Source organism: Paenibacillus anseongensis (genome assembly GCF_009757995.1).
GTDB lineage: Bacteria > Bacillota > Bacilli > Paenibacillales > NBRC-103111 > Paenibacillus_E > Paenibacillus_E chondroitinus.
In genome coordinates, this window is sequence record NZ_WSEM01000035.1 from 1 (window position 1) to 57,671 (window position 57,671).

Sequence of the window (57,671 nt, forward strand, 5' to 3'; positions counted from 1 at the left end):
TTAATAGTACCTCATTTCCCTAGGTACTCTCCAATTCAATTAGGGGGCTTAACAGCGAACCGGAACTAAAGGGCTTTATTTGTCTTAAAAGCTTACATTGGGGTCGAATTGGAGGAAATAAAGGATCATAGTTCCCATTCAAGAGGAAATCGGTTCATTCCTAATAAATAGAGGACTGAAGTTCTCTTTCCCTCAGCTCAATGGTCGCTAGATATTGTGCTCATGCACCATTGACAGCAACCACATTTTACAGTAAAGTTGAATTATAATTAGTACCTGGTACTAATACTTGATAACAAAAGGAGCGAGCTTCTCATGCCTGTCTCAAATCCCTTGAATGCCCGTATTTCAGCAATAGGCAGTTACGTGCCTTCGCATATTTTAAGCAACGCCGATCTTGAAGCTATGGTGGAAACCAACGATGAGTGGATCGTTCAACGCACTGGCATGCGGGAACGCAGAATCGCCGCTGCCGAGGAGTTCACTAGCCATTTATGTATAGCTGCTGTCCAAAACATGCTTGACCGATATCCGGAAGCGCTGAACGATGTGGATCTGGTCATTGTCACTACGCATACGCCAGACCTGCCATCAACACCGGTAGCTTGTATGATTCAAGCTCATTTCGACCTCCCGGCTGTCGGCGCCTACGACCTTAACGCCACCTGCGCAGGGTTCGCCTATGCGGTCCATACCGCAAGCGGACTAGTCGCGGCAGGCTTGCACCGCAAGGTGCTCGTGGTCGGCGGAGACGCGATGTCCAAAATCACCGACTATACGGACCGGTCGACCTGCATTCTGTTCGGCGACGGCGCAGGAGCCGTGGTGGTGGAACGCGAGGAGGAGCATCCGGCATTCCTGGCGCATCATGTTGGCTCCGACGGCTCCGGCGGCAAGCATGTTTATCGCACCGGCCTGTCCGAACAGTGGCAGGACATACCGCTCACTGGCGGTGGCAAGCTAGTCCAAAACGGCCGCGAAGTTTATAAATTTGCGGTATCAACCGTACCGGAAGGGATCGAGCACTTGCTAACCAAAAGCGGGCTGCCGCATTCCGCGATTGATTGGTTCATCCCGCATAGCGCTAACCTGCGGATCATTCAGTCGATTTGTGAAAAGAGCGAAATTCCTTTCGAGAAAGCTCTATACAGCCTTGAGTATTACGGCAATACCTCAGCAGCCTCTATTCCTCTGGCGCTTGATTTAGGCGTAAAAGATGGCAGGGTGCAAGCAGGCGATACGCTCCTGCTATACGGTTTTGGCGGGGGACTAACGCACGCTGGACTTATTTTACGTTGGGGATAATACGCACGGTCTAAGTTAAACAAGGAGGCGGCAGCACCTACGTACCACGATCAAGCTGCCGCCCCTTGCTTAAGAGGCTGAATAGAGATGGTCGAAGCCTTGCTCGAAACCTTTGTGAAACCCATCCATATACCCTCTATCGTATCCATTGTCAAAGCCCTTATCGAAGCCTCCCCGATGTGTCAGGAGCGCTTTGGCAGGGCGATTTCTTTTTCTCAGGAGCACTTTTTTGCCGCGAACCGGCTTCGCTTTCTTGAGAAGCTTGCCAGCAGCCTTTCTGCGCACAGATGACTTCACTTTCATAGATTCCTCACTCCTTTAGACATTATTCGCCACGATGATGGCGGGGGCAATAATCGGCAGCGCTGGCGCAAACCGATGAAAGTCATCCCAGCTCATGGCCGTTTGGTGACGCAGATCCAAATTCCAGTAGCGCAGCGGCCAATCGTTAATAAATCGCTGCATTTTACCGTTTTTGATTTGATATACGGCATGATCTTCGGTCCGCGCAAGCGCACCTTCTTGCAAGTGCCCATCGACGTAAACGCCTTGTGCAAGAGCAGCAAGCTTGTTCTGTACGTCATGTTGCGATAAGGAATGTCCCTTCGGCCAGCTTCGCAGATCGACTTGCGAGACGCGGGTAGCCGACAAGTGATGCGACTCCCCTTCGATCGGGTGGCGGTGGCCATTCTCAATCCAATAGAGCTCGGATGTTACCCCTCGCACAACGATATGGCTTGGGTAGAAATCAACCATCGCTGCACTTCCGCCACCGAGCTTTTGGTGGACTTCATGCAGCAAACTGTGGGTTTCTCCCCATTTTCGTGCGTAGAACTCCAAATTTCTGCCATATACTTCTTCAAAACGCTGCTCGCCCAACGCTTTGATCGAGACGCTTCCGACATGATGAATGAAGGTATCCATAGCAATAACAAGTTCTAATCCCATGATGCGCGTTCGAAAACCGAAGTCGTCATCCTCGCAGTTTCCAATCTCAAAACCTTCATCCAAATACCCCAACCGCTCGAAAACCTCGCGCCGCATAAGGACACAGAAGCCTGTTAATCTCGTGGTCACATGCCATTTGGCAGGGTTCGAGTGATTAAAGTTTGCAGCAAAATGGTGCATTTCCTCCGTGGAGGTGTAATTCGTCTGCAGCAGCTGCTCGCCGCTAATGTAATTCGTCATTGGGCCAACAAGCCCGAATTTCTCATTACTGTTAAGGCAAGTCAGCATATTTTTCAGCCAATCCTTGGTTACAATGGTGTCATTGTTTAAAAACAGCAGGTTGGAACCGCGCGCCATCCTTAAACCTTGATTCGTCCCTCCGGCGAAGCCGAGATTGGAAGTAAAGATTTTGTACCGGATTTTCCCCGTCAGGGACTTCAAGTACTCGGCTGTATCATCCGTTGAGGCATTATCGATGACGATGAGTTCGAAGGGTTCCGGCGTATATTCATAAATGCTGTCGATACAATTCTGAAGGTGGTGGCGCTGATCGTTCGTCGTAACGATGATGATGCTCGTTCCCTGAAACTTCGAGGGGGTGACCCCCGCATCCCAGCCAAGCTGGAAGGCATGATCGTGCGCGCTGTCATAAGCCATGTTAAAACCTTCATTGTAACCGCGGTTATAACTTGCTTGGGAGGAGGCTACCTTACCCGGCTTGCCTACCCTGCCCAGTTTGCCAAGCTTATGAAACTTGCGGGATTTGCCCATGGATTTCTGGACCCGTCGCTTCACTGCTGTTCTCATCGGTAAGGAGCCTCCCCTTTCACGATAGAGTCCGCCAAATGCCCGAAATCGATCGCTACTTTCCCCATACTCGACGCAATCCATTCGGAAATGATGACAGCCGAGATCCCTGCGGAAACCAGCGCGATATCAAAATCGTAACCGGCGATGTTTTCTTTGATGTGCGGGATATCCTTCACGCCATGGACCGGCGTAATCTCGCCAACAATATTCACGCCGTGCGCGCGAAGCACTTCTGCCAAATGCGGCGCTAAGTTGCCTACCAGCAGCACCCTTCTACCCTGTGTAATCCGTGACAGATACCCCTCGTGATAGATATAATAATTCACCAGCGAATCCGTCAAAGTAAGTTCATGGTAGTTTATATGTTCCGCTTTAAACACCGCGAACGCGAGCGGTTGGAAATTGCGCACCCGCAGCTTCGGAATACCTACGACGCTAGCTCCGCGAATCGCCTGCACCAGCTCCGCTTTAATTTCCAGATCCGGTACTTCTACGCCGGCATATGGGAGAAACGGACCGTCTTGCTTAATTTGCTCAATCGGTAAAATGGTCTCCTGCGCCAGAGTAAGCAGCTCCCCGTCACCTAGTCGGACGAGGGAAAATGGCGCTCTGGCGTCAAGCGCAGCGATGATCCGGTCTCCCAGATCCCTTGCGGTAAGCATGTGATAGATGTGCGGCCGCAAATGTTCCACGCCGGCGGCAACAATCTGCTCAATCGTAATTTCGGGCAGGATCTGATAGTCTGGCAGCAAACGATCGACAATCGCATCGCCCCCATCATGCTTTCCATCCCGGTACCCTTTATCGAAACCTTTGTCATACCCCGCATTATACCCCTGATCGTAGACGGTCACGGTTTCTATCGGCATGAGCCGTGTCAGCGGCAGCGCGGCAAGTCTCCGGCGTTTTTTCTTTTTGCGGAGAGAAGAGAATAAGCCTTTGCGCTTGCGAGAAAGCTTACCTCGCCGGAAGGAGATCACTTTGGCTAACTTCTTACCGCTTTGTTTCTTTTTTATGGGCAACATACGTTCACCCGCCTTTGTTCGTTATCGTTAACAATTCATTCAATCGTTTGCGATACGTATGATCCTTCAGCGTCCGCGCCAATCCTCGCAATGCGATATGCTGCCGCTCTTCTTCATGGGCTAAATAGTACTCTATTTTCTGGATAAGCTCCTGTGGAGAACTGAAGGTGTCAATTTCTTCTCCAGGTTTATAGAAGGTTGCCAATTCGTCACGGACATCCGTTAATTGCAAGGTGCCCGCTGCTGTAATGTCAAAAAGCCGAGGATTAGGCGAGAAAGCGGGGATTTGCCTGCTGTTGCTGTTATGGGATTTGTCATCGGTCGCCCGGTGAAGATTGATCACGATTTTGGCCCCATGGTAATACTTCATCGTATCTTGCGGGCTCAACCATAAGCCTTGAATTTTGGAAGACAACTTGTCATAAGAACTTAGCCGATCCCACCAATAACCGTTAATCATGACGTCCTTGTGCTGCAGATAATCGGCTATTTCATCAATGAACGCAACCCTATTCCAGAAAGCTGTGCCAATGAAACAAATATCTTTGCGAAAATTCGTAGGCACATAGTCCAGCTTCACAGAATCCGGATTTATGCCGAACGGCAAATAATGCACATTCTGGCAGCCGAGTGCCTTATAAGGCTCAACACAGCTTTTCTCCAGGGTGAATACATAATCAAAGTGCGGGACGAGCCCTGTCGACTGATCCGAATGATACGGATCATCCGGCAGCCAAATCGCCGTGCGAATGCCATGCGCCCGAATGGCTTGCACCACATCTCCCGGCAAGGATTGCCCAATGGCATCGAGCACAAGGACAAGGTCCGGCCTTGTCTCAGCCGCAATTTGAACAATAGGGTCAACGGGATTCACAACAATGACTTCTCTCACCATATCTCGCAGACTAGCCTCGATCCCTTCATCCATCGCGGTATAAGGCAATCCGTTAGCCCTAACATACATTACCTTCAAATCCCAGAGAATGCCCCGCTCCTGCGGAATGTCCCGCATAATACTTTGGCAGCGTCCCATGTGAAAACCGTGTGACCAGCCTTTTCCGTATCCCTGGTCACTCCCTCTTCGCCATTCATCCTGGTAGCGAGACAGGGGAGCCGGCTGCTTCTTCACTTTCACGGCTTTGCGTACTCGTCTCCTCTGATTTTTCAGCGATCTGATCGGCAACTTCTTCGATTTCACGGCTCTTAAAGCGCTCATTCCATCTCACCTCCATGGATAACGACATATCCTTTGCGCTGCAAATACTGCTCCAAGGCGCTTTGCCAGCTTCTCATCGGATAAATACGATTCAGTTTGTTGTTGTCCAGCACACTATATAACGGTCTGCGCACTTTGGCAGCGTACGCGCTGTTCATAATCGGTATCGTCTCGCAGGTAATCCCGCAAAACGCAAACGTTTGGACCGCCAGCTCATACCAGCTGCAGGCACCTTCGCCCGAGCAGTGATACACACCGTAATCCGTTATCTCTTTTTCCAGGAAAGTTCGTACAGTTTCAGCAACATCTTGTGTATGCGTCGGTGACATGATGACATCCTGAACAACCGAAATAGGGTTGCCTTGCTTCGAGAGTCTAATCATTGTCTCAACAAAATTGCCGCCCTTCCCACTGGCTCCAGCTTCGCCAAACAACGAGGATACACGAAAAACGAAGTAGGTATCCAAGTAAGCTGCAATAGCTTCCTCTCCTGCTGCTTTGCTGCTGCCGTAAGCATTCAGGGGGCTCACCCGATCTTCTTCCGTATATGGCGCTTGCTTGCTGCCGTCGAACACGTAATCCGTGCTGAAATGAATGAAAAGCGTGCTATTCTGTTTGCAATAAGTCGCCATACGCAGAACGGCAATGGAATTAATGCGGAGAGCTTTGAGCGGATCGGCTTCACACTGTTCGGTGTTATGAAACGCCGTGCAGTTAATGAGTACGTCAATGCGGCCAAGCTTTTCAAGAATGGGGATAATCGTTTCTGTATTCTCCACATCCAGCATATCTCTCGTGACCGGAATGATCTCGAACTGGCTGTTTTCCTTCAATACCCGATGAATATCGGAGCCTAGCTGGCCTTTGGCGCCTAGCAGCGCGATGCGTTTCATTACTCGCTCGATCCTTGAATATCCAAGATACCGCCATAGAGCGTAGCGTCCTTAATAATTTTGTGCCACTTGATAAGCTCGCTGTACCAATCCAGCGTAATTGTTTGATCCATGCTAGGTACCTCGCCTGCAGCCAGAGCATTATAAATCTCTAATGCCCCCTGTGCAGCCGTCCATTTACCCTGCCAACCTAAGGCTTTCTCAATTTTGTCAAAATTGACGCGATAGGAACGGTGATCGGGCGCTCCATACCAGGCAATCGTTACAGGTTTAGGGATGACTGCGGTAATTTCTTGCGCTAATTGGCCGAGCTGATAATTGTTGCTGTCCGAACCCACGTTGTAGATTTCGCCGTTGATGACTTTCGGATCAGCTTCCAGCAGCAAGCACATGACATCCGTTGTGTCTTGAACATGAACGAACGGTCTCCACTGAGAACCGTCTCTCATTAAGGGAATAACCCCATTCTGATAAGCGCCTAACGCCATGCCATTAATGGCCAAATCGAAGCGAAGGCGGGGAGAATGGCCATAGACGGTGGCCTGCCGAATAACAACGACGGTGAACGCCTCATCAGCTAGTGGAAGCACGCCGTGTTCCGCCATTTCGTTTGCTTTGGCATAGGTCGTGAGCGGGTTTGTCGGCGAATTTTCATCGACGATGACTTCCGGCGCTTGAAAGCCGTATAAGCTGCAGGAAGACGGGAGAATGTACCGCTTCACGCCAAGTTTCTTCGCTTTATGTGCCGTGCTCACACGGGAAATATGGTTAATCTGGTGCGTTGCTTCCTGAAACAACTCACCGCTCGGGTCGTTGGAGATCGCCACTAAGTCAATGACGGCATACACGTCAGCGAAGGCTTCCTCCTTCAGACGGCGGGAGTCCTCCTTGATCGTTACCAGATTCGGATGCTGAGGGAGCTTATCGATACCGAAGAAAAAGCGGTCAACTGCCTTAACGGCATAACCTTTATCCAGCAGCTTCGGTACCAGCACACTGCCGATGTAGCCGCCCGCTCCCGTCACCATAATGGTTTTCATGATAAGTCCCCTCCATAAACAAAGTTATTGTCCGCCAGCGCAAGCGTAGGCTGCTGGCGATCCCTATCCGACAAGATCGGATTCGATACCGGCCAATCGATACCAAGGGCAGGATCATTCCACGCGATGCCTCGGTCATGCTCAGGGGAATAATAATCATCCACTTTGTACAGCAGCTGTGTGTTCGGTACCAGGGTGCATGCGCCATGGGCAAAGCCCTTCGGAACCAGGATTTGCCGTTTGTTTTCCGCGCTTAGGATAACGCCGACCCACTGTCCATAAGTCGGGGAACCTTTGCGGATATCAACAACAACGTCATAAACCGCACCGGATACAACGCGAACGAGTTTCGTTAGCGCTTTCGGCGCCAATTGGTAGTGCAGGCCTCGAAGAACCCCCGATTCTACGGAAAGGGAATGATTATCCTGAATAAAGGCATGATGAATGCCTTCGCCAGCTAACGTTTGTTGGTTGTAGCTTTCCATAAAAAAACCGCGATGATCACCATGCGCTTTCGGTTCGAGTACCAGGACCCCCGGCAGCTTGGTCGAAATCACTTTCATGAAAGGGCTCCTCCTCGTTGTTTCATAATATGATCCACGACATAAGCGGCAAAAGGCATCGAACAAGTAAATGCCGGTGAGACCGCATTGAGTACATGCATCGAGCGTTTGTCGCCTTCGATGACAAAATCTTGCACAAGCTCCAAGGTTTCAACGTTGAGCAGCTGCGCTCGAATACCCGGTTTTAGAAAATGTCCGAAGCCCTTGGGGTCGATTTCTCTGACCATTCCCATCCCTAACCCGATGAAGTAGGATTTGATATACTTGCGCATTTCCTGAAAGGCCAAGCGTCTAAAGTGAAACGAATTTGTGATAAACAGCTTCAGCTCAAAGCCGACAATTTGCAGGAATTCCTTCAAGTTAAAGCCCTGCAGCCCTTGGTAATTTTCCCGCCAAAAAGCCGGCATTGCCGTAGGCCCGATCTTAATGCTGCCATCCACCGTTTTGGTATAATGAACCCCGAGAAATGGATTTTTCAAGTTGGGAACGGGATAGATGTTCGTGACGACGTCCGTTTTGTTTTTCGTATATTTCAAGTAAATGCCTTTGAACGGAATGATCGTATATTTCCCGCCGAACCCGAAATCATGGGCAATGCTGTCGGCGTAAAGCCCGGCGCAATTGATCAAATAATTGAACTTGAAGGTGCCTGAGCTCGTAAAAAGGAGATCTCCCCGGTGCTTGCGATATTTCGTCAAGAAATGGAATTCTACACCGTTCTCTACATTCTCACGCTTCAGCGTCCTGCAAACTTCTACGGGATCAACCGATGCCGTTGTTGGTGAATACAAAGCTTTCCGGTATGTCTTCGCATTCGGATCAATGGAAGCAATCTCTTGCTCATTCATCCAGATGAGCTGCACGCCATTGATGTCTGCGCGCAGCTTCAGCTCTTCCAGGCCGGCTAACTCCGTTTCATCTTTGGCGACGACCAGCTTGCCGCATTCATTCAACTGCAGGCCGTTAAGCTTACAATAAGCTCGCATGGCCTGGTTGCCTTCTTTCGTGAACTTCGCTTTCAAGCTGTTCGCTGAATAATAGAAGCCGGCGTGCAGGACTCCGCTGTTGCGTCCACTTGCATGTGCAGCCACATCGGACTCTTTTTCCAGGATGCAAATGGACACTTCCGGCTCCCTTTTCTTCAACTCACGGGCGATCGTGAGGCCAATAATCCCCGCTCCGATGATGATGTAATTGTACTTCCTCACTTGTCATCACCGGCGCCCGACTTGGGTGCTGCAGCCTCAACGTTCGGATATTCGCGCAGCTTATCGGACGCTTCGAACCAAGAAGGAAAGGTGCCGGCGTCGATCCACCACCCTGTCAGCAGGTGATAGCTGAGTTTGCCTTGACTCGCATATAGGTTATTCACATCGGTAATCTCCATCTCGCCACGAGCAGATGGCTCTACCGTCTTAATTAAGTCGAATACCGTAGAATCGTACAGATAAATCCCTGTGACACAATACGAGGATTGCGGATGCTCGGGCTTCTCTTCAATCCGCTTGATCAAGTCGCCTTCCATGACCGGAACCCCGTATCTTCTGGCGTCCTCTACTTCCTTCAGAAACACTTTGGCTCCTTCCGGCTGAGCTTCAAATTGCTTCACATACCCAGCCAGCGAATCCTCGAACAGATTATCGCCAAGCAGCACAAGCAGCTTCTCGCCCGGATGCACGAAATTGTGGGCAAGCTCCAGAGCATCGGCAATGCCGCCGGCCTCTTCCTGTATTTTGTAGGAAATGTTAACGCCCCACTCCTTCCCGCTACCCAGAAATTCCGTATAGAGGGATACGGAGTGTTTACCCGTGATCAGAAGGATATCGGTGATTCCCGCTGCTCTCAGCTTCTCAATCCCATAATAAATCATAGGATATTTACCGACGGGTAGAAGATGTTTGTTAATCATTTTCGTCAAGGGTCGCAGACGTGTGCCAGTTCCCCCGGCTAGAATGACTCCCTTCATAGCAACGACATCCTTTCATCATGCTTTCTCAAAAAATGCTTGGGGATCGACGCCCCACTTTTCTATAAAAATCTTGCGCGAACGCTCCACGATAGCTTGCAGTTGGCTTTCGCTTTTCTTGCCGAAGCTCGCGCTGCCATGATGGAAGATAAAGGTATCTTCGGTCAGCATCAGCTTGTAGCCGGCTTTCCTTGCGCGATAGCAGTAGTCGTCATCTTCGTAATGCCCAGGACTGAATTGTTCATCCAGGTAACCGATCTTATCCATCACTTCACGTTTGAACAAAAAGCAGAAGCCAATCAAACGCTGAACTTCTTTGTATTTCCCTTTATTTCCAACATTGTACTTCAGAACCATATCCGGCAGATTCGTATATGGCTCTTTCATTTGTTGAATACCGCTGGCATAGTTGGTCATTGGACCTACGATGCCAATATCATGTCGAGAATACAGACAAGTGAGCATATGATCCAACCAATTCGGTGTTAGCAGAACGTCATTATTCAGCAAAAGCACGGAGCTGCCCCTGGCCAGCTTCATGCCGGCGTTACAGGCTGCAGGAAACCCTTTGTTTTCGGAGAAGGACACGAAGGGAACCTGCTCACGAATCAAAGCATCCAGTGTCCCATCGGTAGAGGCATTGTCGACCACAATAATTTCATAGGGGATTCGTGTATGTTCTCTGATGGAGTAAATGCAATCTAGAAGCAACTGTCTTTCATTAAAGCTTGGGATGATGATACTTGTGCTGTTCATATGGATCCCCCCGACAGAGCAGTTCGCGTACGAAGAACATCCTTGAATTCAAGTCTTCTTCCACGTTCATGAAGCAGCATATGGAGGGCCTCCAAATGATCGCCTACAATCAGATTTGAAACGGGATTCGTGCTGCCTGTATTCAATCGGGTAGGTTTATTGGCCGTGACCACATCGATGCTTGCTGGTGCACAAATACGCAATCCATAACGGATTGCCTTCGCCTGCGCTTTAGGAGGTACCATTAACGCTGCGCTGCCGATAACCTGGAGCGCTTTGCGGGAAAGCATGTGGGGAATCGCCGTCATGGAGTTGGCACCCAGTTCCGGTCGACCCTGAACCCGGTTTACGAATTGTTTCACCATAGAGACGCCATCGCGATGCGTGAAGAGACCGATATAAGGGGAAATGTCGTTCAAAGCAACATCCCAGCCTTGGTCGATGACTCGAATGAAAGGCAACAATTCCTCGGTTTGAATCGGGATATCGCCATCCAGGAACAGCACCATGTCGGCTGTGCTAAGCTTGGCGCCAATCGACCTGCCAACGTCATGGCCAACGAGATTCGGATAATGAACAATGGTTGCCCTTGGGCACTGCTTGGCGATATGAACGCTGTTGTCGGTTGTGCCGTTAATGACGACAATAATTTCCTTCATCGGCAATCTTTCCAGCGCGTTCAGCACGCGCGCAATCGTTTTTTCCTCATTAGATACCGTAATGACCGCTCCAATGGATTGCCTTGTCGGAACAAGCACGAGATTCGGGGTTGGCATCCCCTGTTTCTCGCTATAACCTTCAAGGAACGCTCGGGAGACAGGAAGATACTGCCCCGCCGAAATCGTCCCAATTTCCCTGGATGTATAAAAGGAACACCATAGGGAGTTGATATACGAGTTCGGGTCCATCCCCTCGGTCAACGGGTGGTCCGTAGCATAGCGAGCGCCAATTGCGTGTACTCTTCTTCTTAATGCGACAGACAACGTCGCTGCTGATCTGGTTGGTCTGGAGCCCCTGCGCAGGCGGCGTACAGGGACGGGGGTTCTCAGCGTTCTCAAGGCTCTCACTTTTGGCCTTTGTTTCACACGTTTCTTCACTGGTTTATTCAACAGCTTCACCCCACAAAGGTTCGGTCCCTTGTTAAATCCGTTAGCTGACCACGCTCATTCGTCTGTTCATGCAGCCAATTCAGGGCTTCGAGGTGATCTCCAAGAATAAGATTTTGCAGCGGGTCCACCTTAAATTTTCTTCGTTTTCTAGGATTCGTCCGACCCACATTTACGTTGTAAACCTTGTGGAGCGTGAGTCCTTTCACACATGCTATCGTTTGAGCAAGTGGCGGCACGGCTAAATTAGCGGCATGAATCTCGTTTAGCGCTTTACGACTAATAGCGTGCGGGATTGTCGTCATCGAAGCTCCTCGCAGGTCGGGCCGGGAGAGTGCAACGTTAAGCGCGTGTTTGGCTAGCACAACAGGATGCACATCCACCTTCTCTGTTTTGCCAGAGTAGCTGTTTAGCGCGACATCAACCCCACGATCCACCGCCTGCACAAATGGCCGCAAATCTTTGGCTGCAATCACCATATCCGCATCAATGAACAGGATGGTGCTCCCTTTCGCATGACTCGCGCCAATGCCTCGGGGGACATCATGCCCTAACGATTCCTTAAATGAAATAACCCGTGCCCCCATCTGGCGGGCGATTCGCTCCGTCTCATCATAGGAACCATTAACGACCACAATGACTTCTGTAGCTGGATGAACCAATCGGGCTTGACGAATGACAGACGCGATGGTCTTCCTTTCGTTCATTGCAGGGATGACGACAGATACTTTTGGTGATTGATGATTGGAAATGGGCTTGAAAACAGGCCTCGTTCTCCTCCTGGGTACTAACAACTTTCGCTGCCCACGCTGTTTCATGTCCACACCCTCCCACTGTGATGTGCATTCGTTTTCGTTCCCATTGTATGTTTATCCATCCCGATGGACACGGCATACGTTTAAGCCCGTATTATCTCTAGCTCAAAATAGGACATCTATCACAGATCGCCTTCCCTTCAAGGCAACTGGATCATGTACGTTCGACCTGCTTTATAGTATGACTGCCTTGGGACAGATTCATATGCACTTACCTAGCTTGGCTAGAAATTGGCGAATGACTACTGCTGTTTTGATGAAAGCGCTTATAGTAAAAAGGAAATCAGCATCGTATATGTAAAAAAGCCCCATCCTCTTCTATGCCTTCGAAGAAGAGGGGGGCTTACGCTTGCGCTTGCCTTGATGGACGCCGGTATTCGCGTTTAACCACGGTTGTTTGGCCGCTCCTTTTTGTTTCACACGCATCGGTAATCCGATGATTTTCCTCGTCAAAATCCTTTGATAACCCACGATAGCTGTCAGATTGTCAGCAATTTGACCGGCCAGCTTCGGCGAACTCTCTACCGAATCTGCAACACTCTCAATGATTCGAGCCAAGGCCCGCTGGCTCCTTGCAAGAGAATCTAGTATATCCAGCTTAATCTGCTGCTCTCTTTCATTTATCTTCATTTGTTAAAGTCGAGGCCTGAACCTCCGAACAAATCGCCAAATCCGCCGCCAGCACTGCCGCCAAGGCTGGAATTATCCTCTTCTGCAATAAGCACACCCAAGTTTTTGGCGAAGGCTACCTCCATCTTGGTAATGCCATCGATCACCTCGATGAGCTGTTCATGGATATCCACCGCTTGTTTCACATGCTCGGCATTGCTTTCATAGGCCGCTGTTGACAGGTGCTGGCATATCCAGTTGCGCGACTTCTCGGCATGCAGCGCCTTAGCCTCCAGAATGAGAGCTACATTATATTGAATCTTGGCGGTAGCATCCAGGTAAGACAAGTAACTATCATTTCTGCTCAATGTCTCCACTCCCTGCCCCACATTTATTCATCAGCGGGTTGTTCTTTCATAACCTTCATAATGGGCGAAAGATTGTCCGCGATGGCATCCTCTAAATCGGCAAGACTGTTTAAATAGCTGGTTATCCCTTTGGTAATACTCAAGGAATGTTCCATTAATGCTTCGATTTCTCCGAAGGAAGGATTATGGTCAGGGATTTCACTAACCATCTTCGCCATATGAGCAATCACCTCGCGTTTGGCTTCCAGGGTACGTGCCAACTCGTGCTGCGACTTCGCCATATGCTCCAGAATCGAAGTAATCTGATCCTGCATGTGTATTTCCCTCCTCATGCGCTTAGGCTATCCCAATTAACATATGCGGTTCGAGTTGAAGTGGGAATACACCCCATTCATCCAATTTTTCAAAATCTAGTTCTTCATCTATTAAGTTGAATTCCTATAAGGATTTCCGACCAGAACCTGACATTCTCTTCTAACATATACATATAGAAATACAAGCTAAGGAGGGGAACCCTTTGTCCGATAAACACATTCAGTGGCAGCCTTCCAACGTGTCCAGGAGCGAGAGGCACCATCTGAATTCCCACAAAAGCTGTGTGCTATGGCTCACAGGGCTTTCCGGCTCAGGCAAATCTTCGATTGCTTATGAAATGGAACGACTGCTCTTCACCCAACATATACGTTCTTATGTATTGGATGGAGACAATCTTCGGCATGGTTTAAACGGCAACCTTGGTTTTTCTCCGAACGATCGCAGTGAAAACATCCGTAGGACGGCAGAAGCGGCCAAGCTGCTCGTGGACGCAGGCATCATTACGATAGTTGCTCTCATTTCGCCCTACCGCGCGGATCGGGAGCTTGCGCGATCTTTATATGCCGTTGGGGAATTTATCGAGGTTTTCATCGATTGCCCTCTTGAAATCTGCGAGAAACGAGATCCAAAAGGGCTTTATGTGAAAGCGCGGGCAGGCGTTATTCCTGACTTTACGGGAATTTCAGCGCCTTATGAGCAGCCCCGTAGACCTGAAATCGTGATTTCGTCCAATCAGCATTCCTTACAAGCATCAACCTCTCGAATCTATGATTATCTCATTGCTCATAAAGTAATTGCCCCACAATCGAGTTTCACGCTTTGATTCCGTGTCCTGCTCGGGACAAGTCCCTATGAATAGGCTCAACTATTCGTAGTGCGAGCTTGCCCGCAGCAGAACCACACCCCTGCCATCCGCATAGAATGCAATAAGCCTGCTGATGATCGGGGGAATTAGTCGCCTATGCTGGTGTACGTGCTAGGAACGTCCAACAAAGCTCATACAGATGCTACAATAGCCAATCTGTCCCATATCGCTCCGAATTGGTCCATTATGCTCCTACATGATTACGACGCAGCAGCCTTGAACGATCATCTACTTGCTTATGATCAACCCTTTTTTATGACTCTGCATGCAGGAGACTTCCTGAGCAGCAGCTTTATCTCCGAGCTGTCCACACAGCTTGCAGCGCTGCCGGAGCATTGTGCCGGCATGGTCTATGAACGCGGGGCTGCCAATACCCTGCACAATCTTCCTTCCCCTCCTCTTGTTTGGAGAACAAGCGCAGTGCGATCCAGTGGCCGTCCCTTTTTCCTGGAGAAAGATGAACTGCCCTTTACTTCTTATTTGCTTCACGATAATCAGTTTCATTTAAAGAGAGAATGGTCGTGGCAGACCCTCCATAGCAAATGGTGGCAGCCCCAGGCCAAACATTACCCCAAATGGCATAAGGCGCAGGAAGAGTGGGACCTGCTCAAACCCATTGTGGAAGCAGGGTCAAACGCTGTCCTGCCGAAAGTAAAGCCAATTCCCGCCATTAGTATCGCGATATGTACCTACAATAATGCCGATTATCTTCCTTGGGCGATTCGAAGCGTTATTGCACAAAGCATGCCTGATTGGGAACTGATTATTATAGATGACGCCTCCAGCGACAACACGCAGATGAAACTGGCATCCTTACCCGCAGATCCGCGTATTCGTACGTATGTAAACCAAGCTAATTATGGCAAATCCCATTGTTTGAATGCTGCTTTATCGGTAGCTGAAGCCCCTTGGCTGCTGGAGCTTGATGCCGATGACTGGCTGCCGCCAGACGCCATTCGGCGCTTGCTTAACACGGCTGATACCCTAGCACCGGATATTTCACTCTTGTACGGGGATTATTACGAGTGGACAGAAGGAGCACGAAAACAGCTTATTTTCGGAGGGTTACGCAAGACGCCTGTTGCCTTTAACGCTGAGGCGCTGCTTGCCGGAGCTCTTCCGATAGCACCTCGATGCTATCGGGTTGAGGCCCTTCACAGCATCCAGGGCTGGATGGTGAATGCTCCTTATGGGGGTAGGTTATACGAGGATTTCGAAATCATCATCCGCTTGTCGCACTCTCATCGATTGAAGCATCTGCTTGAGCCTCTCTATCATCGGAGAGTCCGCCAATCCAGCATTACGCATCAACATTCCGAGAAGTATGCCGGCTGGATGAAGTGGATGAAGGAACAAACCGTCCTCCTTCGGGGGGACGGAGGAGACACAAGGCCATCGACGTAATCTCCTCCCTTCCGATTACGCTACTACACGTACAAAATCAATCTGATCCGCCACGATGGTCACGATTACCGGTGGACTATAGTAATACGTGTTGTTGATCTGTATCGTAAAAATACAATCATCTACGGATGCTAATGTGCCGATAATAGGCGGATTACTCGTAAAGTACACTTCAACCGTTCTACCGATAAAACTCGCCAGTAACTCTGCGAATGACATAGTTTCTCCTCCTTATATCACGGATTCAATGCTGGAAGCTGGAATAAGGAGAATATCTCCTGACGGCTCAAGAATTTCAACGACATCGGGACCAACAAGGATCAGCGTACCGCTTTCTGTTCCTGCACCCGTTTGTATAGTAACCTGTGTATTCAATCGTCCCTCTACTGCTGTTAACGGATTACAGCTCGTGACTGCCTGTTCACGAACCATGAAGTACGTCGTAACGTTACCGTTACCGGTGAAATCCACCACTGAAAATCCTGCCTCCATCAATGAGGCAAGAACAGGTGTTAACTTAGCCCCTACTTCAAGTCCGGGAAAATCTAACGTAGCGTCAAAACAGTTAATAACGGCACGCATTGTAGCATAACTGTTACCAGCAACAATAACGATAACATCCATGTAACTCTTCCTCCTTCAATTAGGTTGTAATTGGATCTGACTTGCCGTTACAGAGCCACAACCGGTGTATAAGGTCTGAAACCGATGATATGGCAAATCGAGAAAATAACGATTTGATCCATGTCGTTCCCCGTTGTTGGGCGAAGAATTAATGTCGATTTACCAATTTTCTCAACCATTCCGATCCGGTTTGGCGGCTCTCCCCCAGAACCTGCTCCGCTTGATGTGAACAGTTCAACCTCTGTATCCCAATATTGCTCCAATAAGTCTCTCAACTCTTCGTTGCAACTCTCATCCGGGTAATCCACTTTAACCTTCACTTCTGTTTTTGGTGTCTCGACTTTGACGTGAACATCGGGTTTAGGAGTCTCTATGTTTACTATAGGAGGAGGTGTTGTGACATGAACTTCCGGGGTTGTTACATGGACTTCGGGGGGATTGGTTTGAACGTTGACTTCTGCTGGAGGGGTCGTAACATGGACAATAGGAGCTTTCGGCTGCTTGCATATGATCTTAATCGTTCTTTTTCGTAATCTTTTCTTGCATACATGACACTTATTTTTCTTGCCTCTTTTCCTCGTGCTGCAGTCATTTTTCCTAACAACACGAGTGGTTTTCTTAACCACGCTGTCTTCTGTTATACGGGACATAGGGCACCTCCAAAGTTTTTACATATCCTAACAAAAATTGGATTCCATCACACTCCTATACTACTCAGCGGAATAGACCCTCGTCCTAGACTATCACCTAAATATATAAATCTGGGTATCTATCGCGATGCTCGAATGTCATATAGTACTCTTTCAAAGGCATCTACGCTGCGCTCCCACGTCCATTTCGAGGCCTCAATTTCGCCGGCAGCCGCCAGTCTTTTGCGCAAATCGGTATCCTCTATCAACCGGCCGACATCTATTGCCAAGCGGTTCTCATAGCGGTAAGACATCAAACCATTTTGTTCATGCCGGCAGTAATCCATATTTCCCCCATTGTAGGTTGTGACCAGAGCGGCCCCGCAGCGCATAGCCTCCAGTCCTGGTAGTGAAGCAGAATCATAGGTAGAAGAGTTAACGAAAATATCCGTCTCGTTATAGTGATAGGCCATAGCACCATCGTGCCCAGGAGTTAAATAGCGAAAAGTCGGATGATCGGCTTTGATAGCCTGTAAAAGAGGGGAGCTTCTAAACTCTTCTGGAGGAGACATCAGGTTGATGCGGACATGGGGATACTTGGCCTGCACGATTTCCAGTTGATTGATCAAATAATCCTGTTCTCTGTGCCAGGAATAACCGCCCTCTGGCCTCCGCATAATCGCCGATATTTGCAGTTGAGTCTGCGTATTGCGAATATGGAAGTTCTTGAAAGCATTACCGACGCCCACCGGCACAATATGCGCCTGATGACCGTGATTCAGTGCAATAAGCTGCTTTTGCCAATTGGAGAGGACAACGGTATGTTTCGAAATATGATAAGTAGGGAAAGAGAGTTGATTCTCCGGGAGAAAGGTAGGCTCGTAGCATAGGCTTAAGCGGACATGCACGCCTTTTCCGTTCAAGCTGGCCTGATGGGCTCCGGGTACAATCGTATAGAAATTGGAAACAATGACATCCGCTTTGGGATAATCTTTTTCAAGAATCATATAGTTCTGTTTGGTGCGGATAATTTTGGCATTAATCGTATAATTGATGGCGCCCTCAGGCGGCATCAGCACGCTAACGTCATGCCCTTTGGCCGCAAGCCCATTGACCATTTCCGCCAACATTCTCTGAGCTCCGCCGATGCTGAGTGTAATGATAGGAAAAGTAATCGTCATCCTCTCTTTGGCTATCAAGGCATCCAGCTGTTTCCGGTAGATGGATTGAATCGATTGGATTTCCTTGACAATCGCGCTTTCATGCTTGCGAGATCCCATTTCGGGGTGCACCCGGTAGCGAACAAGGCTTTCATTTAAATAGAAGAAATGAAACCGTTTCATAACCCGCATCCAAAAATCATAATCCTGCGTATATTTGCGAGTCTCATTAAAGTAACCCGTCTTCTGGAAGACGTCCATATGCAGCATCACGGTACAACCGTTGATAATACAGCCTTTTTGCATGGTTTTATAGAATTCCATTTTGGTGGAGCAGCCAATACCTGAAGGTCCTCCAAAGATGGTCCCCTGCCCATCCATATGAACATAGGAGGTGTAGCTGACTTTAGCCTCATTTTCCTGCATAAAAGCCAATTGCCTGGCAACTTTGTTTGGCTCAAACATGTCGTCGGAGCTGAGCCATGCAAAATAATCGCCGGTAGCGCGCCGGATACCGGCATTCAGCGCACTCGCCGTACCGCCGTTTTCTTTTTCCACATAAACAATCCGGTCCATATACGGAACAATTTTCTCCATATGCTGGGTTGAGCCGTCATTAACGACGATGATTTCAATATTCGGATAGGTTTGGCTCAACGCACTTTCAATCGCTGTGCGGACATAAGCACAGTTATAGAAAGGAATCACAATGGAGACTTTCGCATTTGCTTTCACGTTGGTAACACCTACCTTGTTCTTAGTTCAGCGAGACACGTTTGTTGTAAATTTCCTCCAGTGCGTTCACGATATTGCGTTCAAAATGGGCTTTCGTTAACCGCGCCGCACTAGCTTTGCCTCCAAGAGCGAGCCTTTCCGCCAATTGGCGATCGGATAACACTGCGCATATCCCCTGTGCCATTTGCCTAGGATCTCTTGGTTTAGTGACATACGCGCTTTCCATATGCGAGCAGAAGTCCATGACACCGCCTGAATTCGTCGTCACGACAGGCGTGCCGCAAGCCATTGCCTCCAAGGGGGGCAGCGAGAAAGCCTCAAACCAAGAGGATGCTACGAAAACGTCGGCCGTCCGGAAGAGCTTCGCCATCTCAAATTCATTTTTGGGATAAAAGATGCGTTCCGGTATACCTAGTGTCACCAGTGAAACTGCGCCGTCCGGGCAGATGAGATAAACCATATAATCGCCTGCATACTCGTTTTTGATAATTTCCATACAAGCATAGAAATCATCAAATCCTTTTAGCGCATAGTCTCTCCTGTCCCGTGCGATATACAGAATCACTTTCGTTGTTTTCTTGCTAGGATGCGGGTGAATGCGAGGACCTTCCGGGCGAAATATCCGAGGGTCTATACCAAGAGATACAATGGTGCTGCGCCGCCCTACGTGATCAAATATTTGCTGATCCAACCAGCTGGAAATAGAAAGGATCGGGACATCTTGGGCATATGTCCATAAAGCTGCCTCGCGATTAGGTACCCAAAGCGGCTCGAAGCCAAGGCTTAATCTAACCGTTTGTTCTGGCCATGCCTCGAAAGCCGATTGAAAGGTTGTATAGAAATTAGGCAAAATAATATCACCGTAAGGAATATAGTCTGCTTCCAGCTTCGGAACGATCGTCAGCTTACAAGGAATGTTATACTTCACAGTTGCCGTCCTGGGGATGACGACCTCGACCTCATGTCCCTTTTTCGTAAGCGCCCCGGCGATATCGACCAATACCTTACAACCGCCACCAATATGCAAATCAGCCGCAGGTATTACGATTTTCATGGTTAACCTCCATTTCTCCGGTTATGACCAAAGCAAATCTTTTTCATACCCGGTTTGTATCAATACATCACCTGCCACACGTTTGAAGGCTGCTATAACCTCTTCGTCAAATTCATTTCTCCAACCGCCTACAACACCTTTGCGAAAAGTAAACGAGCTGCCGCTATCCATATTGGCTTCCATGCTGCGAACCAACTTTGCTATCGGCATGGGCGGTACGCTCCCCTTCCACAAAAATTCCGCCATCGCTGTGATCGTTTTCCGCCTTGACGCCTTCGAAATCATCAACTCTTCATACGTCGTGATAAAAATACCCGGCACGGACAACCAACCCTGAAATACCCCGAACCAATTTTTAATATTCGGGTAGTCATCCAGACCATTAATCAGTAGTAAATAACGCTCCTTCTGACTTGGCAGTGCGACTAACTCCTTATAAATGGGATAATCAGGGAGTTTCTCGATAATGTAATACGTTAGGGATACCAGCACATCACGCAAATCCCTGATCATAAAGATGGTTTTAATACCAGGGCGGACAAGGAGTTTGGCCCATTCGGGGGAGTAGTATACATGTCCCATATACACATCATTCGGGACTGCCTTGCTCAGGATTGAAGCTTGTAATGGCAAATCCTTAACCAGGCCCTCATAAAAGACATAGTCGTTCATGACCGAACCGGGAATGCCTAACAACAGCTGATTCAGAAGGTTTGTTCCACTTTTGGGAACCGTATTTAAAAAAATAACGGGCCGAAGCTGATAAGCTCTGCGTGCATCCATGATCGGCAGCACCTCCCAATATTTGTTTAATTGTTTAGATTTAGCGTATGTGTCACAGCACCAACTTGACCTGTTAATGCGTCTATATCCCTTAACAAAGTTAGAACAGCCACACATTTTACCATTAAAATGGTAAAGACCAACTCCCATCCAAGCAAATTCTATTAAATTTAATAGAATATAAGAAAGGAGGTGATTTTCATGTCAAACATTGTTAGCATCGGGACAAGCGTTCCCGGATCATCTAGCGGCTCTCTCAATCGCGTTGTCTCCACGACGCCCATCACACTCGCAGAATTCGGATTAGCGATTCCACAAGGACCCAACAGAGTTCTTCTAACGGCTACCGTTGGTGTCTCCTCCACTCTTCTTGCTCCTGTGCTCCTATTTAACGTGTTGCGTGGCAACGCCGTCATTTTCTCCGCCCGACAAGAAGCCCTTCTGTCCACTGGGCAAGAACTAACCGTCTCCTTCCAAGCCATTGATACCAATGTGCCAGCTACTTCGAACCAAGGCTACTCCTTCACTGTACAATTGGAACCAGGTTTATTAACTGGGGCAACGGTTACAGGTCCAGTTACACTCTCCGGTATTTCTTATACGTATGGCTAACGGAGAACTTTGAATAAAACAGGCTGCCCCAAAAGATCTTCAAAGATCCGCTGGAGCGGTCTTTTCGCCATACCTGCTTTTACCTATTTTTTCCTAATCCTCTTTCCGAATGGGGGATAGTCCACTACTTCCATAAACAAAGGGAATAGACTGTAACCATATGTTGGAAGGGGTGATCTCATTCATGATGAGAGGGAAGCAAGTGCTGGTAACAGGTGCCGCCGGCTTTATCGGCAGTCATCTCGTACACCAGCTAGTTGCGGAAGGTGCGAAGGTCAGAGCCTTTATTCGATATAACTCAACGAATTCACGCGGTTTTCTCGATCAACTGCCCCGTGATATTCAAAAGGAAATTGACGTCGTCAAAGGAGATTTGCGTGATCCTCATGGCGTCTATCGTGCCGTGAAAGGCATGGATACCATTTTTCATTTAGGAGCGCTGATCGCTATTCCTTATTCTTATCAACATCCCACGGATGTTGTGCAAGCCAATGTCATTGGCACCCTAAATATCGCGCAAGCCGCCTTGGATTTAGGGACAGCGAGACTGATTCACACCTCCACCAGCGAAGTGTACGGAAGCGCACGTTATGTGCCTATGGATGAAACGCATCCGCTGCAAGGCCAATCCCCCTACTCCGCAAGTAAGATCGGCGCCGATAAGATCATTGAAAGCTTTTATTGCTCATATTCACTGCCTGTCGTAACGGTCAGACCCTTCAATGCCTACGGTCCGCGACAGTCCATGCGAGCAGTCATTCCTACCATTATTAATCAAGCGCTGCATCAACCCGAAATCGTCCTCGGCAATCTCAGTGCGACCCGTGATTTTACTTTCGTAGAAGATACCGCCAGAGCTTTTATTTGTGCGGCCAGCCATGATGCAGCTATTGGGCAGACAATAAACGCCGGATCAGGGGCGGAAATCTCCATTGGCGAGCTTGCACAAACCATTCAGCAAATTGTTGGAAAAGATCTGCCTGTGCGTATCGCCAGCGAACGGGTACGGCCGGAAAAAAGCGAAGTGGACCGCCTCTTCTCGGACAGCAGCAAAGCCGCAGCTTTGATGGGATGGAAGCCAACCGTTCCTCTGGTGCAAGGCTTGGCTCGAACGATTGAGTGGATGAACAACCATCCCGAGCTGTATCGGCCTAATGAATATGTCGTATAAGGAGTTGATTTCTGTGGAAGTCGTAATCATGACGGGCGGCAAGGGGATGCGCATGGCGCCTTATACCAAGGTGCTTCCCAAAGGGTTATTACCCGTTGGCGAACAACCCATACTGGAGATCATCGTGAAACAGCTCCGTAATTATGGGTTTACCTCCATCACCATGGCATGCGGCTACTTGTCGGGGCTTATACAGACCTATTTCGGAGATGGCAGCTCTCGGGGTGTCTCCATCTCTTATTATGTAGAAAATGAGCCCCTGGGCACTGTGGGTCCAATTAAACTCATCAGACGCAGGTCCGGTCCATTCTTGTTAATTAATTGTGATGTCCTAACTACCTTGGATTTCTCCCGCTTTAGAGATTTTCATATCCAAGGCGGCAGCATACTTACTATCGCTTCACAGAAAAAAGGGATTCCGATAGAGCTTGGGGTCCTCGAAACACAGGATGAATTCGTTACTGACTTCGTAGAGAAACCTACCCGATCGGCTTATGTCAGCATGGGCATCTATATGATGAATCCGGAAGTAGCCGATTACATCCCTTCCCATCAATATTTCGACATTCCTGATTTAATTCATGCCCTGCTAGACGCAGATGAGAAGGTCCGCCATTATGAAAACAATGATTTCTGGCTCGATATCGGCCGCCCGGTGGATTATACCTTGGCCAATGAGCAATTCGGCAAACTCAAATCTCTCTTGCTGCCCGGCGAACCGGTATGACGAGCACGACAAGGGTAGCGAATCCTCCACTCGTACTCCTTACGGGGATTAACGGATTCGTTGGGCAACACATGGCGGCCTATCTCTTGCACCAAAACATGAACCTGCTCGGGATCGGACGCAGGTCCAGCTGCCTTATGAAGCATCCGAATCTGTACTACATTTCAGGTGACATCACGCAGAGCGTTGTCCTTACACAGCTCCTTCAGGAGCATCCGATCACACATATCGTCCACTTGGCCGGAGCTAACGATGTAAGTGCATCTTATGCGGATCCGGTTCAAGTGCTGCATACGAACGCGTGGTCTACGTTACACATGCTAGAGGCTGTAAGATCTGCGGCAGCAAGCAGAATTCAAGGGTTCCTAGCCATAGGAACCGCTTATGAATATGATTTTCAAACGATGCCTGTAACAGAAACCTCGCCTATTCTGCCTGTCAGCCCCTACGCCTGGAGCAAACAGATCATGACTTCATTCATGCAAATGTATGGCAGCGTATATGAAGTTCCAACGTTTATAGCCAGGACTTTCAATTTGATTGGCCCAGGAAATGCGACCGGCGTATGTGCCCTGCTCGCCAAGCAAGTCGCGATGATGGAAAAAGGTCATCTCCCTCCTAAGCTCGTTATGGGCAACACGGCTGTACAGCGCGACTTTCTTGACGTACGTGATGCTGTTGCCGCCTACGCCTCACTCATGCAGCTAACTGCCTCACCTTTCGGCCATGTATTTAATGTATGCAGTGGCACAGCCTCTCCCATTAGCGCCATTGTTGATCTGCTGCAGCATTATGCGGCAATCAATTTCGAAGTGGTAGTCGACAAGCGTTTAATTCGCCCTAACGAAGCCGCCCTCGTTCAAGGGGACAACACCAAGCTTCGCGCAGCAACTGGTTGGGCACCCACCCTTTCACTCGCCCAGTCGGTGTCCGATACGCTGGATTACTATCGAAGCCTCTTATGAAAAGGAGATTTACGCGATGAAGATCATGACAGTCCTAGGAACACGCCCCGAAATTATCCGGTTAAGCTTAGTGATCGCCAAACTGGATCTCCTTGCTGATTCACATCTACTCGTGCATTCCGGACAAAATTATGATCGCACGCTAAGCGATGTCTTTTTCGAGCAAATGGGCATTCGGCTCCCGGACGTCCATGTTCGGCTGCAAGCGCAAACCGTTGGCGAGCAAATTGCGCAAATGTTCATCGAAGTTGAGAAAGTGCTGCTGAAGGAGAAACCGGATCGCATGCTCGTTCTTGGCGATACCAACAGTGCGCTCACCGCTCTCATAGGCGAGCGGCATGGCGTTCCCGTCTATCACATGGAAGCCGGAAATCGCTGTTATGATACCCGCGTTCCTGAAGAGATTAATAGAAAAGCAATCGACGCCATTTCTACCTGCAATATGCCATATACGCCCGGCGCGCGCGAAAACTTGCTGCGGGACGGTGTTCCTTCTCAGCGAATTTGGATGACGGGGAATCCGATTTATGAAGTGATGGAGCATTACAAAGGGCAGGCGGATGCAAGTCGTATTTTAGACGAACTAGGCCTATCGGATAAGGGATATATCCTCGTTACCGCCCACCGGGCCGAAAACGTCGATAATGAAGCCCGGCTGCGGCAAATTATCGAAGGCTTGCAGCTTGTAGCCGAGGATACCCAGCTCCCTATCATCTGCAGTACGCATCCCCGGACGAAGGACCGCCTCGATAAGCTTGGAGTCATGGCTTCCCACCCACTCATTCGCTTCCTTCCGCCATTCGGATTTTTCGACTTTCTGAAGTTGCAAAAGCATGCCGCCTGCGTCATTACGGATAGCGGCACGGTGCAGGAAGAAAGCTGCATTCTGGGCGTACCAGCCGTCACCATTCGCCAAAGCACCGAGCGGCCGGAAACCTTGCTTTGCGGCAGCAATTTACTTTCCGGTCTTGTGCCTGAGCGGATCGCCGCCAGCGTCAAGCTGATGATGCAGCCTCACCATACATGGCAGTGTCCGGATGGCTATCTGGACCCGAGTGTATCGAGTAAGGTTGTCAATATTGTACTAGGAGGACAGAGCTATGTTTCATAATCAAACGATCCTCATCACAGGGGGAACCGGATCTTGGGGGCAGGAGCTTACCCGCAACCTCCTGCAGGAGGGACCTAAGGAAATTCGCATTTTCTCCCGAAACGAATTCTCACAAGTGAAGATGCAGCGAGACTTCGCCTTCCATCCTTCTCTCACTTTTATGATCGGTGATGTCCGGGATCAGGAAGCTGTCGAGGACGCCTGCCGGAACGTCGATTATGTCTTTCATTTGGCCGCCCTCAAACACGTGCCGATCTGTGAAGCCCAACCGGATGAAGCGCTCAAAACGAATGTAAAAGGAACCGAAAATGTCATCCGAGGCAGTATTCGGGCCGGTGTCAAAAAAGTCATCGACGTCTCCACCGATAAAGCCGTAGATCCGATTAATTTTTACGGGATGACGAAAGCTTTGGGAGAGAAGCTCATGGTTCGGGCGAATGATCTCAGCTCCACAACCCAGTTTGTCTGTATTCGAGGCGGCAATGTACTTGGCACCAATGGCAGCGTCGTTCCTTTCTTCAAAAACCGCATCCTGCAAGGAGAAGCTCTCCCTCTTACGCACAAAGACATGACCCGTTTCTTCCTGACGCTGCCTGAAGCGATTGAACTGCTGTTAAGCGCGGCCAAGGCGGCAGTAGGCGGAGAAACCTTTGTGATGAAAATGAATGCCTGCCTCATTCTTGATTTGGCTGAAGTCCTCATGGAGCAATTATCGGACCAACCTCTGTCTGTGAAGGATGTCGGTATCCGCCCCGGGGAGAAGCTGCATGAAGTGCTTATTTCCTCTCACGAAATCCCTTTTACCTACCAATACAATGAGAAATACTTTGTCATCCTCCCTGCGAATGCGACGCCCTCCCTCTATGACCATTACAGTCATTTACCCAAAACAACCTTCACCCAGTATGCCTCCAACGATTCACTCATGACATCCCAAGAGATCTTACAGATGCTGCTTAAAGGAGGATTTCTTCCTTGAAACTACTCATTATCGGCGGTCAGGGCATGGCCGGACACATGTTGAAGAGCTATTTTACCCGTCAGCTTAAGGGTGACGTATGGACGACCGTGCGATCCGCCGATCCGGCGGACCCCCGGGCTATAGCGCTGGACGTCAGGAACGATGAGCACTTGCGGCATCTGCTGAAACAGATTAGGCCGGATGCCGTCATCAACGCTGTCGGCTTGCTGAATGAAGAGGCTAGAACGCGGCAGGCTGAAGCCATTTATGTCAACAGCCTGTTTCCCCATATGCTGGCTGAATTTGCGGAGCCGTATGGCTTCCGCCTTTTTCACATCAGCACCGATTGTGTGTTCTCAGGTTCGCGTGGAGATTACACGGAATCTGATCTCACGGATGCCCTGTCGGTTTATGGCAAAAGCAAAAGCCTGGGCGAAGTCATCGGCCCTAACGTGTTGACGATCCGCACTTCAATCATCGGGCCTGAGTTAAAAGAGAACGGCATTGGCCTCTTTCATTGGTTTATGCAGCAAAAAGGCGATATTCAGGGATATCGCCAGGTGTTCTGGAACGGGGTTACGACGTTGGAGTTGGCTAAAGCGATCGACTGGTGCCTCCAGCATCCCATTCATGGCCTTGTCCACCTTGCCGGCCAGCCAAAGCTCTCCAAATATGACTTGCTGAAGCTGATTCAGCAGCAATTCCATCATGATGCTGTCACAATCCACGCTAACGATGACATCCTATCCGACAAGAGCTTAGTCTCTACAAGAGCTGACTTCGACTATCCAGTCTCTTCTTATCCCCAGATGATTGCTGACTTGCATGCTTGGATGAATCACGCTGACTAGCCTCTCACACTTTGCCAGCTCCAGAATATGATAAATACAGCGAAGCAGCGAAACAAATTATAAGGTGGTGAGTGCCGCAATGGATATGACACCTACTCACATAAATGAACTGATCCAAAAAAAATTGGTCATTATCGTAATCGCTCACGAAAACGAACAGGTATTGGCGGCACAGGTCGAAAATATTCATTTTTTCAATCCTGAAGCCGGCATTCTGCTTTACAACGGCGGGCCTAATCCCGATTTCGGAAAAAACGTGAACATCTGGTCCTTTCCGCACAGCCATCCCTTAAAAGCCGGCATTATCGCGCCGGGTATGTGGGAGATCATGAAATGGCTCGAGGAAATCGGCGCCGGCTATGAATATCTCATGTCGCTGGATCATGATGTGATGTTTGTGAAACACGGCTTCCAGCCCTTCTTGGATGAGGTGATGGCCGAGTCCGACAGCATGGGCTGGAGGCTCGAAAACAACCGGGATCACGACTTCTCCCTGCCTGTACGAAACATGATGAAGGAATGGCATTTATGGCAGCCGGTTTTCCGGACAGACGGCTTTCTGACCTACTTCAACCCCGGTCAAGTCTACAGGCATGATATCGTCAGACGTATGCTCGCGCATGTCGACCATGCCGCCGTAGATCACCTGTTTGGTATAACGGAGGCCGCTGCTTTAGAAGAAGTTTTTTTTGTCACACTGGCTATGGCCTGCGGTGGAAGGGTTCGCGAATACCCAGAGGGAGCCAAGTATAATGACATGGTTCGCTGGGGCGAAAACGTCACCTTTGAAAATGTGCAGCGGCATCGGGATCATCCTTACTACTACTGGATTCATCCGGTAAAAGGGGATAAACTGCTGGAGATGCATCAGCTTTTGCTTCCCAAACCGGAACCAATTCCAAGTGCCTTGCCCGCTCCCCGCCCTGCCGCTCTAAGAAGGAAAAGAATCAGGCGCAAGAGACTTCTGAAAAGACCACTTCTTCGAAGACGCCTCAAATGGCGTAAGCTCAAGTTCGGACTGCGCAGCCGAAAAAGAACGGTAAAGAAACTTGCCAAAAAGCCGCTGCGTTCCCGATCAGCCACGAAACAAAAAACGTTCAAACCCAAAAAGAGGACGAAGCTGGGATAATCCCCACTCCGTCCTCTTATTTATTTGTCCACCCATTCAATCCCGATTGTCAATTTATTTGCACCCAAATCGCTCTTATGACTCACTTTAAATTCCATATCTACATCCGGCAAGGTGATTTGTTTGCCTCGAATAACGAGATTACCTGCTGTTACTTGATCCGCAATTTTTCTTAGCAGTTCAGCAAATTGCAAACTCCGACCGACAAATTCCTCTTCTGACCTCACGATTTTTCCTCCTTAGAAGCCCTTGATGAGTTTCTTAAGAACAGGCAGCTTCTCCATTTCAAATAAAACAATCTTGTTCAGCTTTTTTTCGTCCCCTGGTTCGCCTTTTTTGAAAGGCGTTTTCACATAGCCGTAATGCTTATGCGGAAACAGCAAATCAATATAAAGCACCTGCATTTGCTCAGGCGTAAACGGAAGAACAGCTTCATAATAGCTCATGCACCGTTTCAGCTCATCCGCATCCCAACGTCCCAGTTCTTCCATGCGCTTCGTCAGGAGCTTCCGGATATCACGCAATGGAATGTCATACGTCAGATTATCCAAGTCCAGCACACACACGCCTCGATCCGTTTGGATCGCATTACCCTTGCCATAATCCTGATGGCACATGTAACCGTGATGACCGATGTCAGCCACCCAATTCGCATAACAGGACGCTTCCAGCAGCTTGATGGCATGGCTTGCCATCTGAATCATGGCATCGCCAGTCTTCACATAAGACTGATGGAAAAGCGTTTTTCCTTGCTTAGCCTGCTCTTTCCATTGCTTGAGCTCTTCGCACATCCCGCTAAAATGACTCGGCCATACCCCCATCCGGTTATAGACCTCACAGTCATCAGGAGGGATAAACCCTACGGTATCCTTATGGAATTGAGCGAGACCCTTCAAACCCGTATAGAGATGCTCCGGCACCCGATCCATTTCCAAGTCGCTTCCCACAACCCAAGCATAGAGAACCAACGCATAACCTTCATGGACAAAATACAGCTGGCCATCCTTCGTTGGAATAATCCCCGCAACATGGGCTCCTTTTTGGTACAGATAAGCCTGCGCTGCTGTCGTAAATTTGACGATCGGAATGGACTTCCGTATCCGTTTCAGACAAACGGTTCCTACAGAAGTCTCCAGCTTCCATATCGTTTTAATGCCTCCGCTTTGAATAACCTGGATGTTTTTGATGACTATCTGTGGATAACTTTGTGCCATGAGACGTTTCCCCAAATTGAGTTCTTCCTGACTAGGAACCACGTTTCACCACCTCATCCAGACGGGCTAGGAACGATTTCAGAACCGCATTTTTGCTCAGCTCGGTCGAGATCATATCTTTCAAACGGACGATATGTTTGTCAACCGTCCATTGGTCCTCGCGGTTTTCATAATATTTGGACACTTGTCCGTAAAATAAATGGGGAAACTGAATATCTGCTGCCAGAATTAGATATTGTTCTTTCGTTAAAGGATTGACCTGCTGGTAAAACTTCATCATTTTGAGCATCATCGGGAGGTTCCAGTTGGCATCTTTCTTCATGACCTTGTTTAATATTTTCCTCATATCGCGCACAGGCAGATCTACCGTCAAGGAATCCATGTCGTAGACATAGAGCTTTCCATCTTTGCCTACAACCAAATTACCAGCCGCAAAATCTTGATGGCACAGTGTTTTGGTCTTCTCCGTTTCCTTCACCCACTGTTCAAAATACGGCTGATTCAGCGTCGTAAGCGCTGCTTGCGCTTGCTGTAGGAACGTATCTACATTCGCTAGGAAGACACGGTCAAACTCATTTTTATTTTTAACCTGTTGGCGCTGCTCTTTCCAGGCTTTCAGGCGTTCCATTCTCGTTTGCAAATCCGATTTCCATTTCGTCAACAGATAGGAAGGGTAGAAACCGTTGGGGGATTCGATCCCTCTTGATGCTTTATGAAAAGCTGCCATTCCTTTTAGCATGAGGGCTAAATCACCATCATTGTTATATTCCGGTGAACGTCCGTATACGGTTTCAAAAACGACGAAATATTCCCCGTTTAATTTCACATAACCTTCGCCAGAACTGGTTTTGAGCACACCAGGCGTGTTAACGCCATTGTTTTTGAGATAGGTAATGGCATGGAGCATGAAATCAATATGGGTTTCATCGAAGGGAACCTTTTTCATAATCCATTCACCCATGTCGGTTTGGATGGACCAGACTGCTTTTTTCCCTTTAAAGGATAAGAGATAAATATTTTTCACCTTCAAAGGATAGTGCGTCATAACCTTCTTCACTACGTCCGAAAAAGTAGTATCCATGCTGACACCTCCGTAGATGTATGGCCTCAAGCTTTAAGCTCATTTGCTTTTGTCTGGGGCGTATAAGTTTTCAAGCCGTTTAGCCGCATGCTCGAAACCAAAGTTGCTTTCTACAACCGCTCTGCCTGCTTTGCCTAAACGCAGCGCTTCGGCAGGATTGGATAGCAGAAACGTAATCGCCTTTACGAATGCCCCTGGATTGCTGTAATCTTCAATCACAATACCGTTAGCATTCGGTTTGATAATTTCTGCATTCCCTCCGCGATTGGTTGTAATGATTGGAAGTCCCGCTCCCATCGCTTCAAAATGAACTCTCGCCAGAGGTTCCTGCCACTGGGAAGAGCAAACGAAAATATCTCCTAGCAAATAGTGGACGGGAATCTCGCTCGGTGGAACAAAACCTGTGAAGATCACCCGGTCCCCTAGCGATTTGGCCAGTTGGCGAAGACTTGCCCCGTACTCATCCAGCTGCTCATTATGGAACCATTTACTTCCGATAATAACGAGCACGGCATCTTTCTGGGTTTTGCTTACCTGCTCAACAGCCTTGATTAGCACGTCGGGACCTTTCGTTTTGCTTAATCGCCCTACGAATAAAATGACCTTTTTATTGTCCACACCATATTTTTGGCGGAGTTCCTTTCGAAGATCCTGCGCTTCAGGTGTCCAGATCGGCTTATAATGCTGTAAGTTGATACCTGAGTATACCGTCTTCACTTTTCCCTTGGCCGAAGGGAAACGGCTGATAATCGTTTGGCCGATATAATTGGAAATCGACATAATTTTATGAACCATTTTGATCACGGAACGACCCACTTCTGGTGTGATCTTTCCTTCTCGGAACATCTCATTATGGCAGCTGACGACAAAACGGGCGTTCGGCATGGCTGCTTTATATGCAGGCACATTTTTCGGACGGTTAAACACGTGGATCACATCATACTTTTGGTTGCCGGCGCGCTGCTTAGACAGCTCCTTGGCAACGTCGTTCACATAATCCTCGCGCGGAATCCGTATATATTTGACTCCGTCAACCACTTCCCGATTGGGGAGATCGGGGTCCGTAATGCAGAAAATCGTGAGATCATGCCTACTGCCAATATGCGGGGTGACGCCATTGATTAGAATTTGAATGGCGCCACCCCTAATAGGCGGAACGGTAAGCATTTCAGTGCAAATAAATGCAATCTTCATCTTTACCACTCCAATCAGTGATTCTTCGTGGAGGTTTTAATCCTCAGGATTACGCCATGGTTAGATTTACGCGCCCACCTTCTTGCCAAACTTGCTCCATATGGTCGACTGGGGCTTAGCCCAACCTCTTCCTGGAGCCGATAGTTTCTTCATGCCTACTTTAGGCTGAATACGCTTCTTCCCACTTTTGGGCTTCTTAGGAATAACTGCCTTCACCGGTTTAACTGTTCTAATTGTTCTAATTGTTCTAATTGTTTTAACTGTCTTAACTGCCTTAACCATCTTCACTCTTTTCTTTAGAAGCGGCTTTTTATTGTTCAGCACTTTCTTTCTCTTGCCCGCTGCTTTTTTCAGCAACGGCTTTTTCCTCGGAACCAGCCTTTTCTTCAAGACAACGCGTTTCCTTCGTATCAATGGACGCCTTACTTGCACGGATGGACTCGGCTGCGGTTGCGGCTGTGGCGGATTCGGATCCACATAAGGAATATCCCCGGCCATCAGCTGGTTGTGCAGGTGAAGGAGCCGATCTCCTTTGACAGGATGGATCGTATGATACATGTAATGATGCATGGCGGCGTGCGCTTCATTCTGCTCAATTTCATGCTCATGCCGCATCACATTCAACCGTTGGTCCCGTGGAAACTCACGGCATTTCCCACCCAATGAGGCAGCGAAGGTGACGAAGAAAAACTCCTCCAAGGCCACAACTTGACTCTCGGAGAGCCATTGATCGACCAACGAGACATCCGCAGCTTTCAGCATCTTCTTCACAATACCGCGTCGGTAAACCTGCGTAGGATTAAAGTAGCGAAGGAAATGGTCGGTCTGGAACAAGGAGCCCCAACGACCCCATTCCTTCCACATCGATTGCTTATTCATGTTGTCTGCCTCACGTACGCTGCGACAGGTTTGCATATCCCAGCCCATACAGTCGTAGCCCCGCATCGTTTGATCTAGATAAGCCTCGAAGCCAGGTTTCACGAAGAGCATATCATCGTCAAGATTCACCAAATATTCGTAGTTCACCTTATGCTCATTCAGCCATTTCATTACGTCCCATAGAAAGGGCGCCAGATGTCCCCAGGTCAAGTGGCGGCTGTACTCACAGACGGCGGCATTCATACCTTTCCCGAATTGGCTGTCTTCGCCTCCGTTATAAAGGACAATGCCCGCTTCCGGGTTGAATTTACGAATATTTTCAATCTGTGCGGCAAGGACGTGCTCATCTTTGTGAGCCAACAGCGCAAACATGACACGTTTGCCCTTCGGTTTGCCGCCATAATGGGTCATCCGGAAGTTAATAGCTGCATCATATTCGGCTGTAATTCGATACAAATCATCCCATTGGGAGCCTGATATATTTTTATAGAGCTCGCCGCCCCCGACACGTCTTGTATGTTTGACAGCGACCTCATCGATAATGGCTAATTTCTCATGCGGATATCCCAAGACCTTAGGCCATACAAAATCAAGGCCCCAGCCCGATTCACTTTTTTCAAACGTAGGCAAAAGCTTCTGGAAAGTTTCTCTCGTGTAGAGTGGAACCATAGGTTCAATAAACTGGGAATATCGTAAATAGTAATTGCTATTTTGCAGCGTGATTCCATGTCCATAGTAGGAGTCTTGTGTTAAGCTCGGCTGTGCCAGCTCCAGACCCTGTTCCATGAAAATCTTAAACATGCGATTAATGTCATAAGCATTCGCGCTTATATCATCATCCGGCATCCAGATGGCATCATAGTGATAGATTCCATCCCCAAAGGCTTCAATCGTATCCTTCACCGTAGGCCATTTTAACCCCGGAATTTCATGATAGAAGTCACAATCGTTTACATACCTTTGCGGCGTATTTCCGAAATAACTAAGACAAAGATCGAAGTTTTTATACTCCGCAGGCTGCAGCCATTGCTGATGGATAGAGGTATCGCCCACTCTGCCGATTACAAGAAACCTCTTGTCACCTTTGACTTCAAATCGCGTCATTTCGCTCGCTCCTTTTTAACCCAATCGTTATTTCCTTTCGATAAATCGGATATAGTCCAAAATCGGCTGTCTCAAATCTTCTCGCTGCACCGAGATATCAAGAATCGCTTTCACATAACCCAGATGATCGCCAACGTCATGCCAGACACCGTTAATCTCACATGCGTGAACCGCCTCTTGCTCATTCAGCTTCGAGATCGCATCGGTCAGCTGGATTTCTTGCCCGACGCCCGGCTCCTGCCCCTCCAAGATGTCGAAAATAGCGGGAGTCAAAATATATCGGCCAATCATGGCCAGATTAGACGGAGCCTCCTGAGGCTTCGGCTTCTCCACAAGCTTCGTAATATTGTAAAAGCGATCAAATAACAGCTGGGCATCAATGATGCCGTAGCTCGAAACATCCTTGGGATTCACAGGCTGCACACCGATAATCGATGTTTTGTACCTATCGAAATAATCCATCATCTGTTTCAAGCAGGGAACATCGGACTGTACGAAAGTATCGCCAAGCAGAACGGCAAACGGCTCATCATTAATAAACTTTCTGGCGCACCAGATGGCGTGGCCCAAGCCTTTCGGCTCTTTTTGGCGAATGTAGTGGATATCGATCAGCTGCGCCGGCTCCTGCACTTTCTCCAGCATTCTCAACTTCCCTTTTTGCTGCAAATGGTATTCCAGCTCAAAAGCGTTGTCGAAGTGGTCCTCCAGCGCACGCTTGCCTTTTCCCGTCACAATGATGATATCCTCAATGCCTGAAGCAACCGCTTCCTCCACGATAAATTGAATCGTTGGTTTATCAATGATCGGCAGCAACTCTTTTGGCATCGCTTTGGTTGCCGGCAAGAACCGGGTACCCAGACCTGCTGCAGGAATTATTGCTTTCCGAACCTTCATAATGATCATCATCCTTCTGTATAAATTGGGATAGGATGAACGATCACTTCATCCTACCAATGCTTTGATAGACGAATCCCTCTTCTTTCATCATGTAGGGATTGAATAAATTTCTTCCGTCAAAAAGTACCGGCTGCTTCAGCAAGCTCTTGATACGACCAAGGTCCGCCGAACGATACTGCTTCCACTCCGTAAATATCAACAGCGCATCCGCATCCATAAGAGCTTGATAGGGCCCTGTGAAATACGTGATATTCTCTTCGCCTAAAGCCTGGTACGCATTCTGCAGGGCGACCGGGTCGTGAACTTGAATCTGAACCCCGCGTTTCCTTAACTGTTCAATGGTCTCGATGGACGGTGCTTCCCGAATATCATCGGTTTCCGGTTTAAAGGATAATCCCCACACGGCAAGCCGAAGTCCCTTCAAATCTTCACCGAAATGGCCTACAACCATCTCAAACAACTTTTGCTTCTGCTTGTGGTTCACTTTATCGACAGCTTCCAAGATGTGCGTTGGAATGTTGCGCTCAGTGGCGCTTTGGATAATAGCCCGTACATCCTTAGGGAAACAAGAGCCGCCATAACCGACCCCAGCAGATAAAAAGTAACTGCCAATCCGATGATCGAGCTCCATCCCTTGACGAACCCGTTCAATATCGGCACCGACAGCTTCACAGATACCAGCCATTTCATTCATAAAACTTATCCGTGTGGCCAACATCGCGTTGGAAGCGTATTTGGCAAGCTCAGCAGAGGCAATATCCATGTGGACGATAGGAAATCCTTTGCTCGTAAGCGGCAAATACAGCTTCTCCATATAAGCCAGTGCTCTGGGGTTACTGCTCCCGACAACAATTCGGTTAGGGTTCAAGAAATCATTGACGGCAGCGCCTTCTCTTAAAAATTCCGGATTCGAAACAATATCGAATTCCAAGTCCGTGAGCCCTCGGTTCTTCAACTGCTCTTCAATGATGCCTCGTATGCGCTCGCTGCTGCCGATAGGAACCGTTGATTTCGTAATTACAATGGCATAATCCCGGATACTTGCACCAATCTGCTCGACGGCCTTCATCACATAAGTAAGATCAGCAGACCCGTCTTCAGCCGGCGGAGTTCCTACAGCGATGAAAATGAATTGGCTCTGTGCAACAGATTCGCTAATATCCAGTGAAAAGCTTAACCGACTCTCTAGCACATTTCGTTCAACCAGCCGTTCCAATCCAGGTTCGTAAATGGGCAATTGACCGTTAAGCAATGCGGATATTTTGGCGGGATTATTATCCACGCAAATGACTTCATGCCCCATTTCCGCCAAACATGCCCCAACCACGAGTCCTACATAACCAGTTCCAATCATGCAAATCTTCATGGCCGCTCTCCCTTGTTGTGTAGAGTTCATTGACGCTAACCGCAGGTGCGGGTAGACATTAATCACTGTCATCTTAAAGTGTATGCGCCTTGTCTTATTACAAACTCGGACGGATAACTAACCCCTAGGAAAAATCAACTTCTACCTACCTGAGCAAGCTTTATTCTGCTTTTCGGGACAAACGTACAAACCACCCTTTCCCTCCGGTAATACAAATATCTAGACGGGTAAAAACCAATGTGTGCGAAGGAGGATTACGCTTGGAAAGAATCCATATCGTCGTGGCTACCAATGACAAGTACGTGAAGCATTTGGCAGTGATGCTTACTTCCTTATTCGAACATAAATCAACGAATCGGCCCCTCTCCCTCTATGTGATCGACGGCAAAATATCTAACGAGAACAAGCAGAAGCTTCATAATGCCTTGAAATCCTACCAAGTGGAGCTTTCTTTTTTAACGGTAGAGGACTCTCTCTTTCAAGATGTCGTCGTTCGTTATCATTTGAGTAAAGAAACCTACTATCGAATTGCGATTCCAGCCCTCTTGCCGAAGGATGTCCGCAAAGCGCTTTATTTGGATTGTGATCTCATTGTGAAAGAGGATATTACCAACCTGTGGGATGTCAACATTGATAAGTACCATCTCGGCGCTGTGCCGATCCCCGGTAAAGTGCTTCGTTTCGAAGAACTTTCCATTCCTGAAAAATTTGGCTATTTTAACGCAGGCGTGCTGCTTCTGAACTTGAAAAAATGGCGTGATAATCAAACCTCGGAGAAAGTTCTACATTATATGAGAAAAAATCCGGAGAAGCTTAAATTCATGGATCAGGATGCGTTAAACGCCGTTCTTCACGAGAAGTGGCTCAAGCTCGATCCGAAGTGGAACTATCAAGTGCACCGTTCCCACCATCAGCGTTTCGCTCCAGCCATCATTCATTACACAACGGATAAAAAACCGTGGAACAGCTGGCACAATCCCAAGTTTAAAGATGAGTATCTCAAATATGCGAAAAAAACCAATTGGAAACTAGACTAGCGGCACACCCCAACGTTCAGGAGGTCGAGTAATGAAAACAGATTGGTTAATCATTGGCGCAGGCTTCACAGGCGCAACGCTGGCAGAGCGAATTGCCTCCCAACGGGGAGAGAAGGTCCTGATTGTCGACAAAAGAGATCATATTGGCGGTAACTCCTATGACTGCTATGACGAACACGGCATACTGATTCATAAGTACGGCTCCCATACCTTTCATACGAACTCGAGCATGGTTTGGAATTACCTCTCCATGTTCACCCCATGGCGTCCTTACTTTCATGAAGTGCGCGTGGTGATTGACGGCAAGAAGGTGCCTGTCCCTTTTAATCTCAACTCCATCTACGCCTTGTTCCCTCCCAAATATGCAGAAAAGCTGGAAGCGCTGCTGATTGACCACTTCGGTTATGGCGTCAAAGTGCCGATCTTGAAGCTTCGCCAAAGCGCAAGCGGAGAACTAAGCGACTTGGCTGATTTTATTTATCAAAACGTATTCTACAAATACACGCTGAAGCACTGGGAGTTAGATCCGGAACAACTTGCTCCATCTGTGACGGCAAGAGTCCCTGTCTACATCTCACGGGATAACCGCTACTTTCAAGACACCTATCAAGGACTCCCCAAACACGGCTATACGCCTATGTTCAACAAAATGCTCAATCATCCGAATATTAAAACTTTACTCAATACCGACTACAAAGAGCTCATCGGCGAAATAACGTACAAACGAATGATCTATACAGGTCCGATTGATGAGTACTTCGACTATATGCACGGTCAGCTTCCATACCGCAGCATGCGCTTTGAATTCGACACACTGGATACGGAGTATCATCAGGAAGTCGGGACGGTCAACTATCCGCATGAATACGACTACACAAGGGTTCTGGAGCAGAAGCATCTCACAGGCCAGCAATCTCCCAAAACAACCATTTCTTACGTGTACCCTGAAACCTATACCATAGGTAAAAATGAACCTTATTACCCGATTCCGCGCGATGAAAACAAAGAACTCTACAAGCTGTATCAAGCGGAAGCTGACAAAATCAAAGATACCGTGCTGTTTGCGGGAAGATTGGCTGATTACAAATACTACAATATGGATCAGGCCGTCGCTCGTGCGTTAACGCTTTTCCATAACGAGATTCAGAAATAAGCGTATAGGCAGAGGAGGCTGCATTCATGATCTGTATGGCTTTATTAGCTCACGAGAATGAACAAGCATTGCGCAATCAAATTCGAAATATCCGCAAATATAATCCCCAGGATGTCCAAATCGTCTTCTACAACGGCGGTCAGGATACGAATTTCGGTAAAAAGGTTTGTGAAGACGAGAATGTCCTGTACTGTCCTTACAGCCGTCCTTTGAAGCAGCGTACCAGCGGCCGGTTTTTCTATGATGTCATGAGGTTTCTTGAGGATAAAAAAATAGCCTATGAGTACCTGGTTTATTTGGAATATGACATCATGTTTGTCAATGGTGGGTTTCGCGAGTACTTGTTAAGTAAAATGGAAGGCTACGACTGCCTGGTTAAAATACTTCGCAAAGAAGTCGATCCGAAGAATGCCTCGTGGCCTCCTGCCAGAGACATGTGGAAGGACTGGGAACGGTGGAAGTCGATTTTCGAATCCGATGCCTTCTACCGAACCTCCTCTCCGATGTCCGTCTTCCGTCATGGCATCATTAAGAAGATGCTTGGAGGACTAAATAAGAAGCGCCTGGAGCATCTGTTTGATACGTCGAACATCCCTTGTCTGGGTGAAATGCTATACATTACATTAGCCAAAAAATACGGCGGCAAATGTAAAATTTACGGGGATAACACCAAACGGTTTCTACGATTCCGCCCCGCCATTACACGGAAAGAAATCAAAGAGGCTAAAAGCCGGTCTGACGTTATGTTCGTTCATCCCGTGAAAGACGCTGAAGTTCGTGATTGGATTTTTAATCAACCCTAGGAGGCTGGAACATGCTCTGTTTTGCACTATTAGCGCATGCCGATGAAAACGCCCTCTACAAACAAATCCGTAACATTCGCAGATATAATCCGAATAACGTACTCATTGTTTTGTACAACGGCGGACCGGATGCAAACTTCGGCAAAGCCCTTTGCAAAAAAATGAAAGTCATGTACTGCCCTTACAGCAGGCCTTTGCAGAAGGGGAAGACGGGGCGTTTCTATTATGATGTCATGAGATGGCTAGAGGAGAAAAACGTCAACTACGATTACTTAGTCTACACCGAATATGATGTGATGTTCGTCAATCACGGATTTGAACGGATGGTCGAGAATGAGCTTAGAGACCACGATGCTCTGGTGAAATTAATCCGCCATGAGAAGGACCGCAAGCGCAATTGGTGGATTCCCGGCAAAACGATGTGGAAGGAATGGCACCGCTGGAAGCCGTTCTTCCAGACGGACGATTTCTATGGGACTTTCAATCCGATGCAAGTGTATAGGCGCTCCATCCTGAAGCGGATGTTGGCTATCATTGATACGCCTATGCTGGAACAGTTGTTTAGCGCTACGAACGTATACGCCTTAGGCGAGATGCTCTATATTACACTGGCCAAAAAATGCGGCGGACGCTTAAAAGCTTACCCTAAACCGAGTGTAGATTACCTTCGCGTGTACCATCGCATTCGTCTGGACGACGCCAAAGAGGCCAGTCAGCGGTCTGAGGTCATGTTCGTCCATCCGGTCAAGGACGCTGATGTTCGCGATTGGATTTTCAACCTTAAAAAATAAAGGAGGAAGCCGCATGATTTGTTTCGCTCTATTAGCCCACGAGAACGAACCTGCGCTTCGCCAACAAATTAGAAACCTTCGGAAGTATAACCCGAATGCTTTTATCGTGCTTTACAATGGCGGCACGGACAGGAATTTCGGCAAAGAGGTCTGCCAGAGCGAGCACATCCTCTACTGTCCGTACAGTCGGCCTTTGCGCAGAGGACGGACCGGAAGATTCTTCTACGACGTCATGAGATGGCTGGAAGATATCCGAATTCCCTACGAATATTTGGTGTACACCGAATATGATGTGATGTTCATTCACGGCGGATTTGAGTCGTTCCTGAGTAATCACATGGAGGATTACGATTGTTTAGTAGAGGCTCTCAAAACAGAGACGACGCCTCACAAAAGCAATTGGACAACGGCACTCGGCATGTGGAAGGAATGGGGACTTTGGCAGCCGTTTTTCCAAAGCAATCACTTCTACGGCACGTTCAACCCGATGCAGGTTTATCGGCATAGCCTTGTGAAGAAGATGCTGGCCAGAGTGAACAAACCTTTGTTCGAGCAAATTCTTGCCAAAACGGATGTTTTTGCGCTGGGAGAAATCCTGTACATGACGTTAGCCATGCAGTGCGGAGCCAGGTGCCAAGAATATCCCAGCAAAATCAGGCAGTGCTTCCGCTATCGGCCGAATATTTCCTTGCAAGAAATTCAAGCCGCTTCACAGAAGTCGGAAGTCATGTTTGCTCATCCCGTCAAAGACGATTCTGTCCGCGCTTGGATAAGCGCATTATGATCAAGCAGCCAAGGAGGAAACCATGATGAAACAAAAAATTCTGGTTACCGGGGGGGCGGGATTCATCGGAAGCCACCTGGTGGACTCTCTTCTCTTGGACGATAATTACGAAGTGCTTGTGATCGATAACTTTGACGACTACTATGAGCGCAAAGTGAAAGAGAACAACATTCAGAATCACTTGCGTTCACCTAGATATGAACTAGTTGAAGCCGACATTCGCGACAGAGCCGGTATGGACCGCATATTCAGTGCTTGGAAACCGGACGCCGTCGTCCATTTGGCCGCCAAAGCCGGGGTCCGGCCATCCCTCGAAATCCCGAGCACCTACGTCGACGTCAATCTTGCGGGCACGGTCAATCTGCTGGATGCTGCCGTCAAATACGGCGTTTCCAAGTTTGTTTTTGGATCATCCAGCTCGGTGTACGGCTTGAATGACAAGGTGCCGTTCTCGGAAACGGACCCTACCCTGCTCATCGCCTCGCCATACGGCGCCACCAAAGCCTCAGGCGAAGCGCTGTGCCGCAGCTACAGCCATTGCTTTGGCTTGCCGATTGTCGCTTTGCGCTTCTTCACCGTATTCGGTCCCCGGCAGCGGCCGGATTTGGCCATTCATCTGTTCGCCAAAAAAATCGCAAAAGGCGAACCGCTTTCCCTGTTCGGAGACGGCACGACCAGTCGCGATTATACGTATGTAGCCGATATCGTTGCCGGCATCCGTAAATCCATCGACTTCGACCATCCCGGCTACGAAGTATTTAACCTCGGGAACGACCACCCGACCAGTTTACTGGACCTTGTCACCGTGTTGGAGAATGCGATGAACAAAAAGGCAATCATCCACTGGAAGCCGATGCAGATCGGCGATGTCCCGCGAACGTGGGCCAACTTCGAGAAAGCGCACACACTACTCGGCTACACGCCATCGACGAGCTTGGAGGCTGGCATTGCGCGCTTCGTGCAGTGGCTGGAGGAGGAGTCGCTGGATTAAGCGGCTTGGTTCACAACCGCTGGTGGTGGCCGTGTGGGACGGCGATGGCGATGGCGGTGACGGTGGTGCAGTGCAAGCGACTATGCACCGCCCCACGCTGCTCCTCGCAGCCGTTTCGCAGTCGCCCTCAACCTTCCCAAACCTCAAAAAGGCCAACCTTGCGGTTGGCCTTCGTACATAGCACATGCTACTTGTAGATAACGCCGATTCCTCCTGCTATTTGCTGCAATTGTTCCACTTTTTCTTAAGTAGCTGGATTTTCTGGCGTTAGTTTTGCCGAGTATGCCCTATTCTCGCCTCCTACCGGCGATTTAGCTGGGGTTTCTACCGTTATTTCTTTCCTTGCCACTGAGCAGCGCAGATTAACGGTAGTTTTTCCAGCTACTTTAGCTGAGACGCATCAGTGAATACTCGCCTTGCAGCACATAGAGGAACCTGAGGGCACTATTTCTGCCCTCGCTGGGTCTGTTTTCGCATTCTTGGGGAACTACAGGGCCTTATTTCAACGATTTGGGCGGAGTTTCAGCCAAATCCGTTGAAATAAGGGACCCTAGTTCCCCTTCCGTGCGAAAACGGCCTATTTCGCCGAAATAGCGCCCAGTAGTTCCCCTCAGCCGGGCGGCAAACTCGGGTTCTGGTTCTGGTACTGGTACTGCTCCTGTTCCTGCTCCCGGCTCCGGTCCCAGCTCCAGCTCCAGCCCCTGCCCTTGCTCTGGCCCCACCGGCTCCGCCCTACCCAACCGTTGGCGGCAGCCCCTAACGGGAGCCGCCCCACAGCCCAAAAAGGCCAACCGTAAAGTTGGCCTTCCCACTCGCTGCCGCACCCTCACACATACAGCTCTTGCAATCGCTTGGCAACATGCTGGAACCCATAGTTGCCCTCCACAAATTTGCGGCCAGCACGGCCTAACTCATTCGCTTTCGCAGGATTCGTGAAAATGTGGCTGATCGAGTTCGCGAATGCCCATGGATCGGTATAGGCGCTTATGACGATACCGTTCTTATGGTTCGAAATGATCTCGGCATTGCCCCCGCGATTCGTCGTAATGATCGGGAGGCCCGCCCCCATGGCCTCATAGTGCACTCTGGCCAGCGGCTCCTGCCACTGGGAGCTGCAGACGAACACATCCCCGAGCAGGTAAATCGAGGGAATCTTGCTGGGAGGCACAAAGTTTGTGAACACAACTCTGTCTTTCCCCAGCGAGTCACCAAGCCTTCGCAAATTCGAGATATAATCGTCTACACGGTTATCGCTGAACCATTTGCTTCCGACAATGACCAGCACGGCGTCATCATGTTTTTGGACGACCCGCTGCATGGCCTGCAGCAGAACATCGGCCCCTTTATTGGCGGACAGCCGTCCAACGAATAGCACAACCTTTTTATTTTCGACACCGTATTTTTTGCGCAATGCCTTTCTTTCGGCCTGAGCATCTTCCCGCCATATAGGTTTGTACTGATCCAGATTGATGCCAGAGTACACCGTCTTCACTTTACTTGCAGCTTCAGGGAAACGATCCACGATCGTTTTTCCAATGTAGTTAGAAATGGACATGATGTTGTGGGTGATTTTCACCACATGGCGGCCCTTGTCATCCGGCAGTTTCTGTTGGCGAAACATCTCATTATGACAGCTCAAAACAACCCGGCTCTCAGGCATAGCCTGCTTGATAATAGGGACATACATGGGACGGTTAAACACATGAATAACATCAAATGTCCGATTACTGGCCTTCAACTTTTTTAACTCGTTGGCGACATTTATTTGATAATCATTTTTCGGCACCCGGATATAGGTCACACCTTTTACTACCTCCCGGTCACGAAGATCATTATCTTTTATGCAAAATACCGTTATTTCATGGCTCTCGCTTAAATAGGGAATCACGCCATCGATGAAAATTTGAATAGCTCCTCCCCGAATAGAAGGAACGGTTAGCATTTCTGTACAAACCAAAGCAATCCTCACCCTGTTCACTCCAATCGTATACGGTTTCATGTAGTTTCATATAAATTCGATAGTCGTTGCGCATACTTCTCAAAGTTATAACGATCCGTAATCAATTTCCTGTTCTCGCGTCCTATTCGGATGCGTTTCTCGCGGTTGCTTAATAACGTGATGATGGCCTGAGCGTATGCTCTTGGGTCTGTATAAAGATCAATGATACAACCGTTTTTCTCATTTTGAACAAGCTCGGGATTCCCGCCTCGATTCGAACTGATGATCGGTATGCCGGCTGCCATAGCCTCATATTGAACTCTTGCAAGCGGCTCCTGCCATTGGGATGGGACCACAAGCACGTCGCTCATCGTATAATAGCTGGGAAGCCTGTCTACCGGTATAAAATTGGTAAAATATATATAAGAGGACACAGCCAAAGCTCTTTTTCGAAGTTTCGTGACATATGTGCTAATGGTCCGGTCGCCATACCACTTGCTGCCAATGATCACTAGCGCTGTTTTGGGATATTTTCTGATAACGAGCTTCATGGCGTTAATTAGATGATGGCACCCTTTTTTGGGCAGCAGCCTGCCGACAAAGAGGACGACATGGAAGCCAGGGGGAATACCCAATTCTCCCTTTAGCTTGTCAGCGATCTTTTTACCTTCCCTTGTAAAATGAGGCGTAAATCGCTTAGGATCTTCTCCCGTATAGAGCGTGGTGATTTTGTTACTGACTGCAGGAATAGCTTTGATGATGTCCTGTGCAACGAATTTGCTGACCGTAATGAGATGATCGGCTAGTTCGTAAGCTTGAAGCGCAGCCTGGTCACGAGTCTCGTGATTGATTAATAAGTTGTGAAGCGATAAATAAACCCGGGCATCCGGAACGGCTCTCTTCATTTCTTCAACCCAATTCGGTCTATTAAATAATTGAACTACGTCAAACAATCGTTTTTCACAGTAGCTCAGCACATCATTGAAATAAGTGGATTGGTCATAACGAATGAATCTCACACCATTCATCCGTTCATCATTACTGAGCGAAGGATCCTGTATCGAAAAAACCGTAACCGAATGGCCCAGTCTGCTTAAGTAAGGAGCCATGCGATCAATCAACAACTCAATCGCTCCGCTTTTGATCGGTGGACAGGGCAAAGAATCCGGGCAGACTAAGGCAATTTTCATGAAAGTCCTCCTTTCGTAGATACATGCCATTTAGGGTTATTCTCTATCCTATTCTTCAAGACACATAAATGATTGTACATATCCAAAAAAAGCTCCGCGAATCACACAAAAAAAAGGATCACGCACATGAGACGCGATCCTTTTGGAGGAAGCCATTATCCTTTTGTTCCTATGGAAATCCAGTTAATGATTCCGTACGCGTCCGGTGAAAAACGGGAACGCACAATAATCATTTGGGCTGAATGCGTTTGTTTTTGTTTGATTACGGCATAACACGAAGAGTGGCTGGTTGTCGCTGTGATGACATAGTTAACATCTGCATACGGCTCATCAAAGAGTAACGTGACCTCGACGATTTCGTCCTGCACTTTCAATTCAAAAGGAACCAACCCGAATTGTTGCAGAGCCGCCGGCTTTGCCGCAGGAGTATGCACGGCATTGAAGCTAAGCTTGCTCTCATCCACACTGCCAGCCGCCAGCTTCGTACCTTCGACTGCGCCCTCAGCCAGATGTTCCCCATGAACGGCGCCGGCGATGATTTTACCGCTGTCTACACTGCCCGGCGACAGATGGAAGCTGCTAATCGAGCTAGCTACCAGCTTGCTGCCATCCACACTGCCCGGCGCCAGCTTGCCGCTATCCACGCTGTTAGCCGCCAGTTTGGAACTGTCAACGCAGCCTGCTCCAAGATGGAAAGCGCTAATCGAGCCGGAAGCCAGCTTGCTGCCATCGATGCTGTTCGCTTGAAGCTTAGCGCCATTCAAAGCACCTTCCGCAAGATGTTCACCACTCACCGCACCGGCTGCCAAAATGCTGCCATCGATGCTGCCTGCCGCCAGCTTCGAACCACTCAACGCGCCGTCGGCCAAGTGATCTGCCGTCACTGCGCCCAGGGCCAATTTACTGCCGTCTACGCTATTTACTGCCAGTTTGCTGCTATCGATCGCGCCATCCGCGATATGGCTCCCGTTTACCGCACCGGCTGCAAGCTTGCTGCTATAGATACTGCCTGCCGCCAGTTTCCCGCCGTCTATAGCACCTTCCGCAAGATGCCCGCTGCTCACCGCACCGGCTGCCAACTTGCTTCCATCCACACTGCCGGCGGATAAATGGTAGCTGCTGATCGCATTGGAGGCTAATTTGCTGCCGTCAATGCTGCCTGTCGCCAGTTTCGCGCCGAACAGGGTGCCGTCCGCCAAATGATCTCCTGTTACTGCGCCAGCGGTCAATTTACTGCTGTCTACGCTGTTCGCAGCCAGCTTGCCGCTGTCAATCGCGCCATCCACGATATGGCTGCCGTTCACTGCGCCAACGGTCAACTTGCTGCCGTCGACACTGCCTGCCGCCAGCTTCACAGCATCCACTACGCCGTCAGCGAGATGGTAGTTGCTTACTGCACCGGCTACCAGTTTACTGCCGTCCACGCTGCCTGTTGCCAGTTTCGCGCCTGTCACCGAGCTCACACTAAGATGCTCGCTGCTCACCGCGTTATCTACGAGTTTGCTGCCGTCCACGCTAAGCGCCGCCAGCTTGCTGCCGTTCACTGCACCTGGTGCGATGTGATCGCTGTTCACGGCACCGGACACCAATTTGCTGCTGTCCACACTGCCGGGTGCCAGCTTCGCTCCATTGATGACCCCGTCAACCAGATGATCTGTTTTTACAGCGCCTACTGCCAGCTTAGAGCTAACGACACTGCTGTCCGCAAGCTTCGACGCATCAACGATCCCTGCAACCAGATGGCTTCGCAGCACAGCGCCTTCTGCCAGCTTCGTGGAGTCAATGCTACTATCCGCCAAATGCTCCCGTTGAATTGCACTTGGAACCACTTTGCTGCCGTCCACGCTGCCTTTTGCGAGCTTACTGGCGTCAATTACTCCGTCCACGATGTGCTCATGGTTCACTGCGCCAGCCGTCAGCTTGCTGCTGTCCACACTGCCTGTCGCCAATTTCGCGCCATACACCGAGCTATCCGCAAGATGATAATTGCTAATCGCGCCAAGGCTCACTTTGGTGCCATCCACGGAATTCGCCGCAAGGTTGTTATTTTCGACAGCCGCTTCTGCCAGATGCTCATTAGCGATTACACCAACTCCAAGCTTCGCTCCACTAACGGCGCCATCGGCCAGCTTATCACCGGTCACAGCACCAGCTGTCAGCTTCGTGCTATCCACGCTTTCCTTCGCCAGCTTCGCGCCGGTCACAGCGCCTTCCGCGATATGCTCGCTGCCAATCGCCCGTGCAGCCAACTTCGCGCTGCTAATCGCTCCATCGGCCAAATGCCTTGAGCTTAACGCACCGGCTACCAGCTTACTGCCATGAATGCTCTCATTAGCCAGCTTCGCTGCCGTAATTGCACCGTCAACAATATGCTCGCTGTGCACGGACTTGTTGGAAATTTTACGGCCCGTTACGCTGGAATCAGCCAGTTTAGCTTCAGTAACAGCCTGCTCACCTAGTTTGCTGGTTGTTACGGCCTGCTCCTGCAATGACCTGGTAGAAATTGCTCCAGGTTGCATATGCTGCGAACTAACGGCGCCATTCGCCAGCTTATCTTCGGTGACTGCCGCTTTCGCAAGCGTTTCTCCGGTAATGGATTGTTCCATTAACTTCGTTCCATCCAAGCTCCTGTCAGCGAAAATATTGAGTGTAATCGAGCCCTGCGCCAAGTGCTGAGACGAAATCGCCCCCGGCTTCAGATGGCTGCCATCGATACTATTTTCCTGAAGATGACGAGTTTCAATGCTCATGGAAGCAATTTTTGTACCCGTCACTGCTTCTTCAGCAATTTTACTTGTCGTAATCGTTTGATCCTGCAAATGCTGCGTTGTCACGGCCTCTTCAGCAATATGATCGCGCCCAATCGCTGCTTCCACGATTTGTTCAGCGCCAATCTCGCCATTTCCGATATGCTCGGAGCGGATAGCGCCTAAGCCCAGCTTCTCACTTGTAATGATCCCATCCAGCAGGTGTGTCGTTCCAATCGTCTCTGGCGAAAAGTGGATACCAAGAATCGCCCCTTCGGCCAAATGCTCACTTGCAACGATGCCTTGGTTCAAATGCTCGGCGGTGATTGAACTTACCGCAAGCTTATCGGAGGTCACGCTTTGCGACTTCAGCTTCGACGTATCTACACTGCCTGCCGCCAATACATCTGTCGTCACAGCTCCCTCTTCCAATTTGGAGGAAGAAATGATCCCATCGGCCAAATGCAGCTGCGTGATTGCCCTTTCGCTGATATGCCTTTCCTCAATGAGATTCTCCGTTAAATGGCTTGATGTAATGGACTGATTTTGCAATTTCGAGCTGGAAACGATGCCGTCGGCCATATGCCAGTTTTGAATCACTTGCTGCCGGATATGTTTGCCTTCAACCGTGCCTTCGACCAGCTTGGATGAAGTGATCGACTCATCTTGCAGCTTGGCATTGGATATGCTGTTGTTGGCAAGATGTTCGCTCTGAATCGCCTGCTGTTGGATATGTTTGGCTTCAATCGAGCTTTCCACCAGCTTCGAAGAGGTGATCGATTCATCCTGCAGCTTCGCATTAGAAATGATATTGTCAGCGAGATGTCCGATTTGAATGGCTTTCGGGAAAATATGTTTATCCTCTACCACATTTGCAGCTAGTTTGTCTGCCGTAATGGAGCCATCCTGGATCAGTTTAGCGTGTACCGCACCCTCTGCCAGATGTCCGGATTGAATCACGCCGGAAGCAAGATGTGAGGTTTGGATAGAGCCGTCTGCCAGGTGCTCCGTGCGGATCGAAGACTTCACGATGTGCTTAGCTTCAATCGACAACGGGGCAATCTTTTGATTCGTAACGGCTTGATTCGCCAGCTTCTCCTCTGTGACCGATAAAGGAGCGAGTTTATCCTCTGTAATAATCTGATTCTCCAGATGGTAACTGTCGATGGCCCCGTCAGCGATGTGATCGGCTTCAATTTGACCTGGCGCAATACTCCGGCTCTGAACGCTTCCATCGGCCAAATGTTCGTTGAAAATAACTTTGGACTGGATATGAACGGAGCAAATGCTTTCATTCGCAATTTTTTCTTCCGTAACAGCTTGATCTCTTAACTTATCCGTTGTAATCGCTGCATCCATCAGCTTGGCGGTGTCGATGCTGTAATTGGAAATATGTTTGGCTTGCACTGCGCCGCTACGTATTTTGTCAGCTGTAATCGACTGGTCGTCAATCAGCTCATTCGTAATAACCAACTCGGATAAATGCTGCGACAAAATGGAGCCGTCCGCAATCTTAATGGAATCAATCGTTTGATCGGCAAGCTTATCCGCTGTGATGCTGTTATCCAGCAGTTTGCTTCCGGGAATCGTTTGATCCTGAATTTTATCACCGGAGATGCTGTGCGGAGCGATATGTTCATCATAAATGCTGTGCCCGGCGATTTTATCACGCGTCACGCTGGCTGATGCTAACTTTGACTGATCAATCGCAAAATCCTTAATGACTTTAGTCCCGATGCTTTGCGGCTTGATTTTACTTTCGTCAACCGAACGATTTGCAATTTTCTCCCAAGTTATCGCTTCTTCCACGATATCATCCGTGTAGACGACAGGGTTTACAAATTTGCCTGTTTTACGCTCAGAAAGCAGCAGCAGCGGAGGTGCTGGCACGGAGGTCTGAGATACATTTACCACCGTTGCGGGTTTATTTACTTTGGCCGGCTCAACAATCGCCGTTTTCGCTACCGGCGTTTTGGGCGTCGTCGTTTTGGGAGTAATACTTGTTTCAACGACGGGTGCAACCTTTGGACTTGTTTCCGCTTTCTCCTGCTTAACCGGAGCAGGTGAAGGCTGTTCACTTTCATCGAGCCATTTCAACTCATTTGTTCGGGAGTTCACTTTTTGCACATAAGGCCTTTCTCTGTTGCTGCTGCTCTTACGCTTACTCATAGACTCCTCTCCATTCCACATAAATTGGTCATTTGTAACATATTCAAGCTCAATCCCAGATGTACGTTAGCCCTGAAAAATGTGCGGACACCCAGATAAATAGTTACCTCCCCAATTTATGCTTGTATAACTCATACCTCATTTCTGCCGCCTTATCCCACGTGAACAATTGATCGACTCTTTGAATACCTTGCTCCCCCATGGCTCGTCTCAGCTCTTCATCTGCCAAAAGACGCAATAAATAAAGAGGCAGGTCCGACTCAATCTTGCCCAAATCAACTAAACACCCGACCGTCCCATTCTTAATTACTTCGCCGATCCCGCCTGAATTTGTCGCTACGACGGGAACTCCAGAAGCCATAGCCTCAATATTTACGAGTCCAAAAGCTTCTCCTTCCTCGGAAGGCACGGCAACAACGTCAGCGAGGTGATACCATTTCGGGATGTCAGCGTGTGAGGTGTAGGGGACGAATTTCACATTCTGAGGCATCTTGCTCCCTTCCCGGTACAACCTTTTCACGTAAGCCGTCGATCTCCTGGAGCCATAGAAGGCACCGCCGACTAGAATTAAGACCGCATTCGGCTCCGTCTGAATCACCGTTTTCATCGCTTTGAGCAGATGATGCACCCCTTTTCTCGGAATGAGCCGACCTACGAAAAGAATGATCTTCCGATTCTCATAGCCGAGCTTTTGCAACATTTGAGTACGGGATTCATTCCCCTCCGGAGACCATCTTGACGTAAATTTGGTAACGTCCACGCCCAAATGCTGCGTCACAATTTTATGTGCGGCGGACGGCACTTTCGCCTGCACCGCCTGCTTGAGATAATCGCTATTGACGATCACGACATCCGCCGCGGCTAGGCATGCCTTCAAATATTTCTGCGAGATATAAGGCAGAGAAATAAATATTTTTGAATGCAGCACAAGACTAATAAAGCATCTTGGAAAACGTTTGCGCAGATAGAGCACGAAATGCGGCCGATTCTCAACCTGAATGACGCTGGGTTTTCGCATCGCGATTTTCCGAGAGACGGCGGAAATATAGGAACGAGAGCCCCCGTAAGGAACCCTTATATACGTACATCCTTCCCGCATTTCACTTCTTGGTTGATACTTTGTTCTTCTCCCCAGAACACAAACGGGCATAAATGTAACGAGCTTTTCGGCCGTTTTTTGGACAACCTGTTCAACCGAAGAGCTTTTTCCTGAGGGAATGGGAAAAGAACCTGGCGTAACAATGACAACACGCATAGGTCTCTGGCTCACACGTAACTCCCCCTTCCTCTTCTATACATATGCGGATATACAGGCAAAGTTTGGGCAGCTGTCCGCTACTTACGCAAAAGTATCAGCATCCGTACAAACAAGCTGCACTGCTTTTCCATAAGCTGTAAAGGAGCCTCTATCGTGTCGCGGCGTGTTGGCAAGCCAGTTTTTCTGCCGAAAAACTCAAGCCTATGCTTTCGACGCCAGTTTTTCTGGCGAAAAACTCAAGCCTATGCTTTCGACGCCAGTTTTTCTGGCGAAAAACTCTAAGGAGTGAAGTAAATGGTCAATCCCTATGTGGGTATTTTAGTGAACGATTCCTTATACGAAGGCATTCCCCTAGGGAACACAAAATATGAAGCCATCCATTTTTACAGTGACGCTGGCAAACAATTTGGCATCACCCCTAGCTACTTCCGCATGCAGGATGTTCACATTCATACGATGAGAGTTCATGCCTATGTGCAAAGAGGGACTCGATATGTGCGTGAATGGATTGCCCTGCCGAAAATCATTCATAACCGCGCCATTTACTTGGACGCCACCTCTGATCAGGAGTTGGAAAGTTGGACACAGCACGGCATTCACGTTTTTAACCGATGGAATCGGTACAGCAAGCTGCAAATTCACGAGATATTGCTGCTGGATGACGCCATCAGACCCCATCTGCCCGGCACCTACCCCGCCACTCTCAAAAATATGAAAGTCATGATGAGTGCCTACGACTCTATCATTATCAAACCAACAAACTCCAGCATCGGGCGCGGTGTGATGAAAATGGACCGAACCCCCACGGGCTGGCAGCTTGTTTATCCCGCGACACTGAAAATCAGCAATAAAGTTTGGCGGCAGGTCAACTTTCGCAAACAACTGCCGTTAACCCTGCGGCGCAAAATCCAAAGCCGCGCCTACCTCGTGCAGCAGCGCCTGCCTTTGGCTACCTATGACAAACGTCCCTTCGACATGCGTGTATCTGTGCAGCGCGGAGCCTGCGGCGATTGGGGCGTGACGGGAATCGTCGCCAAGGTCGCTTCACGCAAGCTGTTCTTGACCAATGTGGCGCAAGGAGGCCAAGTGAGGACGCTGACGGAAATTTTGGCGGCCGACTATCCGTCACTGAATTCCCGATCGGTGTGTGAGCAAATTTCGGAGTTCGCCCTTCAGGTAGCGAGGTTTCTAAGCAGGCATTTGCCGCATTTGGCCGATCTCGGACTAGATATCGGGATCACCACGGATGGTTATCCTCTATTCATTGAATGCAACGGCAAAGATCAGCGTTATAGTTTCCGAGAAGCCAACATGCTGGAAGAATGGAAAGCCACCTACTATAACCCCATGGCTTACGCCAAATATTTGTTGGATGGCGGTACCCCGGTTTATTAGCCCATACCGCGCTACAATGGGAACTACGTTCCCCTATTTTGGCGAAACATAGCGAATTGGAAAGTCAAAGGGAACTAGGATCCGCTAATCCCCCGATTTTAAGTTATTTGACGGCAAATGACGCAAATATTACCCTGTAATTCCCCAAAAAACAGCCAATTCAGCCCATTCACCACAAATAGCACCCTGTAGGTCCCCTCCTCTTCCACCAGCTCTCTATCGCACTCAAAATGACACCACATGGGTCCCGCTCCTTCCCCAAAAATCAAAAAGAGTGCCCAAGCGTCATAACATGACTAGGGGCACTCTTTTAAATTATGCTATTTCGTACTTAGCACTTTCTTTACAGCTTGATTGAGGGCGGCTACATCAACCGAACCAACGCTTTCATCCTTCAACTTGTACTTTTGCTTCAGCTTCTGAATTCTTGCTACACTCTGATCGATCGTTTCCATCGGAATCCGTTTGTCCTGAACAGCTTGCCGCAGCGCCTCGATCACTTTTACAACTTTATTGTAGTCATGTCCGACCATAATCACATTAGCTCCGGCTAAAACTGATTTTACGGCGGAAGCGCCGATATCATAGTTTTGTTCAATGGCTCCCATCGTCATGTCATCGGTCATGATGACACCTTGGAAGCCCATCTCCTTGCGCAGCAAGTCCGTCATGATTTTCTTCGACATCGATGCCGGGTTCTGTCCGTCCACTTTGGGCAGCAAAATATGGGCGACCATCACAGCATCTGCGTCTTGTTTAAAAGCTTCCGCGAAGGGGATTAATTCCAGCTTGCGCAATCTGTCCAAATCGTTCTGCACAACGGGCAGCCCTACATGCGAATCAACCGATGTATCGCCATGCCCCGGGAAATGCTTAACGACGGACGTGATCTGCTGATCTCGCAGCCCCTTCATTTCTTGAATACCCATAGCGTTAACTACAGCAGCGTTTGCTCCAAAAGAACGGTCGCCGATCACCGGATTTTTCGGATTGCTGTTAATATCCAGCACAGGAGCGAAATCAACGTTCAATCCATACGCACGAAGCTCTGAACCGATCAAATTCCCGATGTTATAGGCATACGTCTTGTTATTCGTCTTGCCGATCTCCTGATTCGTTGGCGTTTTCTGGAGCTCATCCGGCAGCCGTGTTACCCTTCCGCCCTCCTCGTCCACACCGATCCAGAGCGGCTGCTTATTTTTTGCATTCTTTTGCTTCAGTTCATTTACCAGCGAAACCAGTTGGCTTGAATCTTTGACATTTGGCTTATATAAAATAATGCCGCCCACGTGATACGTTGAAATCAACGTTTGGGTATTCGCATTTACGTTGTATCCGTCGATGCCGGCCAAGATCATCTGTCCCAGCTTTTCGTCCAGTGACAAGCCTGCCGTCGGGTTTGCTGGCGTTGGCGTTGGACTTGGAGTCGGCGCTGCAGTAGGAACTGGCGTAGAGACTGGCGTAGCTGCTGGAGCAGAAGCAGACGGCGCCAACGAAACCGGTGCGCTCGAAGACGTGTTGCCTTTTGGAGAAGATGCACACCCCGCTAAAAAGAGAGATAACGCAGCCGCACACATCATACTCTTGGTATATCTGGAAATTATAAGATTCACTTTAACACCTGCCTTTATGATAAGTCATGCCTATTAGACGATGTGCCAAATGAAATAGTTACATAGGAGGTTGTTACAAATAACACAGAACTACTCTTTCCTGATCTCTACTAGCAGCCGTCTCCACATTAAGTAGATCCCATAACATCCCAAATAACCTCCGCTTAAAAGGAATAACTGGTTGTTGAAAACGCCATGAATATTCGTCATAAATACCGTATCGTCCCGTAATATGTCATTAACCGCCAAAGCGGAAATAATACCAAAGACATATGCACTGACCATTGCCAGAATATGAAACCAAATACGGCAGCTTATGAACATCCATGAGCCAACTAGCATGCAGGCTGGAATTAGTAACAGAATCAATATAATCATAATGGACATTGTACCCGTTCACCTCATTAACAGCATTGACAAGCATATTTCACCTCAAACAGCCTTCAGACTATTTTTTTAGCCGCCTACCTTGCCGTTTCTTCTTCATTCGACAATTGATTCTTTTACCTTTCTGTGGCAAGATTAGCGAAGAACCATAAACAGGGATCTTTGAAGAAACTTGAACGTTGGTCAAAAGCCCGCCTAACCACGAATGAACAGGAGTTAATTTATGTCAAAACCGTTCTTCAAATTGCTAACCGAGCTCTCCTCACGTAAATGGGTATCCCAAGTGACAGGAGCTTTTGCCAGGTCCAGAGCAAGCCGGATGTTCATTCCCCGTTTTGCCCAAACTTACGGTATACGTATTGAAGATGCTGAGAAGCATGTAAAAGATTACAAATCCCTAAATGATTTCTTTACTCGCCGCTTAAAGCCGGGTTTACGCCCGATTCACGAAGACGAGACGCGCGTCGTAAGTCCGGTTGATGCCATGATTACTGGGATCGGGGACATTAAAGACGGCTTGATCGTTAACGTCAAAGGTCAAGATTACACCATTGAGGAGCTGCTTAACCGGTCGCCCCGCACAGTCAATTACAAAAACGGCTTCTATTTCGTCCTGTATTTAAGCCCAACCGATTATCACCGCATTCATTCTCCGATTACGGGCGACATCCTTGAAAAAGAGCACGTGCTCGGCAAAGTGTATCCGGTGAATGAATTCGGTCTTCGCCACATGAAGCGAGTGCTTAGTCGCAATGAGCGATTAATCACTTTCATTCAGCATCATACAGGTGAAGTTGCCGTCGTAAAGGTCGGAGCGCTGAATGTGAGCTCGATTCAGTATGTCAAACCGCTTCCCAAAACATTGGAGCGCGGTCAAGAGCTGGCTTATTTCGAGTTCGGCTCAACCGTTGTGCTGCTTTTTGAAGACGATATGTTCGAACCTCGCCCGGATCTTAAGCTTGGTTCCAAAGTGAAAATGGGAGAAGACCTCGGCCGTTTCCTAGATAAATAGCGAGAGGAGCGCATCATGGCTGCCATAACAACACCATCTCCCAAATCCAATAGCTTGCAGGGTGCAGGAGATATCAAACCAACTGTTTACCGGATACTGTTTGCCATCGGCCTTGTGCATTTGCTGAATGACTCTATCCAATCCGTCATTCCCGCCATCTTCCCCATTTTGAAAAGCGAAATGGGATTAAGCTATACCCAAGTAGGTTGGGTACAGTTCGCCATCAACTTCACGGCTTCCATCATGCAGCCCGTAGTTGGCTTATACTCAGACCGCAAGCCATCGCCCTATATGCTGCCGATTGGCATGGCATCAACCCTTACCGGGATGCTGCTGTTAGCCTTCGCTCACTCGTATTGGGTTGTGCTGCTGTCTGTATGCTTTGTGGGGCTTGGCTCCGCTGCATTCCATCCGGAAGGCTCACGAGTGTCGCATATGGCTGCCGGAGGACGCAAAGGCTTGGCACAGTCCATCTTCCAGGTGGGCGGTAACTTCGGCCAATCCTTGGCGCCGGTCATGACCAAATGGATTTTCATTCCGCTCGGACTTTTCGGCTCCATATGGTTCACAGGCGTTGCAGCGATTGCGATAGCCGTTCAGATGTTCATTGCTCGCTGGTACAAAGCCGAGCTCGCAACGACTCCGGTTAGAGCCAAGTCCACTGTGAAGCGGACCGTCAATCCCGTGCATCGCAAACGTGTGTTTTTCGCTATCTACGTATTGATTTTCCTTGTATTCGTCCGTTCATGGTACGGAGCTGCAATGAGTGGTTACTTCGCTTTCTTCTTGCATGATACATACGGCTTATCCATCAACCGTGCGCAGGACTTCATCTTCTTGTTCCTCGCAGCCGGCGCTGTAGGTACTTTTTTTGGCGGTCCGATCGCGGATCGGTTCGGTAAGCGCAATGTCATTTTCTTCTCCATGCTAGGCTCAGCGCCATTCGCATTGCTGCTGCCGCATGTTGGGATTACTTGGTCTTATATCTTACTTGTCGTCATCGGCGTCATTCAATTATCCAGCTTCTCCGTTACCGTTGTTTATGCCCAAAGCCTGTTCCCTGGCAAAGTAGGAACCGTATCCGGCCTAATTACCGGGCTCGCCTTCGGACTTGGCGGTATCGGCAGTGTCGTTCTTGGAAATCTCTGCGATGCGATCGGTACGACGCGTGTGATGGAATTATGCGCGTTCCTGCCGCTTCTCGGGATTCTAACCTTCCTTCTCCCTTCTGACCGTAAGCTAAAAGAATGGACGGAGGAACAGAATTAAAACAAAAAACCTTGCTCTGCGAGCTGGAAACAGCTGCTGGAGCAAGGTTTTTTTGGCTTTAATTACTGATTATTATTCGTGATGAGACTCTTGTGTTTCACGTTGACTGCGACGACGAGCTACACCGGATTCAAACGCTGCTTCCATAACCGCTTCACGCACTTTTTCGACGACAGCATGATTGAATACGCTCGGAATAATGTAATATTCACTCAGCTCATCTTCATTCACTACCGAGGCAATCGCTTTGGCGGCTGCAAGCTTCATCTCTTGCGTGATTCGGGAAGCACGGCAATCCAACACGCCACGGAAAATTCCTGGGAAACAGAGCACGTTATTGATCTGATTCGGATAGTCCGAACGGCCTGTCGCCATAACGCGTACGTAAGGCTCTGCCTCTTCCGGCGTGATTTCCGGTGTCGGGTTCGCCATCGCGAATACGATTGGATCCGTAGCCATTTTCTTCACATCTTCTACCTTCAGAACGCCTGGACCGGATAGGCCGATGAAAATATCAGCGTCTGCAATTACATCGGACAAAGTCCCTTTTAGCTCGAAAGGATTCGTGTTATTCGAGTACCAATCCCACATGGAATTTGTATAGCTTTCACCGCGTACGATTGCGCCTTGACGGTCTACACCGATGACGTTCGTAACACCTGCAGCAAGCAGCATTTTCGTGCAGGCAATTCCTGCCGCTCCGATACCCGTGATGACTACTTTACAAGACTCCAGCTGTTTGCCCACCACTTTAACTGCGTTAAGCAAACCGGCAAGAATAACAACCGCAGTTCCGTGCTGATCGTCATGGAATACCGGAATATCCAATTCGTTAATCAAACGTTCTTCAATTTCAAAACAACGCGGCGACGAAATATCCTC

Annotated in this window: 56 protein-coding genes (1 of these 56 running past the window's edge); 20 read left to right on the forward strand and 36 right to left on the reverse strand. The window is 48.8% G+C overall.

Annotation, left to right across the window (positions count from 1 at the left end; genetic code table 11):
- The first annotated feature begins 315 nt into the window (after window positions 1–315).
- Window positions 316–1,305, forward strand: coding sequence for a ketoacyl-ACP synthase III (locus GON05_RS33800; RefSeq protein ID WP_157325855.1), 990 nt, complete (start codon window positions 316–318; stop codon window positions 1,303–1,305).
- Between the two features lie 69 nt (window positions 1,306–1,374).
- Here GON05_RS33800 and GON05_RS33805 read toward each other — a convergent pair whose 3' ends face one another.
- The 15 genes from GON05_RS33805 to GON05_RS33875 form a co-directional block, all read right to left on the reverse strand.
- The gene (locus tag GON05_RS33805; protein WP_127456613.1) at window positions 1,375–1,608 is read right to left on the reverse strand and encodes a hypothetical protein; all 234 of its coding nucleotides are present in this window, start codon (window positions 1,606–1,608) and stop codon (window positions 1,375–1,377) included.
- Between the two features lie 15 nt (window positions 1,609–1,623).
- Entirely contained in the window at window positions 1,624–3,060 is a 1,437-nt protein-coding gene (locus GON05_RS33810; RefSeq protein WP_157325857.1) for a glycosyltransferase family 2 protein, read from the reverse strand.
- Entirely contained in the window at window positions 3,057–4,088 is a 1,032-nt protein-coding gene (locus GON05_RS33815) for a GT-D fold domain-containing protein (RefSeq protein WP_157325858.1), read from the reverse strand. The genes GON05_RS33810 and GON05_RS33815 overlap by 4 nt, the downstream gene beginning before the upstream one ends.
- Before the next feature lie 4 nt (window positions 4,089–4,092).
- Window positions 4,093–5,304: a CgeB family protein gene (locus GON05_RS33820; RefSeq protein WP_157325859.1), complete on the reverse strand. Its 1,212-nt coding sequence runs from the start codon at window positions 5,302–5,304 to the stop codon at window positions 4,093–4,095.
- A complete protein-coding gene (rfbD, locus tag GON05_RS33825) occupies window positions 5,301–6,197 on the reverse strand; it encodes a dTDP-4-dehydrorhamnose reductase (protein ID WP_157325860.1) in 897 nt (298 codons plus the stop codon). The genes GON05_RS33820 and rfbD overlap by 4 nt, the downstream gene beginning before the upstream one ends.
- Window positions 6,197–7,237 carry an NAD-dependent epimerase/dehydratase family protein gene (locus tag GON05_RS33830; protein ID WP_157325861.1) on the reverse strand — a complete coding sequence of 347 codons (1,041 nt, stop codon included), beginning with the start codon at window positions 7,235–7,237 and terminating at the stop codon, window positions 6,197–6,199. The genes rfbD and GON05_RS33830 overlap by 1 nt, the downstream gene beginning before the upstream one ends.
- A complete protein-coding gene (gene rfbC / locus GON05_RS33835) occupies window positions 7,234–7,800 on the reverse strand; it encodes a dTDP-4-dehydrorhamnose 3,5-epimerase (protein WP_157325862.1) in 567 nt (188 codons plus the stop codon). Before rfbC ends, GON05_RS33830 begins: the two co-directional genes overlap by 4 nt.
- Complete coding sequence (gene lhgO, locus GON05_RS33840; RefSeq protein WP_181646206.1) at window positions 7,797–9,008, reverse strand: L-2-hydroxyglutarate oxidase; 1,212 nt, start codon at window positions 9,006–9,008, stop codon at window positions 7,797–7,799. Before lhgO ends, rfbC begins: the two co-directional genes overlap by 4 nt.
- On the reverse strand, window positions 9,005–9,766 hold the full coding sequence (locus GON05_RS33845) for a sugar phosphate nucleotidyltransferase (protein ID WP_157325863.1): 762 nt from the start codon (window positions 9,764–9,766) through the stop codon (window positions 9,005–9,007). The genes lhgO and GON05_RS33845 overlap by 4 nt, the downstream gene beginning before the upstream one ends.
- Window positions 9,767–9,784: 18 nt before the next feature.
- On the reverse strand, window positions 9,785–10,522 hold the full coding sequence (locus GON05_RS33850; RefSeq protein WP_127456604.1) for a glycosyltransferase family 2 protein: 738 nt from the start codon (window positions 10,520–10,522) through the stop codon (window positions 9,785–9,787).
- The gene (locus tag GON05_RS33855) at window positions 10,519–11,631 is read right to left on the reverse strand and encodes a glycosyltransferase family 2 protein (RefSeq protein WP_157325864.1); all 1,113 of its coding nucleotides are present in this window, start codon (window positions 11,629–11,631) and stop codon (window positions 10,519–10,521) included. Before GON05_RS33855 ends, GON05_RS33850 begins: the two co-directional genes overlap by 4 nt.
- Before the next feature lie 5 nt (window positions 11,632–11,636).
- Window positions 11,637–12,446, reverse strand: coding sequence for a glycosyltransferase family 2 protein (locus GON05_RS33860; protein ID WP_157325865.1), 810 nt, complete (start codon window positions 12,444–12,446; stop codon window positions 11,637–11,639).
- A gap of 315 nt (window positions 12,447–12,761) precedes the next feature.
- Window positions 12,762–13,073: a hypothetical protein gene (locus tag GON05_RS33865; RefSeq protein ID WP_157325866.1), complete on the reverse strand. Its 312-nt coding sequence runs from the start codon at window positions 13,071–13,073 to the stop codon at window positions 12,762–12,764.
- Complete coding sequence (locus GON05_RS33870; RefSeq protein WP_157325868.1) at window positions 13,070–13,420, reverse strand: alpha-helical endospore appendage domain-containing protein; 351 nt, start codon at window positions 13,418–13,420, stop codon at window positions 13,070–13,072. The genes GON05_RS33865 and GON05_RS33870 overlap by 4 nt, the downstream gene beginning before the upstream one ends.
- Window positions 13,421–13,443: 23 nt before the next feature.
- Window positions 13,444–13,734: a hypothetical protein gene (locus GON05_RS33875; RefSeq protein WP_157325869.1), complete on the reverse strand. Its 291-nt coding sequence runs from the start codon at window positions 13,732–13,734 to the stop codon at window positions 13,444–13,446.
- Window positions 13,735–13,937: 203 nt separating this feature from the next.
- On the opposite strand from GON05_RS33875, the gene cysC reads away from it, so the two are divergent.
- Both cysC and GON05_RS33885 read left to right on the forward strand, forming a co-directional pair.
- On the forward strand, window positions 13,938–14,558 hold the full coding sequence (gene cysC, locus GON05_RS33880) for an adenylyl-sulfate kinase (RefSeq protein ID WP_157325870.1): 621 nt from the start codon (window positions 13,938–13,940) through the stop codon (window positions 14,556–14,558).
- A 138-nt stretch (window positions 14,559–14,696) separates the two neighbouring features.
- Window positions 14,697–16,004 carry a glycosyltransferase family 2 protein gene (locus GON05_RS33885; protein ID WP_157325871.1) on the forward strand — a complete coding sequence of 436 codons (1,308 nt, stop codon included), beginning with the start codon at window positions 14,697–14,699 and terminating at the stop codon, window positions 16,002–16,004.
- A gap of 15 nt (window positions 16,005–16,019) precedes the next feature.
- Here GON05_RS33885 and GON05_RS33890 read toward each other — a convergent pair whose 3' ends face one another.
- The 6 genes from GON05_RS33890 to GON05_RS33920 form a co-directional block, all read right to left on the reverse strand.
- Entirely contained in the window at window positions 16,020–16,223 is a 204-nt protein-coding gene (locus GON05_RS33890; RefSeq protein WP_157325872.1) for a hypothetical protein, read from the reverse strand.
- 12 nt (window positions 16,224–16,235) lie between these two features.
- Entirely contained in the window at window positions 16,236–16,628 is a 393-nt protein-coding gene (locus GON05_RS33895) for a hypothetical protein (protein ID WP_157325873.1), read from the reverse strand.
- 47 nt (window positions 16,629–16,675) lie between these two features.
- Window positions 16,676–17,278 carry a hypothetical protein gene (locus GON05_RS33900; RefSeq protein ID WP_157325874.1) on the reverse strand — a complete coding sequence of 201 codons (603 nt, stop codon included), beginning with the start codon at window positions 17,276–17,278 and terminating at the stop codon, window positions 16,676–16,678.
- Window positions 17,279–17,397: 119 nt separating this feature from the next.
- Entirely contained in the window at window positions 17,398–19,152 is a 1,755-nt protein-coding gene (locus GON05_RS40005) for a glycosyltransferase (RefSeq protein WP_309491775.1), read from the reverse strand.
- A gap of 22 nt (window positions 19,153–19,174) precedes the next feature.
- On the reverse strand, window positions 19,175–20,206 hold the full coding sequence (locus GON05_RS33915; protein ID WP_157325875.1) for a glycosyltransferase family 4 protein: 1,032 nt from the start codon (window positions 20,204–20,206) through the stop codon (window positions 19,175–19,177).
- 21 nt (window positions 20,207–20,227) lie between these two features.
- Window positions 20,228–20,989 (reverse strand): sulfotransferase domain-containing protein, encoded by a 762-nt coding sequence (locus GON05_RS33920; RefSeq protein WP_157325877.1) that lies wholly within the window; start codon window positions 20,987–20,989, stop codon window positions 20,228–20,230.
- Between the two features lie 201 nt (window positions 20,990–21,190).
- Here GON05_RS33920 and GON05_RS33925 point away from each other — a divergent pair, with 201 nt between their 5' ends.
- The 8 genes from GON05_RS33925 (at window position 21,191) to GON05_RS33960 (ending at window position 28,516) form a co-directional block, all read left to right on the forward strand.
- Complete coding sequence (locus tag GON05_RS33925; protein ID WP_127456591.1) at window positions 21,191–21,601, forward strand: hypothetical protein; 411 nt, start codon at window positions 21,191–21,193, stop codon at window positions 21,599–21,601.
- Between the two features lie 187 nt (window positions 21,602–21,788).
- Window positions 21,789–22,772 carry an SDR family NAD(P)-dependent oxidoreductase gene (locus GON05_RS33930; RefSeq protein WP_220138832.1) on the forward strand — a complete coding sequence of 328 codons (984 nt, stop codon included), beginning with the start codon at window positions 21,789–21,791 and terminating at the stop codon, window positions 22,770–22,772.
- Window positions 22,773–22,785: 13 nt separating this feature from the next.
- Window positions 22,786–23,499, forward strand: a complete 714-nt coding sequence (locus tag GON05_RS33935) for a sugar phosphate nucleotidyltransferase (protein WP_157325887.1) — start codon at window positions 22,786–22,788, stop codon at window positions 23,497–23,499.
- A complete protein-coding gene (locus GON05_RS33940; RefSeq protein ID WP_157325888.1) occupies window positions 23,496–24,464 on the forward strand; it encodes a GDP-mannose 4,6-dehydratase in 969 nt (322 codons plus the stop codon). The genes GON05_RS33935 and GON05_RS33940 overlap by 4 nt, the downstream gene beginning before the upstream one ends.
- A 16-nt stretch (window positions 24,465–24,480) precedes the next feature.
- Window positions 24,481–25,575: a non-hydrolyzing UDP-N-acetylglucosamine 2-epimerase gene (gene wecB, locus GON05_RS33945; RefSeq protein WP_157325890.1), complete on the forward strand. Its 1,095-nt coding sequence runs from the start codon at window positions 24,481–24,483 to the stop codon at window positions 25,573–25,575.
- A complete protein-coding gene (locus tag GON05_RS33950) occupies window positions 25,565–26,554 on the forward strand; it encodes a polysaccharide biosynthesis protein (protein WP_157325892.1) in 990 nt (329 codons plus the stop codon). The genes wecB and GON05_RS33950 overlap by 11 nt, the downstream gene beginning before the upstream one ends.
- A complete protein-coding gene (locus GON05_RS33955) occupies window positions 26,551–27,387 on the forward strand; it encodes a dTDP-4-dehydrorhamnose reductase family protein (RefSeq protein WP_157325894.1) in 837 nt (278 codons plus the stop codon). The genes GON05_RS33950 and GON05_RS33955 overlap by 4 nt, the downstream gene beginning before the upstream one ends.
- A 79-nt stretch (window positions 27,388–27,466) precedes the next feature.
- A complete protein-coding gene (locus GON05_RS33960) occupies window positions 27,467–28,516 on the forward strand; it encodes a hypothetical protein (RefSeq protein WP_157325896.1) in 1,050 nt (349 codons plus the stop codon).
- Window positions 28,517–28,536: 20 nt separating this feature from the next.
- Here the strand turns inward: GON05_RS33960 and GON05_RS33965 are convergent, their stop codons facing one another.
- The 7 genes from GON05_RS33965 to GON05_RS33995 form a co-directional block, all read right to left on the reverse strand.
- Window positions 28,537–28,743 (reverse strand): amphi-Trp domain-containing protein, encoded by a 207-nt coding sequence (locus GON05_RS33965; protein WP_157325898.1) that lies wholly within the window; start codon window positions 28,741–28,743, stop codon window positions 28,537–28,539.
- A gap of 12 nt (window positions 28,744–28,755) precedes the next feature.
- Window positions 28,756–29,730 (reverse strand): CotS family spore coat protein, encoded by a 975-nt coding sequence (locus tag GON05_RS33970; RefSeq protein WP_157325900.1) that lies wholly within the window; start codon window positions 29,728–29,730, stop codon window positions 28,756–28,758.
- A 31-nt stretch (window positions 29,731–29,761) separates the two neighbouring features.
- A complete protein-coding gene (locus GON05_RS33975) occupies window positions 29,762–30,811 on the reverse strand; it encodes a CotS family spore coat protein (protein WP_157325902.1) in 1,050 nt (349 codons plus the stop codon).
- A 39-nt stretch (window positions 30,812–30,850) separates the two neighbouring features.
- Window positions 30,851–32,005 (reverse strand): glycosyltransferase family 4 protein, encoded by a 1,155-nt coding sequence (locus tag GON05_RS33980; protein WP_157325904.1) that lies wholly within the window; start codon window positions 32,003–32,005, stop codon window positions 30,851–30,853.
- 66 nt (window positions 32,006–32,071) lie between these two features.
- Window positions 32,072–33,988, reverse strand: a complete 1,917-nt coding sequence (locus GON05_RS33985) for a DUF707 domain-containing protein (protein ID WP_157325906.1) — start codon at window positions 33,986–33,988, stop codon at window positions 32,072–32,074.
- Between the two features lie 27 nt (window positions 33,989–34,015).
- On the reverse strand, window positions 34,016–34,882 hold the full coding sequence (gene galU, locus GON05_RS33990; protein WP_127456578.1) for a UTP--glucose-1-phosphate uridylyltransferase GalU: 867 nt from the start codon (window positions 34,880–34,882) through the stop codon (window positions 34,016–34,018).
- 43 nt (window positions 34,883–34,925) lie between these two features.
- Window positions 34,926–36,251, reverse strand: a complete 1,326-nt coding sequence (locus GON05_RS33995) for a UDP-glucose dehydrogenase family protein (RefSeq protein ID WP_157325941.1) — start codon at window positions 36,249–36,251, stop codon at window positions 34,926–34,928.
- Window positions 36,252–36,511: 260 nt separating this feature from the next.
- Between GON05_RS33995 and GON05_RS34000 the strand changes: the two genes are divergently transcribed.
- From GON05_RS34000 to GON05_RS34025, 6 genes are read left to right on the forward strand one after another with little or no spacing between them, the layout of a single operon-like run.
- Window positions 36,512–37,288 carry a glycosyltransferase family 8 protein gene (locus tag GON05_RS34000; protein ID WP_157325908.1) on the forward strand — a complete coding sequence of 259 codons (777 nt, stop codon included), beginning with the start codon at window positions 36,512–36,514 and terminating at the stop codon, window positions 37,286–37,288.
- Window positions 37,289–37,319: 31 nt separating this feature from the next.
- Complete coding sequence (glf, locus tag GON05_RS34005) at window positions 37,320–38,441, forward strand: UDP-galactopyranose mutase (protein WP_127456575.1); 1,122 nt, start codon at window positions 37,320–37,322, stop codon at window positions 38,439–38,441.
- Between the two features lie 26 nt (window positions 38,442–38,467).
- Entirely contained in the window at window positions 38,468–39,244 is a 777-nt protein-coding gene (locus tag GON05_RS34010) for a hypothetical protein (protein ID WP_157325910.1), read from the forward strand.
- An 11-nt stretch (window positions 39,245–39,255) separates the two neighbouring features.
- The gene (locus GON05_RS34015) at window positions 39,256–40,035 is read left to right on the forward strand and encodes a hypothetical protein (RefSeq protein ID WP_127456573.1); all 780 of its coding nucleotides are present in this window, start codon (window positions 39,256–39,258) and stop codon (window positions 40,033–40,035) included.
- 13 nt (window positions 40,036–40,048) lie between these two features.
- The gene (locus tag GON05_RS34020) at window positions 40,049–40,819 is read left to right on the forward strand and encodes a hypothetical protein (protein WP_157325912.1); all 771 of its coding nucleotides are present in this window, start codon (window positions 40,049–40,051) and stop codon (window positions 40,817–40,819) included.
- A 25-nt stretch (window positions 40,820–40,844) separates the two neighbouring features.
- Complete coding sequence (locus GON05_RS34025; protein WP_157325913.1) at window positions 40,845–41,810, forward strand: GDP-mannose 4,6-dehydratase; 966 nt, start codon at window positions 40,845–40,847, stop codon at window positions 41,808–41,810.
- Window positions 41,811–42,307: 497 nt separating this feature from the next.
- On the opposite strand, the gene GON05_RS34030 is transcribed toward GON05_RS34025, so the two are convergent.
- The 5 genes from GON05_RS34030 to GON05_RS34050 form a co-directional block, all read right to left on the reverse strand.
- Window positions 42,308–42,622, reverse strand: a complete 315-nt coding sequence (locus GON05_RS34030; protein WP_157325915.1) for a hypothetical protein — start codon at window positions 42,620–42,622, stop codon at window positions 42,308–42,310.
- A 14-nt stretch (window positions 42,623–42,636) separates the two neighbouring features.
- On the reverse strand, window positions 42,637–43,809 hold the full coding sequence (locus GON05_RS34035; protein WP_157325917.1) for a glycosyltransferase family 4 protein: 1,173 nt from the start codon (window positions 43,807–43,809) through the stop codon (window positions 42,637–42,639).
- The gene (locus GON05_RS34040) at window positions 43,806–44,939 is read right to left on the reverse strand and encodes a glycosyltransferase family 4 protein (RefSeq protein WP_181646208.1); all 1,134 of its coding nucleotides are present in this window, start codon (window positions 44,937–44,939) and stop codon (window positions 43,806–43,808) included. The genes GON05_RS34035 and GON05_RS34040 overlap by 4 nt, the downstream gene beginning before the upstream one ends.
- A gap of 155 nt (window positions 44,940–45,094) precedes the next feature.
- Window positions 45,095–49,855, reverse strand: a complete 4,761-nt coding sequence (locus GON05_RS34045; RefSeq protein WP_157325921.1) for a WIAG-tail domain — start codon at window positions 49,853–49,855, stop codon at window positions 45,095–45,097.
- A 103-nt stretch (window positions 49,856–49,958) separates the two neighbouring features.
- Complete coding sequence (locus GON05_RS34050) at window positions 49,959–51,125, reverse strand: glycosyltransferase family 4 protein (protein WP_309491777.1); 1,167 nt, start codon at window positions 51,123–51,125, stop codon at window positions 49,959–49,961.
- Between the two features lie 282 nt (window positions 51,126–51,407).
- On the opposite strand from GON05_RS34050, the gene GON05_RS34055 reads away from it, so the two are divergent.
- A complete protein-coding gene (locus tag GON05_RS34055) occupies window positions 51,408–52,508 on the forward strand; it encodes a YheC/YheD family endospore coat-associated protein (RefSeq protein WP_157325923.1) in 1,101 nt (366 codons plus the stop codon).
- Between the two features lie 320 nt (window positions 52,509–52,828).
- Here GON05_RS34055 and nagZ read toward each other — a convergent pair whose 3' ends face one another.
- A complete protein-coding gene (gene nagZ, locus GON05_RS34060; protein ID WP_157325924.1) occupies window positions 52,829–54,121 on the reverse strand; it encodes a beta-N-acetylhexosaminidase in 1,293 nt (430 codons plus the stop codon).
- Window positions 54,122–54,211: 90 nt separating this feature from the next.
- Complete coding sequence (locus tag GON05_RS34065; protein WP_157325926.1) at window positions 54,212–54,508, reverse strand: transposase; 297 nt, start codon at window positions 54,506–54,508, stop codon at window positions 54,212–54,214.
- 223 nt (window positions 54,509–54,731) lie between these two features.
- Here GON05_RS34065 and asd point away from each other — a divergent pair, with 223 nt between their 5' ends.
- Entirely contained in the window at window positions 54,732–55,520 is a 789-nt protein-coding gene (asd, locus tag GON05_RS34070; RefSeq protein WP_127456566.1) for an archaetidylserine decarboxylase, read from the forward strand.
- Between the two features lie 15 nt (window positions 55,521–55,535).
- Entirely contained in the window at window positions 55,536–56,789 is a 1,254-nt protein-coding gene (locus GON05_RS34075; protein ID WP_127456565.1) for an MFS transporter, read from the forward strand.
- Window positions 56,790–56,861: 72 nt separating this feature from the next.
- Here GON05_RS34075 and GON05_RS34080 read toward each other — a convergent pair whose 3' ends face one another.
- On the reverse strand, window positions 56,862–57,671 hold the 3' portion of the coding sequence (locus GON05_RS34080) for an NAD-dependent malic enzyme (protein WP_157325928.1). It continues 630 nt past the right edge of the window; 810 of the gene's 1,440 nt are visible here — the last part of the coding sequence; the start codon falls outside the window, past its right edge; it ends in the stop codon at window positions 56,862–56,864.

Bases quoted from the DNA above. Each gene is read 5' to 3' on its own strand.
- GON05_RS33800 (WP_157325855.1), top strand. From the start codon at position 316: ATGCCTGTCTCAAATCCCTTGAATGCCCGTATTTCAGCAATAGGCAGT.
- GON05_RS33805 (WP_127456613.1), bottom strand. From the start codon at position 1,608: ATGAAAGTGAAGTCATCTGTGCGCAGAAAGGCTGCTGGCAAGCTTCTC.
- GON05_RS33810 (WP_157325857.1), bottom strand. From the start codon at position 3,060: ATGAGAACAGCAGTGAAGCGACGGGTCCAGAAATCCATGGGCAAATCC.
- GON05_RS33815 (WP_157325858.1), bottom strand. From the start codon at position 4,088: ATGTTGCCCATAAAAAAGAAACAAAGCGGTAAGAAGTTAGCCAAAGTG.
- GON05_RS33820 (WP_157325859.1), bottom strand. From the start codon at position 5,304: ATGAGCGCTTTAAGAGCCGTGAAATCGAAGAAGTTGCCGATCAGATCG.
- rfbD (WP_157325860.1), bottom strand. From the start codon at position 6,197: ATGAAACGCATCGCGCTGCTAGGCGCCAAAGGCCAGCTAGGCTCCGAT.
- GON05_RS33830 (WP_157325861.1), bottom strand. From the start codon at position 7,237: ATGAAAACCATTATGGTGACGGGAGCGGGCGGCTACATCGGCAGTGTG.
- rfbC (WP_157325862.1), bottom strand. From the start codon at position 7,800: ATGAAAGTGATTTCGACCAAGCTGCCGGGGGTCCTGGTACTCGAACCG.
- GON05_RS33845 (WP_157325863.1), bottom strand. From the start codon at position 9,766: ATGAAGGGAGTCATTCTAGCCGGGGGAACTGGCACACGTCTGCGACCC.
- GON05_RS33850 (WP_127456604.1), bottom strand. From the start codon at position 10,522: ATGAACAGCACAAGTATCATCATCCCAAGCTTTAATGAAAGACAGTTG.
- GON05_RS33860 (WP_157325865.1), bottom strand. From the start codon at position 12,446: ATGAAACAGCGTGGGCAGCGAAAGTTGTTAGTACCCAGGAGGAGAACG.
- GON05_RS33865 (WP_157325866.1), bottom strand. From the start codon at position 13,073: ATGAAGATAAATGAAAGAGAGCAGCAGATTAAGCTGGATATACTAGAT.
- GON05_RS33875 (WP_157325869.1), bottom strand. From the start codon at position 13,734: ATGCAGGATCAGATTACTTCGATTCTGGAGCATATGGCGAAGTCGCAG.
- GON05_RS33885 (WP_157325871.1), top strand. From the start codon at position 14,697: ATGCTGGTGTACGTGCTAGGAACGTCCAACAAAGCTCATACAGATGCT.
- GON05_RS33890 (WP_157325872.1), bottom strand. From the start codon at position 16,223: ATGTCATTCGCAGAGTTACTGGCGAGTTTTATCGGTAGAACGGTTGAA.
- GON05_RS33895 (WP_157325873.1), bottom strand. From the start codon at position 16,628: ATGGATGTTATCGTTATTGTTGCTGGTAACAGTTATGCTACAATGCGT.
- GON05_RS33900 (WP_157325874.1), bottom strand. From the start codon at position 17,278: ATGTCCCGTATAACAGAAGACAGCGTGGTTAAGAAAACCACTCGTGTT.
- GON05_RS33915 (WP_157325875.1), bottom strand. From the start codon at position 20,206: ATGAAAATCGTAATACCTGCGGCTGATTTGCATATTGGTGGCGGTTGT.
- GON05_RS33920 (WP_157325877.1), bottom strand. From the start codon at position 20,989: ATGGATGCACGCAGAGCTTATCAGCTTCGGCCCGTTATTTTTTTAAAT.
- GON05_RS33925 (WP_127456591.1), top strand. From the start codon at position 21,191: ATGTCAAACATTGTTAGCATCGGGACAAGCGTTCCCGGATCATCTAGC.
- GON05_RS33930 (WP_220138832.1), top strand. From the start codon at position 21,789: ATGAGAGGGAAGCAAGTGCTGGTAACAGGTGCCGCCGGCTTTATCGGC.
- GON05_RS33940 (WP_157325888.1), top strand. From the start codon at position 23,496: ATGACGAGCACGACAAGGGTAGCGAATCCTCCACTCGTACTCCTTACG.
- wecB (WP_157325890.1), top strand. From the start codon at position 24,481: ATGAAGATCATGACAGTCCTAGGAACACGCCCCGAAATTATCCGGTTA.
- GON05_RS33950 (WP_157325892.1), top strand. From the start codon at position 25,565: ATGTTTCATAATCAAACGATCCTCATCACAGGGGGAACCGGATCTTGG.
- GON05_RS33960 (WP_157325896.1), top strand. From the start codon at position 27,467: ATGGATATGACACCTACTCACATAAATGAACTGATCCAAAAAAAATTG.
- GON05_RS33970 (WP_157325900.1), bottom strand. From the start codon at position 29,730: ATGGCACAAAGTTATCCACAGATAGTCATCAAAAACATCCAGGTTATT.
- GON05_RS33975 (WP_157325902.1), bottom strand. From the start codon at position 30,811: ATGGATACTACTTTTTCGGACGTAGTGAAGAAGGTTATGACGCACTAT.
- GON05_RS33980 (WP_157325904.1), bottom strand. From the start codon at position 32,005: ATGAAGATTGCATTTATTTGCACTGAAATGCTTACCGTTCCGCCTATT.
- GON05_RS33985 (WP_157325906.1), bottom strand. From the start codon at position 33,988: ATGACGCGATTTGAAGTCAAAGGTGACAAGAGGTTTCTTGTAATCGGC.
- galU (WP_127456578.1), bottom strand. From the start codon at position 34,882: ATGAAGGTTCGGAAAGCAATAATTCCTGCAGCAGGTCTGGGTACCCGG.
- GON05_RS33995 (WP_157325941.1), bottom strand. From the start codon at position 36,251: ATGAAGATTTGCATGATTGGAACTGGTTATGTAGGACTCGTGGTTGGG.
- glf (WP_127456575.1), top strand. From the start codon at position 37,320: ATGAAAACAGATTGGTTAATCATTGGCGCAGGCTTCACAGGCGCAACG.
- GON05_RS34010 (WP_157325910.1), top strand. From the start codon at position 38,468: ATGATCTGTATGGCTTTATTAGCTCACGAGAATGAACAAGCATTGCGC.
- GON05_RS34015 (WP_127456573.1), top strand. From the start codon at position 39,256: ATGCTCTGTTTTGCACTATTAGCGCATGCCGATGAAAACGCCCTCTAC.
- GON05_RS34020 (WP_157325912.1), top strand. From the start codon at position 40,049: ATGATTTGTTTCGCTCTATTAGCCCACGAGAACGAACCTGCGCTTCGC.
- GON05_RS34025 (WP_157325913.1), top strand. From the start codon at position 40,845: ATGAAACAAAAAATTCTGGTTACCGGGGGGGCGGGATTCATCGGAAGC.
- GON05_RS34035 (WP_157325917.1), bottom strand. From the start codon at position 43,809: ATGAAACCGTATACGATTGGAGTGAACAGGGTGAGGATTGCTTTGGTT.
- GON05_RS34040 (WP_181646208.1), bottom strand. From the start codon at position 44,939: ATGAAAATTGCCTTAGTCTGCCCGGATTCTTTGCCCTGTCCACCGATC.
- GON05_RS34045 (WP_157325921.1), bottom strand. From the start codon at position 49,855: ATGAGTAAGCGTAAGAGCAGCAGCAACAGAGAAAGGCCTTATGTGCAA.
- GON05_RS34055 (WP_157325923.1), top strand. From the start codon at position 51,408: ATGGTCAATCCCTATGTGGGTATTTTAGTGAACGATTCCTTATACGAA.
- GON05_RS34065 (WP_157325926.1), bottom strand. From the start codon at position 54,508: ATGTCCATTATGATTATATTGATTCTGTTACTAATTCCAGCCTGCATG.
- asd (WP_127456566.1), top strand. From the start codon at position 54,732: ATGTCAAAACCGTTCTTCAAATTGCTAACCGAGCTCTCCTCACGTAAA.
- GON05_RS34075 (WP_127456565.1), top strand. From the start codon at position 55,536: ATGGCTGCCATAACAACACCATCTCCCAAATCCAATAGCTTGCAGGGT.